The sequence below is a fragment of the Caldimonas caldifontis genome, assembly GCF_002930615.1.
Lineage (GTDB): Bacteria > Pseudomonadota > Gammaproteobacteria > Burkholderiales > Burkholderiaceae_C > Caldimonas > Caldimonas caldifontis.
In genome coordinates, this window is sequence record NZ_PSNX01000001.1 from 224,967 (window position 1) to 282,637 (window position 57,671).

Consider the following 57,671-nt stretch of genomic DNA (forward strand, 5'->3'; position numbering starts at 1 on the left):
TGACGCCCTCAGCCAAAGTGGCAGATGTAGTGGTAGGGCGCACCCTCCACCCGGATCTGGAAGCTGGCGTTGCCCGGCACCGGGAAGGACTGGCCGGCCTCGAAGCGCTGCCATTCGGAGTGACCCGGCAGCAGCACTTCGCAGGCACCGGCCACGGTCTCCATCACTTCCGGCGCACCGGTGTTGAAGGTGAGCGTGGCGGGCAGGATGACGCCCACACTCTTGCGCGTGCCGTCGGCCAGGGTGACGGTGTGCGACACGCATTTGCCGTCGAAATAGACATTGGCCTGGGTGCTGACGGAAACGTTGGCGATCTGGGACGTCATGATGGCAAGCAGTTGGGAGAGGGGAAAGTTCAATGGTAGCGAGTCCGGGGCGTCCCTCTCCCGAGGGATGGTGCCGCTGCGATCAGCGTGGAACACTCTCTTCCACGCCTCAGGCAACAGATTCCTCGGGAGCGGTCAGAAGAACGGGGCGGACCCTGGAAGGATCCAGGGTCCAGTCAGGGAGGTGACCGCCTTCCCGGGGGCCCGTCGCTGCACGGTGATCAAGGGGTGGTCGTTGCGTCACCGCCGGTGAGCAGCGGGATGCTGCCGTCCGAACTGGTGCCGAGCAGGCCGGTGCGGGAGTAGATGCCCAGCTTGTCGCGCGTGTCGGCGATGTCGAGGTTGCGCATCGTGAGCTGACCGATGCGGTCGGCCGGTGTGAAGGGCGCGTCTTCCACTTTTTCCATCGACAGTCGCTCCGGCGCGTAGGTGAGGTTGGGGCTCACCGTGTCGAGAATGGAGTAGTCGTTGCCGCGGCGCAGTTCCAGCGTCACCTCGCCGGTGATGGCGCGCGCCACCCAGCGCTGGGCGGTCTCGCGCAGCATCAGGCACTGCGGGTCGAACCAGCGGCCCTGGTAGAGCAGCCGGCCCAGGCGCAGGCCGTTGATGCGGTATTGCTCGATGGTGTCCTCGTTGTGGATGCCGGTCACCAGGCGTTCGTAGGCAATATGCAGCAGCGCCATGCCGGGGGCCTCGTAGATGCCGCGGCTCTTGGCCTCGATGATGCGGTTCTCGATCTGGTCGCACATGCCCAGACCATGCCGACCACCGATGGCATTGGCTTCGGCGAAGAGCTCGACGGCACTGGCGAAGCTGCGGCCGTTCAGGGCCACCGGCACGCCATCCTCGAAGCGCACCGTCACGGTCTCGGGCTTGATCACCACGTCCTCGCGCCAGAAGGCCACGCCCATGATCGGGTTGACGATGTTGATGCCCTTGTTGAGAAACTCCAGATCCTTCGCCTCATGGGTGGCGCCCAGCATGTTCGAGTCGGTCGAGTAGGCCTTCTCGACGCTCATCTTGTAGTCGAAGCCGTTGGCAATGAGGTACTCGCTCATCTCCTTGCGCCCGCCCAGCTCGTCGATGAAGGCCTGGTCGAGCCAGGGCTTGTAGATCCTCAGTGCCGGGTTGGCCAGCAGGCCGTAGCGGTAGAAGCGCTCGATGTCGTTGCCCTTGAACGTGGAGCCGTCACCCCAGATGTTCACGCCGTCCTCGCGCATGGCCACCACGAGGGCGGTGCCGGTGACGGCGCGGCCCAGCGGCGTGGTGTTGAAGTAGGTCGCGCCCCCGCTCTTGATGTGGAAGGCGCCGCACTGGATGGCGGCGATCCCTTCGGCCACCAGCTGCGCGCGGCAGTCCACCAGGCGGGCAATCTCGGCGCCATAGGCCTTGGCCTTGCGGGGGATTTCCTCGTAGTCGGACTCGTCGGGCTGGCCCAGGTTGGCGGTGTACGCGCAGGGAATGGCGCCCTTGCCGCGCATCCAGTGGACCGCAGCGCTGGTGTCCAGGCCACCGGAAAAGGCGATGCCGACGCGCTCGCCGACGGGGAGTTTTTGCAGGATGGTCGCTGCCACGGGAGGTCTCCAGGAAAACCCCGTGATTCTAGGCGCCCTGCCGCGGCGGGCTGCCACAATGCCTGCATGGCTGACCTGTTTGCCTCGACCAACCCCGCCGATGACGCCCCGCTGGCCGAGCGGCTGCGCCCGCGCACGCTCGACGACGTGATCGGCCAGGCCCACCTGCTGGGCGAGGGCAAGCCGCTGCGCGTGGCTTTCGAGTCAGGCCGGCCCCACTCGATGATCCTGTGGGGTCCGCCTGGGGTGGGCAAAACCACGCTGGCACGGCTGATGGCCGATGCCTTCGATGCCCAGTTCCTGCAGATCTCGGCCGTGCTGGGGGGCGTGAAGGACATCCGCGAGGCGGTGGAGCAGGCCCAGGTGGCCAGGAGTCAGGGGCGGCGCACGATCGTGTTCGTGGACGAGGTGCACCGCTTCAACAAGGCGCAGCAGGACGCCTTCCTGCCGCACGTGGAGTCGGGCCTGTTCACCTTCATCGGGGCCACCACCGAAAACCCGTCCTTCGAGGTCAACTCGGCCTTGCTCTCGCGTGCCACGGTGCACGTGCTGCAGGCCCTGGGCGACGACGACATGGTGGCGCTGCTGGAGAAGGCCCAGGCCCTGCTGCAGGCCCCGGGGCTCACCGCGGCGGCGCGCACGCGACTCATCGCCTATGCCGACGGCGACGCGCGCCGGCTGCTCAACACCTACGAGAACCTCGCGCGGGTGGCCCAGCCCCAGGGGCTGGCGGAGATGGACGAGGCCCTGCTCGAACGCGCGCTGGGTGAGCAACTGCGCCGCTATGACAAGGGGGGCGAGCAGTTCTACGACACCATCTCGGCGCTGCACAAGTCGGTACGGGGCTCCGATCCTGATGCGTCCCTCTACTGGTTCGTGCGCATGCTCGATGGCGGCGTGGACGCCCGCTACATCGCGCGCCGCCTCGTGCGCATGGCCAGTGAAGACATCGGCCTGGCCGACCCGCGTGCGTTGCGCCTCACGCTCGATGCGGCCGAGACCTACGAGCGCCTGGGGTCGCCCGAGGGGGAACTCGCCCTCGCGCAGGCGGTGGTCTATCTCGCCGTGGCACCGAAGTCGAACGCGGTCTACACGGCCTACAAGGCGGCGCGGGCCTTCGTGAAGCAGGACGGCACGCGGCCGGTGCCCTTGCATCTGCGCAATGCACCGACGCGACTGATGAAGGATCTGGGCTACGGCCAGGACTACCGCTATGCCCATGACGAGGAAGGCGGCTACGCCGCTGGCGAGCGCTACTTCCCGGATGCGGTCGAGCCCCCGCGCTTTTACCAACCCGTGAACCGGGGGCTCGAGATCCGGATCGGTGAAAAACTCCAGGAACTGCGCCAAAAGGACGAACAGTCGCGCAAAAGACGATGATTTTTCGGAATCTTCGTTGGAATGACGGTGTTTGAAGGGAAAACCCCGAAGATTTCACCATCCAGCGCCTCGATACAATCCGCGCCACTTTGAAGCCGACCGCAGGCGGGGGCGGGTTGTCCCCTCATGGTCGGCTTCGCTTTAGCGCCTAGAGTCGTCGCGACGGGCGCGGGGAGGCTGTGGCATGGCCCGGAACTTGCGAGCCCCGCGCGCTTGTTGCGCCCGACCGGGCGCCTTCCTGTTTTCGTCGGAGACCGACTGATGGACATCTTCATACAACAGGTCATCAACGGCCTGGTGCTGGGCAGCATGTACGCGCTGGTGGCACTGGGCTACACGATGGTCTACGGCATCATCAGCCTCATCAACTTCGCCCACGGCGAGGTGCTGATGGTGGGAGCGATCACCAGCTGGATGATCATCACCCATCTGCAGGAGTCGGCGCCGGGCCTGCCGGGCTGGGCGATGCTGCTGATCGGTCTGCTGTGCGCCATCGTGGTGTGCGCCACGCTGAACTTCACCATCGAGAAGGTGGCCTATCGGCCGCTGCGCGGACAGCCGAGACTGGCGCCCCTCATCACCGCCATCGGCATGTCCATCCTGCTCCAGACGCTGGCGATGATCATCTGGAAGCCCAATCCCAAACCCTATCCGCAGTTGCTGCCCACCGAGACCATTCCCATCGGCGGGGCGGTCATCACGGTCACGCAGATCGTGATCCTGAGCAGTACCGTGATCCTGCTGGCTGCACTGCTGTGGCTGGTAAATCGCACCAAGCTCGGCCGGGCGATGCGTGCGACCGCCGAGAACCCGCGCGTGGCCAGCCTGATGGGCGTCAAGCCTGACATGGTCATCTCGGCCACCTTCATCATCGGCGCCGTGCTCGCGGCGGTGGCTGGCGTGATGTGGGCCTCGAACTACGGCACGGTTCAACACACCATGGGCTTCCTGCCCGGCCTCAAGGCCTTCACGGCGGCGGTGTTCGGCGGCATCGGCAACCTGACCGGCGCAATGGTGGGGGGCGTGCTGCTGGGGCTGATCGAGGCCATCGGCGCGGGCTATCTGGGCGCGCTGACGGGCGGCGTGCTGGGCAGTCACTATTCGGACATCTTCGCCTTCATCGTGCTCATCCTCGTGCTGACGCTGCGCCCGTCGGGTCTGCTGGGCGAGCGTGTGGCCGATCGCGCCTGAGGCTGCTGGAGACAACACCATGACGCAACGCAACAAGCTCATCGTGATGATCCTGGCCGGTCTGGGCCTGCTCATCCTTCCGCACTTTGCGCTGTACTTCGGACAGGGCTGGGTGCGCATCATCGACCTGGCCCTGCTCTACGTGCTGCTGGCCCTGGGCCTGAACATCGTGGTGGGCTACGCCGGTCTGCTCGACCTGGGCTATGTGGCCTTCTACGCGGTGGGGGCCTACATGATGGCCCTGCTGGCCTCGCCCCACCTGTGGGATACGTTTCCAGCGATTGCCGCGATGTTCCCCAATGGTCTGCACACGCCGATCTGGGTCGTGGTTCCGCTGGCCGCCGGGCTGGCAGCCATCGCGGGGGTGATCCTGGGCACGCCGGTGCTGCGCCTGCGCGGGGACTATCTCGCCATCGTGACACTGGGCTTCGGCGAGATCATCCGTGTGTTCATGAACAACCTGGAACACCCGGTCAACATCACCAATGGACCGCGGGGTCTGAGCGGCATCGACTCGATGAACATCTTCGGGTTCGACTTCGGCAAGGCGCAGATCCTGACGATCGGCGACTGGACCTATCGCATGCCGCCGGTGGTGCTGTATTACTACCTGTTCCTCCTCCTGGTGGTGGCCAGCATCGTGATCTGCCATCGCCTGGAGAACTCCCGCATCGGACGGGCCTGGATGGCCGTTCGAGAGGATGACGTGGCCGCCAAGGCCATGGGCATCAACGTGCGCAACATGAAGCTGCTGGCCTTCGCCATGGGCGCGACCTTCGGCGGCGTGGCCGGCGCGATGTTCGCCTCCTTCCAGGGCTTCATCTCGCCCGAGTCTTTCGGCCTGATGGAGTCCATCATGCTGGTGGCCATGGTGGTGCTGGGCGGGCTGGGCCACCTGCCTGGCGTGATCCTGGGGGCGCTGCTCCTGGCCGCCCTGCCCGAGGTGCTGCGCTACGTGGCGGGCCCCTTGCAGAACATGACCGGCGGGCGGCTGGATGCCGCCATCCTGCGCCAGCTGCTCATTGCCCTGGCGATGATCACCATCATGCTGATCCGGCCGCGCGGCCTGTGGCCGGCCCGCGAGCACGGCAAGGCGGCACCCAGCCCCGTGACGAAGTGAGGAGATGCACGACATGAGCACTGATATCGTCCTCAAGGTCCAGGGTGTGTCCAAGCGTTTCGGTGGCCTGCAGGCCCTGTCCGACGTGGGCATCGAAATCCATCGCGGTCAGGTCTACGGACTGATCGGCCCGAACGGCGCTGGCAAGACCACCTTCTTCAACGTGCTGACGGGGTTGTACACGCCGGACTCGGGCAGCTTCGAGCTCGAGGGCAAGCCCTACAAACCCACGGCCGTGCATGAGGTGGCCAAGGCCGGCATCGCGCGCACCTTCCAGAACATCCGTCTGTTTGCCGAGATGACGGCGGTCGAGAACGTCATGGTGGGGCGGCATGTGCGCACGGGCACGGGTGTGCTGGGCGCCGTGTTCCGAACCAAGGGCTTCAAGGCCGAGGAAAAAGCCATCCGTGACCGCGCGATGGAACTGCTTGCCTACGTGGGCATCGAGAAGTACGCCGATTTCCGTGCCCGCACGCTCAGCTATGGCGACCAGCGCCGCCTGGAGATCGCCCGCGCACTGGCGACCGACCCGAAGCTGATCGCCCTGGACGAGCCCGCGGCCGGCATGAACGCCACCGAGAAGGTCGTGCTGCGCGAGCTCATCGACCGCATCCGCAACGACGGGCGTACGATCTTGCTGATCGAGCACGACGTGAAGCTCGTCATGGGGCTGTGCGACCGCGTGACCGTGCTCGATTACGGCAAGCAGATCGCCGAAGGCACCCCCTACGAGGTGCAGCGCAACGAGAAGGTGATCGAGGCCTATCTCGGCGCCGGACACACGGCCCATTGAACCTCACGCACGCGGAGCCAGTACACATGAGTCAAACGATGCTGAAGATCAGCGGGCTGCGGGTGGCCTACGGGGGCATCCAGGCCGTCAAGGGCGCCTCGCTCGAGGTGCGCCAGGGCGAGCTCGTCAGCCTGATCGGCGCCAACGGCGCCGGCAAGACCACCACGCTGAAGGCCATCACGGGCACCCAGCCCGTGGCCGAGGGCGACATCGAGTACCAGGGCAAGTCCATTCGCGGACAGGGAGCCTGGGACCTGGTGAAGCAAGGTCTGGTCATGGTGCCCGAGGGACGGGGCACCTTCACCCGCATGAGCATCACCGAGAACCTGCTGATGGGGGCTTTCACCCGCAATGACAAGGAGATCGATGCCGATGTCGAGAAGGTGTTTGCCCTCTTTCCGCGGCTGAAAGAGCGTAGGAACCAGCTTGCCGGCACGATGTCAGGCGGCGAACAGCAGATGCTGGCCATGGGCCGGGCGTTGATGGCGCGTCCGAAGGTGCTGTTGCTGGACGAGCCGTCGATGGGCCTGTCGCCCATCATGGTCGACAAGATCTTCGAGGTGGTGGACGACATCCACAAGCAGGGCGTGACCGTGCTGCTGGTCGAGCAGAACGCCAGCCGGGCTCTGCAACTGGCCAACCGCGGCTACGTGATGGAGTCGGGTGAAATCACCATGGAAGGCGAGGCCAAGGCTTTGCTGAACGACCCCAAGGTCCGCGCCGCCTACCTGGGCGAATGAGGCCTGCGCCGCGGCCTGGCGTGAAAGCCTCCACGGTGACAAGGCTTGTGCCGCGGGTTTCCTCGGTGCGCGTGTCGCACGCATGATGGCACCATCGCGCCGCTGCGCCAAAAGCGCATGACCGAGGAGATGTGATGTTGAGACGTTCCTTGATCACCGGGGCGCTGGGTGTGTGCCTGGCCCTGGCCACGCAGGCCCAGACCGGTCAACCCGTGCGTGTGGGCCTGATCGCGCCGCTGACCGGCGGCTCGGCCGATTTCGGCAACAGCGTGCGCTATGGCGCCGAGTTGGCGGTGAAGGAGATCAACGAGGTGGGCGGCTTCCTGGGGCGCCCGCTCGAACTCGTGATCCGCGATGACAAGGCGGTGCCCGACGAGGGGCGCCGCGTGTCGGAAGACCTTGTGCTGAAAGAGAAGGTCGATTTCACGATCGGATTTTGCAACACCGGCGTGGCCATGCGCTCGCTCGATGTGTTCCAGGACAACAAGCACCTGCTGATGGTGCCTTGCTCGCAGGGCACGGCGGTCACCACGAAGTACCCGCCGGCGCAAAGCTACATCTTTCGGGTGGCCCCGCCGGACATCCTCAACGCCCGCTTCCTGGTGAGCGAGATCGTCGATCGGCGCAAGCTGCGGCGGGTGGCCATCCTGGCGGACCGTACGGGCTATGGCGAGGGTGGCGTGAAGGACATCAGCGACGAGCTGGCCAAACGCAATCTCCAGCCGGTGTACGTGGGCCGCTTCGATCTGGGCGTGAAGACGCTGGTCGAGGAGATGCGAGCCGCCCAGTCCGCCTCGGCGGAGGCACTCGTTGTTTACACCGTGGGGCCGGAACAGGCCGCCGCAGTGCGCAGCCGCGCTGAATTGCGCTGGCAGGTGCCCTATTTCGCACCCTGGCCGCTGTCCTTCCGCAGTGTGCTGGAACTGGCGGGGCCCGAGGCGCTGGAGGGGACGATGATGACGCAGACCATCATCCAGGACCTTGCCAATGAGCGCCGCGTATCCTTCCTGGCGAGCTATTTCCGCCACTCGAAGGAAAAGCGCATCGGTTCGCTGATGGCGGCCGCCCAGTCCTACGACGCGGTTTACCTGATGCTGAGGGCCCTGTTCCAGACCAAGGGCGACGTGTCGGGCGATGCGCTGAAGAAGGCCCTGGAGAACTTCGACCGTCCGCATCGGGGCGTGGTCACCACCTATGGAGAACCGTTCAGCGCCACCGATCACGACGCCTTCTCGGTGAACATGATCTGGCTGGGCGTGTGGCGTCGTGGCGAAATCCAGTTTTACTACCCGGAGGACGCGAAGCGGTCCGCGTTCATCCGTCGCAAGGAGCCTTGATCCGATTGCGAAGGGGCTGTCCAAGAAGGCGCAAAAGACGGCGTGTGCCGGCACGGGACTTGCTGGTGCGAGGTGGGGTTGAGACGGAGGAAGGATGACATGAGGCGAGCTCATCGGTGGTTTGCCATGGCGTGCGGCCTGCTGTGGTGCGCAGGCGCCTTGGCGCAGGGTGTGCAGCCCGTGAAGGTGGGGTTGATCGCCCCGCTTACCGGCGGGTCTTCCGACATGGGGCAGAGCATGCAGCTGGCTGCGGAGCTGGCCGTGAAGGAGATCAACGCCGTGGGCGGCTACCTGGGGCGTCCACTGGAGCTGGTCGTTCGCGACGACCAGTCCGACCCTGAGCGAGGTCGGCAGGCCTCTGTGGAACTGGTGCAGCAGGAGAAGGTGGCGTTCACGCTTGGCTTCTGCGACAGTGAAGTGGCGCAGCGCTCGCTCGACGTTTTCCAGGAGCAGCGGCAGGTTCTGATGGTGCCCTGCGACACGGGCTCGGCGCTCACGGCACGTGCCCTGCGGGGCGACAGCTATATTTTCCGGTTGGCTCCACCGGATGAGCTGTCGGCTCGCGTGCTGGTCGGGGAGCTGGTCGATCGCCGCAAGTTGCGCAAGATCGCGGTGCTGGCGGACCGAACGGCCTACGGTGAAGGCGGCCTGAAGGATTTGACCGATGAGCTGGCGCAGCGCGAGCTCAAACCGGTGTATGTCGGCCGCTTCGACAGGGGCGTCAGGACATTGACCGAGGAACTGCGTCAGGCGCGTGCGCTCGGCAGTGAGGCCCTCATCGTCTGGGGCCGGGGGCCTGACCATGCGACGGCCCTGCGCTCGCGCGCCGAACTGCGCTGGGCCGTCCCCTATTTCGCGCCACCGACGCTGGCGTCGCGGCTGGCCCTCGAAGGTGCCAGTGCAGCCCTGCTGGACGGCGCGATCATGGTGCAGACGGTCCACCACGACATGGCCAACGAACGCCGGGCCACTTTTCTGACCAGTTATGCGGCCCATGCGGGTGGACGCAAGATGGGCTCGCTCACCGTGGCGGCACAAACTTATGATGCCATGTACCTGCTCGTGTCGGCGTTTTTCCAGGCGCGAGGCGGTGGCGGTGATGCCTTGAAGCAGTCGCTGGAGGCCCTGGAGCGGCCCTACCGAGGGGTGGTGACCACCTACGAGCGCCCCTATGCTGTGAAGGACCACGAAGCCTATTCGATCAACATGCTGTGGCTGAGCGTGTGGCGGGGGGGTGAGGTGCAGTACCTGTACCCGATCGATGCGCAGCGGGCGAGCGTGATCCGGCGCAAGGAGTCCTGACGCATCCGGCCCGAAGGGGGCGCCTAGAATCCGCGGCGCGTCGCGCACGATCTCACGCCCTCATGCTCTTGGTCTCTGCTCAGGATGTGTCTTTGGCCCGCCGCTTCCCGCATGGCGGGGAGCTGCGCTATCGCCATGGGCGCCCGGCGCTGGCCTGGCCCGAACCGGGCGCAGCTCATGGCTTGCTCGGCCGCCTGTGGCCCGCAGCGCCTTCCCTCGCTGCACCGCGGCTGCTGTGGCCTGCGCCGGCGCTGTGCGAGGAGTGGCTCGCCAGCGGCCCGCTGAGCGACGGCCGGCTGGGCTGCGTGAGCTATCGCAGCAATGGGAGCTGGGTGTTCGGCACGGCCTGTGTCGACGACCGCGAGCAGGGTATGCGACAGGCCGCGCAGCGCGCCTATGCCGATGTCTTCCAGGTGCTCGACCGCGAGGGTTGCCCGCAGCTGCAGCGCCTGTGGAACTACATGCGCGCCATCAACGCCGAAGAGGCGGGGCTGGAGCGCTACCGCCGTTTCAATCTCGGTCGCGCGCAGGCCTTCCTGGATGCAGGTCGGGGCCTGGAAGACGGGGCGCCGGCCGCCTGCGCCATGGGCACGGCGCAGGGGCCCTTGACGGTGCATTTCCTTGCCGGCCGCCACAGCCCCCTGGCCATCGAGAACCCGCGCCAGGTCAGCGCCTACCGCTATCCCCAGCGCTACGGACCGCGCAGCCCCACCTTCTCGCGCGCAGCCCTGGCCGACCTGGGCGAGGGGGTGCATGTGCTCTTCATCTCGGGTACGGCCAGCATCGTGGGGCATGAGTCGGTCCACCTGGGCGATGTGGTGCGCCAGGCCGGCGAATGCCTGGACAACATCGATGCCGTGCTGGCCGCGGCTCTACCCCACGTGGGCGGGCCCTGGACTCTGGCGGCCCTGCGCGAGCGCCTGGAGTGCACCGTCTATCTGCGACACCCTGAAGACCTGGCGGCGGTGCGCGAGGTGATCTCTGGGCGACTGGGTGTTGGCACACCTGCTGCCGAGGCGGCGGTGTACCTGCAGGCCGACGTATGCCGGGCCGAACTGCTGGTGGAAATCGAAGCCCAGGTGCGTCTGGCACCGCAGGAGGCGTCATGAGGATGTGGTGGTCGTGTGCCCTGGTGTCGGGCGCCTGTGCCCTGGCCTTGCAGGCCTGGGCGGAACCTCTGCCGGAACGGCGCAGCGTGGAGCGCCCCTTGTGGGAAGCGGGGCTGGGGCTGGGGGGACTGAGCCTGCCCGACTACCGGGGTGCGGCCACCCGCAGCAACTATGTGCTGCCGCTGCCCTATGTGGTCTACCGGGGGGACTGGCTGCGCGCCGATCGAGACGGCGCGCGCGCCGTGCTCGTCGACGCACCGAGCTGGGCGATCGACCTGAGCCTGGCCGGGTCGCCACCGGCGCGTGGGCGCAGCGAAGGCATCCGGGCCGGCATGGACGACCTGCCAGCCACCTTCGAGATCGGGCCGAATGCCAGCATCAACCTCTGGCGCACCGCGCGCCGCGACCTGCAACTGCAGTTGCGGCTGCCGCTGCGTGCGGTCTTCACGCTGGAACGCTCGCCGCGCTCGGCGGGGGCGGTCTTCCAGCCGCACCTGCATCTCGACTCGCCCAGCCTGAACGGCGGTTGGCGCCTCAGTCTGCAGACCGGCCCGGTGTATGGGACCGCAGCGCATCATCGGCACTACTACGGAGTGGCCGCCAGCGAAGCGCTGCCCGAGAGGCCTGCCTACCAGGCGCGGGCCGGCTACGGCGGCTGGCAGACGCTGGGGGCGGTGTCGCGCCGCATCGGCGCGCACTGGGTGGGGGCTTTCGTGCGCCATGACCACGTTGGTGGGGCCGTGTTTGCCGACAGCCCGCTCGTGGAGCGTCGCTCGGGCTGGAGCGTGGGCCTGGGCTGGGCGATGGTGCTTGGCCGTTCTGCACAGACCGTCACGGTTTACGAGTGACCCCGGACGGGCACGGCTTTGGCGGGTGAGGGGCCGTTGGTAAGATGGATCGCGCGGGGCCGCAGGTGGCCCGGCCTGTGAACCCAACGGGAACGCCATGCAGCCCTCCGCCGAGATGAATCCCGCGGCTCCTGCTGCCGCAGAGACCCCCCCCCTGCGCCCTGCGGTGCTGGCGGGCCCTGAAGCGCTCTCCAGCGCCGCGCGGGCCGAGATCCGCGAGCTGTCGGGCCACCGGCCCGGGCGCTTCCTGCTGGAGCTGGCCTGGAACTGGCTGGTCGTGGCGGGTGTCATCACGCTTGGGGTGCTGGCCTCCAATGTCTTCGTGACCGTGCTGTGCATCCTGATCGTCGGCACGCGCCAGATGGTGTTCGGGCTGCTCTTGCATGAACAGGTGCACCGTCTGGGGCTGCGCGGCAAGTACGGCGACTGGATCGTCAACGTGCTGGCGGTCTATCCGCTGTTCGCCACCACGGTGGAGGACTACGCCAAGGTCCACCTGTCGCACCACAAGTACTTCTTCACGAGCAAGGACCCGGATTTCATCCGCAAGTCGGGCGAGGACTGGACCTTTCCCGCCGACTGGAAGGTGCTGGCCCGCCTGGTGCTGCGCGATCTGACGGGGCTGAACACGGTGGCGCTGATCAAGGGCAAGACGGGCACCGCGGCAATGGACGAGTTCACCCGCACCAACCCCTCACCGCTGTGGCTGCGCCTGGGCTTCTACGCCTTGTTGGCTGTGGTGCTGACGCTCGTGGAGGGCTGGACCGTGTTCCTGGTGTACTGGGTGATCCCGCTGCTCACGGTGACCCAGCTGCTCGTGCGCTGGATCGCCGTGATCGAGCACAAGTACAACATGGAGAACGCGACGGTCTATGAGACGACCCCGCTTATCCGCCTCAAGCCCTGGCAGCGCTTGCTGATCCCCGACCTCAACTTCGCGATGCACGCCTACCACCACGCCCACCCGGGGGTGTCGTTCTCCCAGTTGCCCAAGGTGCACGAGATCTACAAGCGCGAAGGGCTGGTGGACGAATCGGCCATCTTCGACGGCCAGGGTGCTTACCTGCGCTACATGCTCAAGCGCAGTCGCTGACCCGGCGGCCTGCAGGGCGCCTCAAGCCCTCTCGTCGGGCGCGGCCCAGCGTTCGGCCTGCTCGGCGGCGGTGCGCAGGGGCTTGAGGCTGCACGCAAGGGTGGCCGCGGAAATGGGGGCGACGATCCCGCACACCAGGGCGAGCGAGACGCCCACCATCTTTTCGTCGGCGAACAGGTAGTCGGTGCAGGCGGCCACCAGGCTCGGGCCCAGCACGGAACCCACCACGGTGGTGAGCATCAGGCCCAGCGCCGAGACCTGGCCGCGCATCTCGTTGGGCGTGACGAGCTGGATGGTCGAGGTGCCCAGCGAGATGAAGACGCTCGACAGCAGGATGGCCGGGGCGTAAGCCAGCATCGAGAGCTCAGGCGTGGACAGCAGCGGCGCCGCAATCAGGAAGGGGATGGCAGCAGCCATGGTCCACATGGCCGTGCGCAGCGTGGCGTCGCGTTGCCCTCGTCTCAGGAAGAGGCTGGCCAGCCAGCCACCGCCGAAGATGCCCAGCGTGCTCATGGACAGGATGATGGCGCCCAGCAGCGTGCCGACCTGGCCGACCGCCATGCCGTGCACACGAATGAAGAAGGTGGCCACCCAGGCCAGCAGGGCATAGCTCACCGTGAACGCCATGCTGATGCCCACCACGAAGCACAGGGCCAGGCGGCGGCGCTCACGCAGAAAGTCCACCACGGCAGAGATGGGCACGGCGCTGCCGCCGGCGATGGTGTTGCGTCGGGCGGGCTCGCGGATCGTGAGGGTGAGCGCGGCCATCAGCAAGCCGGGCAGGCCCACCAGGATGAAGGCCAGCTGCCAGCCATGCACGACGCCCAGCACCGGCACAGCGACGTCACCCCGTGCGGCAATGCCACCCACGGCCCCACCGATCACGAAGGCCACGCCCGAGCCCAGGGCCGTGCCCAGCGCAAACACGCCCAGGGCCAGTGGCAGGCGCGATTTGGGAAAGTAGTCGCTGATGATCGAGTAGGCCGCAGGTCCCAACGCTGCCTCGCCGACCCCTACACCGGCGCGGGTGAGGAAGAGCTGCCAGTAGGTCTGCGCCAGGCCGGCCGCAGCCGTCATCAGGCTCCAGAAACTGATGCCGATCGCCACGATGTTGCGACGGTGGGAGCGGTCGACGAGCCGCCCGATGGGCAGGCCAGCCAGACAGAAGAACAACGAAAACGCCAGGCCTTGCAGCAGCGAAATCTGGAAGTCGCTGATCTGCAGGTCGCGCCGGATGGGATCGACCAGAAGGCCCACCAGCAGCCGGTCCACCAGGGAAACGACTGCGGCCAGCATCAGGATGATCACCACGTACCAGGCGTAGCCCGTGCGCGGGGCCGAAGCGGTGGTGGCGTCAGTGTGGGATGAGGGGTTTGCCGGGCCCGGCGTGTCCATGTGCACTTTCTGGATAAGCGATGCCTGGGAGCAGGTATCGGCTCGCAGCGTAGCAGAGCGGCCCGCAAGGCGTCGCATTATGCATGCGATGAATATGACTTAGTCGTTGCGTCTGCTGGATGAATCCAGCGGGCCTCCCTACAGTGGCGACCCAACAGGCCTTTGCAGGCCATTCCACGACAAAGCCGGTGCGAAGCCGGCCGGAGACAAGACACATGGAAGTGTCCTTCAGCAAGGAAGTCCAGGCCCTGCGCCTGGGGGCCGGCGACACCTTTCACGGCGAAGGCATCCTCGCCATCACCAAGGCACTGTTGCAGTCGGGTGTGGCCTATGTGGGGGGCTACCAGGGCGCACCGGTGTCGCACCTGCTGGACGTCATGGTCCAGGCCAAGGAATACATGCAGGAACTGGGGGTGCACGTCGAGGCCTGCTCGAACGAAGCCTCGGCCGCCGCCATGCTCGGCGCCTCCATCCATTACCCGCTGCGCGGCGCGGTCACCTGGAAATCCATCGTCGGTACCAACGTGGCGGCCGATGCGCTGTCCAACCTCGCGTCACCGGGGGTGAAGGGTGGGGCGCTGATCGTCGTGGGCGAAGACTACGGCGAAGGTGCCAGCGTGATCCAGGAGCGCACGCACGCCTATGCGCTGAAGTCGTCGATGCTCATGCTCGACCCGCGGCCGGAACTCTCGAACATGGTGCGCATGGTCGAGGAGGGCTTTGCGCTGTCGGAAGCCTCGAACATGCCGGCCATCCTGGAGTTGCGCATCCGTGCCTGCCACGTGCGCGGCAGCTTCGAGTGCAAGGACAACCTCAAGCCGGCGCTGTCGACGCAGAACCTGATCGACGAGCCGGCCGGCTTCGACTACATGCGCCTGGCGCATCCGCCGGTGACCTTCCGCCACGAGAAACTCAAGGTGGAGGAACGCATCCCGGCCGCACGCCGCTACATCGCCGAGCACCGGCTCAACGAGCTGTTCGCCGGCCGGCGCGACGATGTGGGGCTGATCGTGCAGGGGGGGCTCTACAACTCGCTGATCCGTGCGCTGCAGCAGCTCGGCCTGGCCGATGCCTTTGGCCAGAGCGAATGGCCCATCCTGGCGCTCAATGTCACCTTCCCGCTGGTGCCGCAAGAGATCACGCAGTTCTGCGCGGGCAAGCGCGCCGTGCTGGTGCTGGAAGAGGGCCAGCCCGAATACATCGAGCAGGACATCCTGAGCACCCTGCACCGGCTGGACATCCAGACGCCGCTGCACGGCAAGGACCTCCTGCAGGCCACCGGCGAATACACCGTCGAGGCCATGGCCACGGGCCTGGCGAAGTTTGCTGCCAAGTACCTGCCCGAGTACGCGGTGGATGCGGCGCAGGCCTGGCTGGAAGGCAACGCCAGGCGCCGCCAGGACGTGGCGCAGCAGCTCGGTGCACCGCTGCCCGCGCGCCCCCCCGGCTTCTGCGTGGGTTGCCCCGAGCGACCGGTGTTCGCGGCGCTCAAGCTGGCGCAGCAGGACGTGGGCCCGGTGCACATCGCGGCCGACATCGGTTGTCACGCGCTGGCCACCTTCGAGCCCTTCTCGTCGGGCCACTCCATCCTCGGCTACGGCATGAGCCTGGCCAGCCGCGCGGGCGTGTCGCCGATGATGCAGCGCCGCGTGCTGTCCATCATGGGCGACGGTGGTTTCTGGCACAACGGCCTGCTCACCGGAGTGCAGAGTGCGCTCTTCAATGGCGATGACGCAGTGCTCGTCATCATGAAGAACGGCTACACCTCGGCCACCGGCACCCAGGACATCATCTCGACGCCCGACGAAGAGGTGAAGGAGCGTGCCGAGGACAAGCAGCAAAGCCTCGTGGACCGCAACACCACCATCGAGTCCACGCTCAAGGGGCTGGGTGTGCAATGGATGCGCACCGTGCACACCTACCACGTGGACGCCATGCGCAAGACGCTGCAGGAGGCCTTCACCAGCGAGTTCAACGGCCTGAAGGTCATCATCGCCGAAGGCGAGTGCCAGCTCGAGCGACAGCGCCGCATCAAGCCCTGGATTGCCGGGCTGCTCAAGGCGGGCAAGCGCGTGGCGCGCGTGAAGTACGGTGTGGACGAAGACGTGTGCTCGGGCGACCACGCCTGCATCCGCCTGTCCGGTTGCCCCACGCTCACGCTCAAGGACAGCCCCGACCCCTTGAAGGTGGACCCGGTGGCCACGGTGATCGACGGCTGTGTGGGTTGCGGCCTGTGCGGCGCCAATGCCCATGCGGCCACCCTGTGCCCCTCGTTCTACCGGACCGAGGTGATCCGCAACCCCAAGTGGCATGAGCGGCTGTTGGCCGCCGTGCGTAGCACCACCTTGCGCTGGCTGCAGCCGGCCTGATGCTTTCCGGTTTTCGTTCGACAACACAAAGGAGACTGACCATGAAGACCTCGCCAAGCCTTGCCGGCCTTACCCGACGTGTGCTGTGCGCCGCCATCCTGGGCATGGCCGCGTGCGTGCCCGCCTGGGCCCAGACCTACCCCAGCCAGCCGATCCGCCTGATCGTGAGCTTCCCGCCGGGCGGCGCCGCTGACGTGATCGGGCGCACCATTGCCACGGGCCTGGGCGAGGCCTTCAAGCAGACCATCGTGGTCGAGAACCGCCCGGGTGCGAACGGCAACATCGGTGCCGATGCGGTGGCGAAGGCGGCACCCGACGGCTACACGCTGCTGATGAGCTCGGGCGGCACCATCACGGCCAATCCCTTCCTGTTCAGCAAGATGTCCTTCAACCCTGAGAAGGACCTCACTCCTGTCGCCTCCACGGCCGTGGTGCGCCCTTACCTGATGGTGCATCCTTCGCTGCCGGTGAACTCGGTCCAGGAGTTCATCGCCTATGCCCGCGCCAACCCCGGCAAGCTCAGCTACGGTTCGGCCGGCAATGGCAGCTCGCTGCACCTGGCTGGCGAGATGCTCAAGCGCGACGCCAGGATCGAGGCCACGCACGTGCCCTACCGCGGTGCTGCCCCGGCGTTGAACGACCTGCTGGCCGGCCAGGTGCACTTCATGTTCGACTCCGGTCCGGGCCTCAAGCACGCTGAGGCCGGCAAGCTCAAGCTCCTGGCCGTGGGCAGCCCGCAGCGCGCCTCGCAGCAGCCCAACACGCCCACCCTGGCCGAATCGGGGCTGACAGGCTTTGATGCCGATACCGTGTTCGGCATCTACGCACCTGCCGGCACGCCGGCGGCCATCATCGACAAGCTCAATGCCGAGATCAACAAGGTGCTGCGTTCACCGCAGGCCGTGGCCGCCATCAACGCCATCGGCGCCGACATCCAGACCCTGAGCGTGAAGGAGTTCGCCGACCGGCAGCGCTCCGATCGCGCCCGTCTGGGGGCCTTCATCCAGCAGGCTGGCATCAAGCTCGACTGATCGCTCCAAAGACCATGTCCCAGCCCCTTTCCGCCGACCGTCCTGTCACCGTGCTGATCTGTGCCCTCGGCGGCGAGGGTGGCGGGGTGCTCTCGCAATGGTTGTTCGAGACAGCGCTGCAATGCGGCCACAGCGCGCAGAGCACCTCCATCCCGGGCGTGGCGCAGCGCACCGGGGCCACCACCTACTACCTGGAGATCCACCCCCGGCCCGACGCCGAGCTGGGGGGGCGCAAGCCGGTTTTCAGTCTCTACCCGGTGCCAGGTGCGCTGGACCTGCTGGTGTCGTCCGAACTGCTGGAGACCGTGCGCCAGATCGGACTGGGGCTGGCCAGCCCCGAACGCACCACCGTCATCAGCTCCAGCAGCCGTGCGCTCACGGTGGCCGAGAAGATGCAGCTGGCCGACGGCCGCGCCAGCGCAGAGCAGTTGCTCGCCATGGTTCAGCGCTACAGCCGCGAGGCCAGGGTCTTCGACATGGCCGCCATGGCTGAGCAGACGGGCACCGTGATCAGCGCGGTGCTTCTGGGAGCGGTGGCGGCCAGCGGTCTGCTGCCGTTTGCGCGCGAGGCCTATGAAGGGGTGATCCGCGCATCAGGCAAGGGTGTGGACGCCAGCCTGCGAGGTTTCACGCGAGCCTACGACACCGTGGCGGCCGCGCGCGCCCAGCAGGACGTGGTGCTGCAGGCTGCCCAGGCCGCCACGGCCGCGATCGCACCACCGGCCCCGGTGCTGCCGGCTGCCCTGGCGCAGCGGTTCCCGGCGGCCACGCACGAGATGGTGGGAGCCGGCCACGCCCGCCTGCTCGAATACCAGGACGCCGACTACGCGCGGCTGTACATCGAGCGGCTCACCCGGGTGTTCGAGGCCGAACGCGCCGTCGACCCTCAGGGCCAGCAGGGCTGGGTCATCACGCGTGAGACGGCACGCTACCTCGCGCTGTGGATGGCCTTTGACGACATCGTGCGCGTGGCCGACTTGAAGTGCCGCGCCAGCCGCCACGCTCGCGTGCGCCGCGAAGTGAAGGCGGCCGACGAGGAACTGCTCTACATCTACGACCACTTCAAGCCGGGCGTGCCGGAGTTCGCCGCCTTGCTGCCCGACGGTCTGGCCCAGCGTCTGCTGCGATGGGACCGTCGTCGCGTGGCCGCCGGCAAGAGCCCGTTCGCCGTGCCGCTGAAGATCGGCGCCCACACCGTCACCGGCTTCCTGGCCCTGCGCGTGCTCGGCAGCCTGAAATGGCTGCGCCGTCGCGGCAGCCGCTTTGCGGTCGAGCAGGCCATGATCGAGCGTTGGCTGGCGGGGGTGGAGCAGGGCACGCGCACGGCGTGGCCGCTCGGCCACGAAATCGCCGAGTGTGGCCGTCTCATCAAGGGCTACGGCTCGACGAACGAGCGCGGCAAGGACAACCTGCTGCATGTGCTCGATCATCTGGCGACGGCAGCATCGTTCGAGACCCCCGGGCAACGCGCGGCCGCCATCCGTGCCGCGCGTGTGGCCGCGCTGGCCGACGACGCCGGCAAGGCGCTCGATCAGGCCCTGGTCCAGCATGGCGCCCCGGCCCGACCGGTCAAACCCCAACCCATCCAGTGGTACAAACGGCGCCCAGCGTCCTGACCCGCATTCCCCCATGAGCCGCATCCATCACCTGCCCCTGCACGTCGAGTTCGGCGACTGCGACCCCGCCGGCATCGTCTGGTTTCCCAACTTCTTCCGCTGGTTCGATGCGGGCTCACGTCGCTTCTTCGTCGCCTGCGGGGTGCCGACGTGGAAGGAACTGGAGAAGACCACCGGCATCATCGGCACTCCCCTGGTCGACACCCAGGCGCGCTTCGTGCGCCCGGCGAGCTATGGCGACGAGATCGTCGTGGAGACCAGCATCCCCGAATGGCGCACCAAGAGCTTCGTGATGAAGCATCGCATCCTGCGCGGCGAGGAACTGCTGTGCGAGTGCAACGAGGTGCGCGTGTTTGCACAACGCACCGGCGCCGACCCGCATGCGATCCGCGCTGTGCCCATCCCAGAGGACATTCGCGCCCTCTGTGGCTGATCTTCAGGTGGCAGCTGCCACCGCGGCGTGAAGGTCGGATACGAGGTTGTGCCGGCCCAGGTGGTCCGCAAAGCCCGAGCGCTCCATCAGGCTGCGTGGCTGTTCGTTCAGGTCGCACAGCACCAGGCGAATGCCCTGGCGCTGCAGGCTGCGGTGAAGCTGCTCCAGCGCATCCAGACCGGTGGTGTCGATGGAGATCAGGCGGTGCATCTCCAGCACCAGCACCCGGGTGTTCGGGTGCAGGCGCTGGGTGATGGCTTCCACCTTGGCCACCGCCCCGAAGAACAGCGCACCATAGAGCTTCATGGCCTGCACCGTGTCGGGCACACCCGCCGGCAGGTGCAGCGCCTCGATGCGGAACAGCGTGCTCATGCGATAGATGAAGAACACGCAGGCCATCACCAGGCCGGCTTCCACGGCCACCGTGAGATCGAACACCACGGTGAGCACGAAGGTGCCCACCAGCAGCACGCGGTAGGGCACCGAAAACTGGCGCAACCGCACGAACTCGCGCCACTCGCCCATGTTCCAGGCCACGAAGAGCAGAATGCCGGCCAGGGCGGCCAGCGGCACGTGCGAGGCCAGCGGCGCGGCGACGAGCACCACGGCCAGCAGCGTGAACGCGTGCACGATGCCGGCCACCGGGCTGCTGGCCCCGGAGCGCACGTTGGTGACCGTGCGCGCAATCGTACCCGTGGCCGGAATGCCGCCGAAGAAGGGCACCACCATGTTCGCCACGCCCTGGCCCATCAGTTCCTGGTTGGGATCGTGGCGGGGGCGTTCGCTCATGTTGTCGGCCACCCGCGCGCACAGCAGGGATTCGATGGCGCCCAGCATCGCGATGGTGAGCGTCGGGATGAAGAGCTGGCGGATGCCGTCCCACGAAAAGGCCGGCCACTCGAAGCTGGGCAACCCCTGGGGAATGCCGCCGAAGCGCGAGCCGATGGTCTCCACCGGCAGTGCGAACAGGGCGGTGAGCATGGTGGCCAGGCCCAGCGCCACGATGGTGCCGGGCAGCCGCGCCACCACCTTCAGTCCGCGTTGCACGGGCGAGTGGGCAATGGCCGGCAAGGCATAGAGCTTGGGCCAGAGGATGACGATGGCCAGGCAGGCCAGGCCCACCGCCACGGCCAGCGGGTTGAGCGTGTGCAGATGCCGGCCCAGTGTGCCGATCTGGCTGAAGAAGTCGGCCGGCAGGTTATCGATCGACAGGCCGAGCAGGTCCTTCACCTGCGACAGCGCGATCAGCACCGCAATGCCGTTGGTGAAGCCGATCACGATGGTGACCGGGATGTAGCGCACCAGCACCCCGAGCTTGAACAGGCCCATCAGGAAGAGCAGGCCGCCGGCCAGCACCGTGGAGATGAGCAGGTTGCCCAGGCCGTAGCGCTGCACGATGCCATAGACGATGACGATGAAGGCGCCGGCCGGCCCGCCGATCTGCACACTGGAGCCGCCCAGCGCCGAAATCAGGAAGCCGGCGATGATGGCCGTGAACAGACCTTGTTCCGGTTTGACACCGGAGGCGATGGCAAAGGCCATGGCCAGGGGCAGGGCCACGACACCGACGGTCAGGCCCGCCGAGATGTCGCGCGCGAAGCGTTGACGGTTGTAGTCGCGCAGGTCGTCGAGCAGGCGAGGGCGGAACGTGGCAAGTTCGAGTCCGGCCGGAAGTCGTATGCCCATGGTGTGGTCTGGTCGTCCTCGTCTGTGCAGCCTCGTCCCGGGCCTCATCTTCAGGCGGTGCCGCCGCTGCGGTCAAGCTTGGGCGAGTGTCCTGCTGCGGCTTGCGTGCCGGCTGAGGTAGGCTCGCGGCTGCCGACCCTAACTCCCGGAGCTTGCAGATGACTGACCCGGCCCACGCCATGGACCCCCGCGCGCTGCTGCGCCACCTGCTCGATGCGGCCATCGCACGCGCGCAGCCGGCCCAGGGCCTGGCGGGCCGCCTGCCGGCGCCGCCGCGCGGACGCACGCTGGTGCTGGGCGCCGGCAAGGCGGGCGGGGCGATGGCGGCCGCAGTCGATGCCCTGTGGCCCCGGGACGCTCCGCTGAGCGGCCTCGTCGTGACCCGCTACCACCATGTACCGCCCGCCTACCGGGCAGCACCCGGGCGCATCGAGGTGGTGGAGGCGGCCCACCCGGTGCCGGATGAAGCGGGACAGGCCGCCGCGCAACGCATCATCGAGCTGACCCGGGGCCTCACGAAGGACGATCTGGTGCTGTGTCTCATCTCCGGCGGGGGCTCCGCCCTGCTCAGTGCGCCGGCGCCGGGCATCACGCTGGCCGACAAGCAGGCCATCAACCGCGCCTTGCTGAAAAGCGGCGCGTCCATCGGTGAGATGAACTGCGTGCGCAAGCATCTCTCGGCCCTGAAGGGCGGACGGCTGGCGGCCCTGTGCGCACCGGCGCGTGTGGTCACGCTCGTGATCTCCGACGTGCCCGGCGACGACCCCAGCGTGATCGCCAGCGGCCCGACCGTGCCCGATGCCTCCACCTGCGCCGACGCCCTGGCCATCGTGCGTCGCTACGGCATCGCCCTGCCCGAGGGCATCGAGGCGGCCTGGGAACGCGGCGAGCTGGAGACCCCGAAGCCCGGAGACGCGCTTTTCGAGGGTCACGAGGTCCACCTGATCGCCACGCCCCAGCAGGCGCTGGAAGCGGCGGCCGACGCTGCCCGCGCCCTGGGGATCGAGGCGCACATTCTCAGCGACGAGATCGAGGGCGAGTCGCGCGTGGTGGGGCAGGTGCATGCGGCGCTGGCCCGCCAGGTGGCCCGCCGGGGCCAGCCCTTTGCGCGCCCCTGCGTCATCCTCTCCGGCGGGGAAACGACGGTGACCGTGCGTGCCTCGGGCGGCCGGGGCGGCCGCGCCACCGAATTCCTGCTGGGCGCAGCCCTGGCCCTGCAGGGCGAGCCCGGGGTGTTCGTGCTGGCGGCCGACACCGATGGCATCGATGGCGTGGAGGACAACGCCGGGGCGCTCGTCACGCCCGACACCCTGGCCCGCGGCGAAGCCCTGGGCCGCCAAGCCCAGGACGCGCTCGACCGCCACGACGCCTACCCCTACTTCGAGGCCCTGGGCGATCTGGTGATCACCGGGCCCACCTTCACCAACGTCAACGACTTCCGGGCGATCTGGGTGCCGTGAGGCTGCGCTACCAGCCGATGGCCTTGGGCAGCCAGGTGGCCACCTGGGGAAACGCAAAGAGCAGCCCCAACGCCACGATCTGCAAGCCCACGAAGGGCAGGGCACCGAGGTAGATGTGGCGGGTGGTGACACCCGGTGGTGCCACGCCCTTCAGGAAGAACAGGGCCCAGCCGAACGGTGGCGTGAGGAAGGACATCTGGAGGTTCATCGCCACCAGCGTGGCCAGCCAGACCATGTCGGTTCCATAGGCCTGGAAGACCGGCAGGAACATGGGCAGGGCGATGTAGGAGATCTCGATCCACTCCAGGAAGAAGCCCAGCACGAAGAGCAGCGCCATCAGGAAGAGCAGCGCGCCCATCTCGCCGCCGGGCACGGCCTCGAACAGGCTGTGCACCATGGCCTCACCCCCCAGTCCCCGGAACGCCAGCGCAAATGGCTGGGCGCACAGCAGGATGAAGAACACCATGGCGGTGATCGTGAGTGTGCCGTGCAGGGTCTCGCGCAGCAGCGTTGCATTGAGGCGTCGCGCCCACAGGGCAATCAGCACGCTGCCCAGCGCACCCATCGAGGCGGCCTCGGTGGGTGCGGCGATGCCGCCCACGATGGAGCCCAGCACCGCGACCACCAGCAGCAGCGGCGGCACCACGGTGCGTAACAGGTCGCGTCCCAGCGTACGCCGGTCGATGCGCTCACGCTCTTCGGCGGGCAGGGCGGGCGCCAGGTGGGGTCGCCGCCAGCCCAGCAACAGCAGGTAGATCACATACACCGTCGCCAGCATCAGTCCCGGCAGGAAGGCGGCTGCGAACAGTGTGCCTACCGATTCGCCGACGATCTCCGACAACAGGATCAGCACCAGGCTGGGTGGGATGATCTGCCCCAGCGTGCCCGACGCGCAGATCGTGCCGCAGGCCACAGTGGGTGCATAGCCGCGACGCAGCAGTGTGGGCAGGGTCAACATCGCCACCGTTACCACCGTGGCACCCACGATGCCGGTGGAGGCGCCCATGAGCACGCCCACCAGGATGATGGCGATGCCCATGCCGCCGTTCAGCCCACCCATGGCCCGTCCGATGGTGTCGAGCATGTCTTCGGCCACGCGGGACTTCTCCAGCATCACGCCCATGAAGACAAAGAGCGGGATGGCCATCATCGTGTAGTTGGTGACAACACCGTACAGGCGTGCGGGCAGCAGCGCAAAGAGCATGGACCCGAAGCCCATGTAGCCCGCCGCAAAACCGGAGACAGCCAGGGCGATGGCCACCGGCACGCCGATCATCATCAGCGCCAGGAAGCCCGCGATCATCCCGATCGCCAGCCATTCGTTGAGGCTCATGCCGGCGCCCTCTCTTGCGCAAGACGCATCACCGTGCGCACCGCATCCAGCAGACCTTGGAGGGCCAGCGCGGCGAACCCCAGCACCAGAAAGGCCTTGAGCCCATACCGATAGGGAAGACCACCTGGGTCCGGCGACCCTTCTCCCATGGCATAGGACTGCATCACATACGGCCAGGACAACCAGGCGATCAATGCCCCGACACCCAGGGTGAGCATTGCGCCCAGCAGATCGACCAGGGCCTGGGCGCGCCTGCTCATACGCTCATGCAGGAAGTCCACCCGCACATCGGCCCGGTGGTGCACGGCGTAGGCCATACCGAGCAGGGCGATGGGAGAGATCAGGTGCCACTCCAGTTCCTGCAACCCCACGGGGCTCCACGAGAAGACATAGCGCAGCAGCACGTTGCAGGCCACGAGCAGCACCAGCACCAGCACGCAGGCGCGTGCAATCCATCCCAGAGCGAGCACGGCCCGCTCCAGGCTTTTGAGGACGACGGACATGGCGAACGAAGTTCAGAGGAACAGGAAGGTCTTTTCGCTCACGGCGGCCCAGGACTCGTGCTTCTTGCGGAAGGCCATGAAGGCGTCGTGCACTTTGCGGGTGGCGGGGTCGGCCTTGGCACCGGCTTCCAGCGTGTCGGCCGTCACCTCCTTGAGTCGGGCCACCACGTCCGGCGGGAGCGGCGCAGCCCTCACGCCGTGGTTGGCCACCAAGTCGGCCAGCGCGTCGGCATTCACAGCCTCGCACCAGGCCAGGCTCTCGTTGTTGCAGGCCTGCGCGGCGGCCTGCACGATGGCCTGCAGGTCCTTGGGCAGGCTGTCCCAGGCCTTCTTGTTGATGAGCAGCTCGGTCACGTTGGTGGGTTCGTGCCAGCCGGTGGTGTAGTAGAACTTGGCAGCGCGGTGCAAGCCCAGGCGCCGGTCCTGGAAGGGGCCGACGAATTCGGCGGCATCGATCACGCCCCGCTCGAGCGCCGGGAAGATCTCGCCGCCGGGCAGCAGGCGCACGGCCACCCCCAGTGAGGCATACACCTTGCCGGCCAACCCCGGGATGCGCATCTTCAGGCCATTCAGGTCGGCCACACTGTTGATGGGCTTGCGGAACCAGCCCGTCATCTGCACGCCGGTGTTGCCCATCGGGAAGGCGATCAACCCGAGCGGCGCATAGAGCTCGTGCCACAGCTTCAGCCCGTCACCGTGGTAGAGCCAGGCGTTCATGCCCTGGGTGTTCATGCCGAAGGGCACAGTGGTGAAGTACTGTGCTGCAGGCACCTTGCCGGCCCAGAAGTAGGCGTTGGCAGCATTCATCTCGACCATGCCCTTGGCCACGGCGTCGAACCCCTCCAGCGCAGGAATCAGTTCGCCCGCGGCGAAGTGCTGGATCTTCAGGCGGCCGCCCGACATCTCTTCCACCTTCTTGCAGAAGTCGGTGGGGCTGCCCGGGCCCTGCACATAGAAGGGCGAGCCCGGCCCGTAGGCATTGGTCATGCGCCAAGTGAATGCGCTGCGCGACCGGGCGCGAACGAGGGCCGGGGCGGCCAGGGCCAGGCCGGCAGAGCCAGCCACGAGGTGGCGACGCGAGAGGGTCATGGTGCTGCTCCTTGGGGGACGACATTTGTCAAGACGAAGATGTCCCTCGTTACGCAAGCGCCATGCCACCGCGAATGCCCTGGCAAGTCCTTGATTTGCATAGATTTCAAGATGGAGAGAGCTCACGCGCGCACTGTCAAACGACATGCGGCTGTGGGCCTGGCCGGCCATGTGGACTTCACAAATGACACCGTCGGCCATCTGCATGTCCATTTGTCAACGGGGCATCCGCTTTCCTGAACCAATCGTCGCGTGGGGATCGGTGCGGCGGCCATTTGGCGATCCTGCACCGCCACGGCGCACGGGTGGGCCCAGGGCGCCATCCCGGTGCCGGCGTGCGCCTTGCGCGCGCCGTCTCACAGGCGTGCACCGCCCCGGCGGTTTTTCACCCGGGTCATCAGCGTCTTGCAATCCACCGAGAGAATCTCCGGCCGGTTGAAGATGTGCTTGCGCACGAAGGCATCAAAGCTTTCGTAGCTGTCGGTCAGCGTGTGGATGTGCAGGCTCTGCAAATCGCTCATGATGTACAGGCTCACCACCTCGGGGCAGGCGGCCAGCTCCTGCGAGATGGGCTCCAGGGCCACAGGTGCCACGCGCAGATCCAGGAAGGTGGACACCACCTTGCCCAGCTTCTCGGGGTTCACCACTGCCGAGAACTGTTCAATCACGCCGGCGTTCACCAGAGCCTGCACCCGGTTGCGCGCGTGGGCGCGCGAGATGCCCAGTTGGCGGGCGATGTCGGCGTACGAAGCGCGCGCATCGCGGATCAGGAGGTTGAGCAGGGTGCTGTCGAGCTTGTCCATCCCCAGGCTTCGCAGCTTCCGTGCCTGCGGCGGGGCTCAGCTGCCGGGTCGTCCCTGCGAGGGCCGCAGCAGCACCACCAGGGCGCCGTTGCCGCCGTCGGAAGCGCGCGCCTGGGTGAAGGCGATCACTTCGTTCTTCTGCACCAGCCAGGTCTTCACCTTGGCCTTGAGCACGGGCTCGCGCCCTGGCGAGCCATTGCCCTTGCCGTGCACCACGCGCACGCAGCGCAGGCCCTGCTTGAGTGCCTCACGCAGGAAGGTGGCGAGTTGTTCACGCGCCTCGTCACGGCGCAGGCCATGCAGATCGATCTGGGCCTGGATCACCCACTCGCCGCGGCGCAGGCGGCGCACCACCTCGGGCCCCACGCCGGGGCGGCGGAAGGACAGCGCCTCGTCGGTGTCGAGCAGGGTCTCGACGTCGAACTCGTCGGAAATCGCCTCGCGCAGCACCGACTGTTCGTCCAGCGCGCGTTGCCGAGGTTCGGGACGGGGCCGCGGGCGGTCCAGCTCGGCCAGACCGCGGTCCTTCAGGCCCTGCACCGGCCCCACGCTGCGGGCAAACAGCTCGCGTTCGCGTCGCTCACGCGCTTCCTGCTCGCGCCGCTTCGCTTCGCGCTCCGCGGCTTCGCGGGCCTGCGCCTGCAGCGCCTGCTTGATGGCGGCCAGGTCGGCGAGGCTCTTGGCTTTCATCTACAGCAGGCCCCGTTCGGCAAACGACACCACCTGCTCGCGCGCCACCACGAAATGGTCGAGCACCCGCACATCCACCAGGCCCAGGGCCGACTGCAGCGTGCGCGTCAGGTATTCGTCCGCCTTGGACGGCTCGGCCACGCCGGAGGGGTGGTTGTGCGCCAGCATCACGGCCGCCGCATTCAGCGCCAGCGCGCGCTTGACCACCTCGCGCGGATAGACGCTGGTCTGCGTGAGCGTGCCGCGGAAGAGTTCTTCCATCGCCAGCAGCCGGTGCTGGGCGTCGAGGAAGAGCACGGCAAACACCTCGTGGGGCAGGGCGGCCAGCTTCAGGCGCAGGTAGTCCTTCACCTGGGTGGGTGATTCGAACACCGGCCGCGCCTGCAGCGCCTGCGCCAGGGCGCGGCGGGCCAGTTCCAGCACGGCCACCAGTTCGGCCCGCTTGGCCGGTCCCAGGCCTTTCACCCGCTTGAGTTCGTCGGCGCCCGTGTGCAGCAGGCCGGCGACGCCGCCGAAGCCCTGCAGCAACTGCTGGGCCAGCTGCAGCACCGGGGTGCCCTTCATGCCGGTGCGCAGCAGCAGTGCCAGCAGTTCGGCATCGGCCAGGGCCGCGGGGCCCAGGGCGAGCAGTTTTTCACGCGGGCGGGCGTCGGCGGGCAGGTCCTTGATCGACATGGGGGATCCGGGGGAGGGGCCGTCCAGCGTGACGGCCGAGGGGTTGGGGCCGGACTTCTACAATGGTGCCCAGTCTACAAAACCGGAACGCGCGCCGTGGCCACCGTCCAACCTGGGTCCTTCCTGACCCTGCACTACCGCCTGGCCGGCCCCGACGGGGCCGACATCATCAACACCTTCCACGACAAGCCCGCCACGCTGTCGCTGGGCACGGGCGAACTGGCCCCGGCCATGGAGCAGCGCCTGCTGGGCCTGGAAGAGGGCACCCGCCAGGTCTTCGAGATCCCCGCCGGCGAAGCCTTCGGCGAGCGCAACGCCGACCTCCTGCAGCGTGTGAAGCGCAGCCTGATGGACGAACTGGGCGACCCGGACGCCGACTACCACCCCGGCGACGTGGTGCAGTTCCCCACGCCCGATGGCAGCGGCGCCTATGCCGGCGTGGTGCGCGAGGTGGGTGAGGAATGGATCCTCTTCGACTTCAACCACCCCCTCGCAGGCGTGCCGGTGTCCTTCGAAGTCCACCTGATCGGGGTGCTGTGATGCCGGCGGTCGAGCAGGTGAAGCTCCAGGAGGTCGTGCTGGCCGAGCCGCGCGGCTTCTGCGCGGGCGTCGATCGCGCCATCGAGATCGTCGAGCGCGCCCTGGTGAAGTACGGCGCGCCGGTCTATGTGCGCCACGAGATCGTGCACAACACCTATGTGGTGAACGACCTCAAGTCCAAGGGGGCGATCTTCATCGAAGACCTGGCCGACGTGCCCGAGGGCGCCACGCTGGTGTTCAGCGCCCACGGCGTGCCCAAGGCCGTGCGCGTCGAGGCGGCGCGGCGTGGCCTGACGGTGTTCGACGCCACCTGCCCGCTGGTCACCAAGGTGCACGTGGAAGTGGCCAAGCTGCACAAGGAAGGCTACGAGTTCCTGATGATCGGCCACAAGGGCCACCCCGAGGTCGAAGGCACCATGGGCCAGTTGAACGACGGCATCTATCTCGTCGAGGACGTGGCCGACGTGGAGCGTGTGCAGGTGAAGAATCCGGCCAGGCTGGCGGTGGTGACGCAGACCACGCTGTCGGTGGACGACGCCGCCGAGATCCTGGCCGCCGTGCGCCGCCGCTTCCCGCAGGTGCGCGAACCCAAGCAGCAGGACATCTGCTACGCCACCCAGAACCGCCAGGATGCCGTGAAGGTGCTCTCGCCCCAGGTCGATATCGTCATCGTCGTGGGCAGCCCCACCAGTTCCAACAGCAACCGCCTGCGCGAACTGGCCGACCGCCTCGGCACGCCGGCCTACATGGTGGACCAGCCCGATGACCTGCGCACCGAGTGGTTCGTGGGCAAGCAGCGCGTGGGCCTGACCGCCGGCGCCTCCGCGCCCGACATCCTGGTCCAGCAGGTCATTGCCCGCCTCAAGGGCCTGGGCGCAGCCTCGGTACGTCGCATGGACGGCATCCAGGAAACCATGCGCTTCCCCCTGCCCCGCGGCCTGGGCGACAAGTCCATGGGCGCCCAGCCTCCCATTCCCTCGCACTTGCATCCCAGCAAGGGCTGAGCCTCCTCCGAAGAAGAAGACCCACCATGCTTGACATCACCCTGCTGCGCAAGGACCTCGACACCGTCGTGCAGCGTCTGTCCACGCGCAAGTCGCCCCAGCCCTTCCTCGACGTCGAGCGCTTCACCGCGCTGGAGACCGAGCGCAAGTACATCCAGACGCGCACCGAGGAGCTGCAGGCCAAGCGCAACGCGCTGTCCAAGAGCATCGGCCAGTTGAAGGCCAAGGGCGAAGACACCTCGGCCGTGATGGCCGAAGTGGGGGGCATCGGCGACGAACTCAAGGCCAGCGCCGAACGGCTCGACGTGGTGCAGCAGGAGATGAACGCGCTGCTGATGTCCGTGCCCAACCTGCCGCACGAGAGCGTGCCCGTGGGCTCGGACGAATCGGCCAACGTGGAAGTGCGCCGCTGGGGCACGCCCAAGACCTTCGGCTTCCAGCCCAAGGACCACGTCGACCTGGGCGCCCCCCTGGGCCTCGACTTCGAAACCGGCGCCAGGCTCTCGGGTGCTCGCTTCACCTTCATGCGCGGCCCCATCGCGCGATTGCACCGTGCGTTGGCGCAGTTCATGCTGGACGTGCAGACCACCGAGCACGGGTACACCGAGTGCTACACGCCCTACATCGTCAACCGCGAGGTGCTGGAAGGCACGGGGCAGCTGCCCAAGTTCAAGGAGGACATGTTCTGGGTGCTGCGGGGCGGTGATGAGGAGTCGCACGAGCAGTACCTGATCTCCACCTCCGAGATCTCGCTCACCAACACCGTGCGCGAGCAGCTGCTGGCCCCCGACCAGCTGCCCATCAAGCTCACCGCCCACAGCCCCTGCTTCCGCTCGGAAGCCGGCAGCGCCGGGCGCGACACCCGCGGCATGATCCGCCAGCACCAGTTCGACAAGGTCGAGATGGTGCAGATCGTCCACCCCGACAAGAGTTACGAGGCCCTGGAAGAGATGGTGGGCCACGCCGAAGCCATCCTGCAAAAGCTCGGTCTGCCCTACCGCGTGATCACCCTGTGCACCGGCGACATGGGCTTTGGCGCCGCCAAGACCTACGACCTGGAGGTATGGCTGCCCGCGCAGAACACCTACCGCGAGATTTCCAGCTGCTCCAACTGCGAAGCCTTCCAGGCCCGTCGCATGCAGGCGCGCTTCAAGAACGCCCAGGGCAAGAACGAGCTCGTGCACACCCTCAACGGCTCGGGCCTGGCAGTGGGCCGCACGCTCGTGGCCGTGCTGGAGAACTACCAGCGTGCTGACGGGAGCATCGAAGTGCCCGAGGCCCTGCGACCCTACCTGGGCGGGCTTGCCGAGCTTCGGGCCTGACAGGCTATAATTCAAAGCTTCGCTTGCGGATGACCACCCGCGAGCCGATGCTCACAGGAAAGGTGGCAGAGTGGTCGAATGCGCCGGACTCGAAATCCGGTATACGGGTCTCCCGTATCGAGGGTTCGAATCCCTCCCTTTCCGCCAAAGAAAAAACGCCCGCTTTGCGGGCGTTTGTCTTTTCGGCGGGCGCTACTTCGGCCCCGCAAGGAACCAGGCAATCACACCGATCACCGGCAGCACGATGATCAGCACGATCCAGAACACCTTGGATCCGGTGCTGGCGCCGCTGCCGGCCACCTTCACGATCGCGTAGACGACGACGATCAGCCAGAGCAGGCCGAAGAGTCCGCCAACTTCGATGCCCATGGGGGCCTCCCTCGGAAGTGGATGGAAGCCTCACCTTAGCAGGGCCTGAGGCGGCCGGACAAGGGTTTGCAGGCGCATCCAGGTGTCGGTGCTGTCCTACGCGCGCGCGTCATGATGTGTCATGGGCGCCCCATGGGCGACGCGGTGCGCTGGATTTTGTTCAGCTCTTGGGCGCTGGACTTCGATTCCCATCCTGTGGGACCGATCGAAATCCACCAACAATCCATCCGGCGCAGGCGCACCATGGCGGCAATTGTCCCCCTGGTCTGAACCATGAACCCGTCACCTGTCGCCCTGTCTTTCCATGCCACCAGCCCCTTTGCCGAGCAGCCGCTGAGGCGCGCCATCACGGCCGCCACGCGATGGCCCGAGCCGGAGGTGATGACGACCCTGGTGGAGCGCGCGCGGCTGCCGCAGGACTTGTTGGCGCCGGTCGAGGCCCTGGCCCGACGCCTGGCGCTGCGCTTGCGCGAGCGCCAGGCGGGGGCCGGGCGGGCGGGTCTGGTGCAGGGCCTGCTGCACGAGTACTCGCTGTCGTCGCAGGAGGGCGTGGCGCTCATGTGCCTGGCCGAGGCGCTGCTGCGCATCCCGGATGCCGCCACGCGGGATGCGCTGATCCGCGACAAGATCGCGCGCGGCCAGTGGCAGACCCATCTGGGGCGCAGCCCCTCGCTCTTCGTGAATGCGGCCACCTGGGGCCTGCTGATCACGGGCCGGCTCGTGGCCACCCACAGCGAGACGGGCCTGTCGGCTTCGCTCACGCGATTGGTCGCAGCGGGGGGCGAGCCGCTGATCCGCAAAGGGGTGGACCTGGCGATGCGCCTGATGGGCGAACAGTTCGTCACCGGCGAAACCATCGGCGAGGCACTGCAGCGCGCCAAGGCGCGCGAGGCCGAGGGCTTCCGCCATTCCTACGACATGCTGGGCGAAGCGGCGATGACGGCCGCCGATGCGCGGCGCTATGCGCAGGCTTATGAGGCGGCCATCGATGCGATCGGCCATGCCTCGGGGGGGCGCGGGGTGATCGACGGCCCCGGCATCTCGATCAAGCTCTCGGCCCTGCATCCGCGCTACCACCGTGCGCAGCGGGAGCGGGTGATGGACGAGCTCTATCCCGTGCTGCTGGGCCTGGCGCAGCGGGCCAGGGCGCACGATCTGGGCCTGAACATTGACGCCGAGGAGGCCGACCGGCTGGAGCTGTCGCTCGACCTGCTGGAGCGGCTGTGCGGCGAGCCCACGCTGGCCGGGTGGCAGGGCCTGGGCTTCGTGGTGCAGGCCTACCAGAAGCGCGCGCTGCCGGTGATCGAGCACCTGATCGAGCTGGCCCGGCGCCACCGGCGGCGGCTGATGGTGCGCCTGGTGAAGGGTGCCTACTGGGACAGCGAGATCAAGCGCGCCCAGGTGGACGGCCAGGACGACTACCCCGTGTTCACGCGCAAGGTGCACACCGACGTGTCCTACCTTGCCTGCGCGCGGGCTTTGCTCGCCGCGCCCGAGGCGGTGTACCCGCAGTTCGCCACGCACAACGCGCAGACGCTGGCCGCGGTCTATCACCTGGCCGACCCCGCGCGCTGGCAGCCCGGGCAGTACGAGTTCCAGTGCCTGCACGGCATGGGCGAACCGCTGTACGAGCAGGTGGTGGCGGCGCCGGCCGACGGCGGCCTGGGCCGTCCCTGCCGCATCTATGCGCCGGTGGGCACGCACGAGACCCTGCTGGCCTACCTCGTGCGCCGCCTGCTGGAAAACGGCGCCAACACCTCCTTCGTGCATCGCATGGCCGACACCACCGTGCCGCTGGACGATCTGGTGCGCGACCCGGTGGCACAGGTTGCGCAATCGGCGGCCGAGGAGGGCGGCCTGGGCCGGCCGCATCCGGCGATTGCGCTGCCGCGCGACCTCTTCGGTGCGGCCCGCCGCAATTCGCGCGGGCTGGACCTGACCGACGAGCGGGTGCTCGCCACGGTGTCCGCGGCCCTGGAGGCGAGCCGGCGCGAGACCTGGCAGTGTGTTCCGAAGGTGGCGGGCGACGCGACGGCTGAAGGCGAGGCCGAGCCGGTGTGCAATCCGGCCGATCCCGACGACCGGGTGGGCACGGTGGTCGAGGCCTCGCCCGAGATTGTCGACCGGGCCGTGCAGCAGGCCCGACCCTGGGCCTCGACGCCCGCGCGCGAGCGGGCCGCCGTGCTGGACCGCGCCGCCGACGCGCTGGAAGCGCAGATGCCGGTGCTGATGGGCCTGCTGATGCGCGAGGCGGGCAAGACGGCTGCCAACGCCGTGGCCGAGGTGCGCGAGGCGGTGGACTTCCTGCGCTTCGATGCCGCCCAGCTGCGCGCCGAACTCGATGGCGTGGACCACGCCCCCCTGGGCCCCGTGGTGTGCATCAGCCCCTGGAACTTCCCGCTGGCCATCTTCGTGGGGCAGGTGGCGGCGGCCCTGGCCGCGGGCAACGCGGTGCTCGCCAAGCCGGCCGAGCAGACACCCTTGATCGCCGCGCAGGCGGTGCAGGCGCTGTGGCAGGCCGGGGTGCCGCGTGAGGCGCTGCAACTGCTTCCCGGGCGGGGCGAAACCGTCGGTGCACGGCTGGTGGCCGACGCACGCATCCGAGGTGTGCTCTTCACCGGGTCCACCGAGGTGGCGCGGCTGCTGCAGCGCGCCCTGGCCGGCCGCCTCGATGAGCGCGGGCAGCCCCTGCCGCTGATCGCCGAGACGGGCGGGCAGAACGCCATGATCGTGGACTCCTCGGCCTTGCCCGAGCAGGTGGTGGCCGATGTGCTGGCCTCGGCCTTCGACAGCGCCGGCCAACGCTGCTCGGCGCTGCGCGTGCTGTGCCTGCAGGACGAGGTGGCCGAGACGATCCTCACGATGCTGAAGGGGGCGATGGAGGAACTCGCGCTGGGCCGGCCGGATCGGCTGGCCGCGGATGTGGGCCCGGTGATCGATGCGGACGCCCGTGCGCGCATCGAGGCCCATATCGAAGGGATGCGTGCACGGGGCCGGCGCATCCACGTGCTTCAGGCACGCCATGCCGGGCCGCTGCCGACGGGTCACTTCGTCCCCCCCACCCTGATCGAGATCGAGCAGTTGTCCGAACTCGACCGCGAAGTGTTTGGCCCCGTGCTGCACGTGCTGCGCTACCGGCGCGAGGCACTGGACGACCTCGTCATGCAGATCAACGCCACAGGCTATGGCCTGACGCTGGGCGTACACACTCGCATCGACGAGACCGTGACGCGTGTGCTGCACAGCGCCCATGTGGGCAACGTGTACGTCAACCGCAACATGATCGGTGCCGTGGTGGGGGTGCAGCCCTTCGGCGGCGAGGGGCTGTCGGGCACGGGGCCCAAGGCGGGTGGGCCGCTCTACCTGCATCGCCTGCTGGCTCGCGGGCCAGGTGAGGTGCTGGCCCGGCTGCGAAGTGCCGAGCCTGCACCGATGAGACCGGCTCTGAGGGCCTTGCGCGATTGGGCTGGGGTCGAGCGCCCGGCGCTGGTGGGCGTCTGCGACCGTTTGGCCGCGGCCTCGCCGGTGGACGGTGCGCTGACCTTGCCCGGCCCCACAGGGGAACGCAACACCTATCGCGTCCTGGGACGCAGCGCCGTCCTCTGCCTGGCCGACGACGAGGCCGACCGGCTGGTGCAACTCGCCGCTGTGCTGGCGGTGGGTGGGCAGGCCGTGTGGCCCGCGCACCATGGGACCCTGGCCGAGCGCCTGCCCGACGAGGTTCGTCGCCATCTGCGCCTGCGACCGAAAGCGTTGGGGGCCGGCGAGCCGCTGGATGCCGTGCTGCTGCACGGCAGCGCCGACCAGGCGCTGGCACTGCAGCAGGCCCTGGCCGAGCGTCCGGGCCCGGTGGTGAGCCTCACGCGGCTGGCGAGCGGCGACACCGCCGTGCCGCTGGAGCGTCTGATCGTCGAGCGTTCGGTGAGCGTGAACACGGCGGCCGCCGGTGGCAACGCATCCTTGATGACGCTGGCCTGAGGCCTTCAGGGCACCGGATGCCCGGTGCTGGCCGACCATAGCGCATGCCAGGTGGGCGCATCCAGCCGCAGGGACAGCGCCGCCACCGCCTCGCGCATCGCTTCGATCCGGCGCGAGCCCACGATGGGATGGGGCCGGCAGGGCAGGCGCAGCAGCCAGGCGTGGGCCACGGTGGCCGCGCTGCAGCCGTGCTCGCGCGCCACGGCCTCCAGGGCCGAGCGCACGCGCTGCTCGGTTTCCCCGTTTCCGCTGAAGATCCGGCCGCCAGCCAGCGGCGACCAGATCATCGGTGACAGCCGCAGCCGCTGCATCTGGTCGAAGCTGCCGTCATGCAAGGGCACCAGGTGCAGCAGCGAGCACTCCACCTGGTTCGTGACCAGGCTCGTGCGGCTGGCCAGCAGTTCGAACTGCTCTGGCGAGTAGTTCGACACGCCGAAGCGCTTGACCTTGCCCGCCGCGCGCAGGTGCTCGAAGGCCTCGGCCACCTCGTCGGCGTCCAGCAGCGGATCGGGGCGGTGCAGCAGCAGGAGGTCCAGGTGATCGGTGCGCAACGTCTTGAGCGAATGCTCCACGCTCGCCACGATGTGAGCGCGCGAGCTGTCGTAGGCCTTCACGCGGTGCTGTGGGCGCTGGGGCGACACGAGCTGGATGCCGCACTTGCTGACCAGCTGCAGGCGGTTGCGCAGCTGCGGCGCCAGCGCCAGGGCCTCGCCGAACAGGGCTTCGACCGTGTAGCCGCCATAGATGTCGGCATGATCGAAGCTCGTCACGCCCAGCTCGACGCACTGCTCGATCCAGCGCAGCCGCTCCTGCGGCGTCCAGCCCCACTGGTCCAGGCGCCAGCAGCCGGCCACGATGGGCGAGAGCAGGGCGGGCATGGCGGGTTTCATGGCGGTTACCTCGGCTGGAAACGAACGAGGCGCCCGTGAAGGGCGCCTCGTCCAGGGGCATGGGGGTGCTTCAGACGTTGAACAGGAAGTGCATCACGTCGCCGTCCTTGACGACGTAGTCCTTGCCTTCGGCGCGCATCTTGCCGGCATCCTTGGCGCCTTGCTCGCCCCGGTAGGCGATGAAGTCGTCGTAGGCGATGGTCTGGGCACGGATGAAGCCGCGCTCGAAGTCGGTGTGGATCACGCCGGCGGCCTGGGGCGCGGTTGCACCGATGGGCACGGTCCAGGCACGCACTTCCTTCTCGCCGGCAGTGAAGTAGGTCTGCAGGCCCAGCAGCTTGAAGGCGGCGCGGATGAGGCGGTTCAGGCCGGGCTCGTCCTGGCCCATCTCCTGCAGGAACATCAGGCGGTCTTCGTCGCCCATGTCGGCCAGTTCGGCCTCGGTCTTGGCGCAGATGGCCACCACCGGTGCGTTCTGCTGTGCCGCGTAGTCCTTCAGGCGGTCGAGGAAGGGGTTGTTCTCGAAGCCGTCCTCGGCCACGTTGCCCACGAACATGGCCGGCTTGGCGGTGATCAGGCACAGCGGCTTGAGCACGGCCAGCTCTTCCTTGCTGAAGTCGATGGTGCGCACCGGCTTGCCTTCGTTCAGCGCGGCCTGGCATTTGTTCAGCACGTCCACCAGGCGCTGGGCCTCCTTGTCACCACCAGCCCGGGCCACCTTGGTGTAGCGCTGCAGGCTCTTTTCCACCGTGGCCAGGTCGGCCAGGCAGAGTTCGGTCTGGATGACCTCGATGTCGGAGATGGGGTCGACACGGCCGGCCACGTGGATCACGTTCTCGTCCTCGAAGCAGCGCACCACGTTCACGATGGCATCGGTTTCGCGGATGTGGCTGAGGAACTGGTTGCCCAGGCCCTCGCCCTTGGAGGCACCGGCCACCAGGCCGGCGATGTCCACGAATTCGACGATGGCCGGCACCACGCGCTCGGGCTTGACGATATCGGCCAGGGCCTGCAGACGCGGGTCGGGCAGCTCCACGATCCCCACGTTCGGCTCGATGGTGCAGAAGGGGTAGTTCTCGGCGGCGATGCCGGCCTTGGTGAGGGCGTTGAAGAGGGTGGACTTGCCCACGTTGGGCAGGCCCACGATGCCGCATTTCAGGCTCATGGCGGGCGTCTTTCGGGCAGGGGAAACCTGCGATTTTAGCGGCCCGGCCCCAAAGCCCTAGAAGCGGATGCCCGCCGTGCCCGTGGCGCCCACGCGCAGCAGCCGCTCCACGCCTTCCAGCACGATGGCATTCATGCCGAAGGTCAGGCCCCCGTCCATGCGGGCGTCGGCGCGGTAGCCGGCCAGGGCGTCGCCCACGGCATGGCCGGTCTCGGCGGTGACCGGGTCCACGTCCGGGATGGAGCAGCGCACGCAGGGTTTCACGAGCTTCAGGCGCACAGGGCCGTCATCGGTCTCGATGCTCAGTTCGTCCAGGTGGTCTTCGCCGTGGGGCAGGAGCGTGTCGTCCACCGCATCCAGCACGAGGTTGGGGCGGAAGCGTTCCATGGTGGCCGCCGGCTGCCCCTGTGCGGCGAGTCGCGTGTTCAGCTCGTCCAGCGCCGAGCGGGTGACGACGAGCAGGGGAAAGCCATCGGCGAACTGGTTCTCGGCCTCGAGGCCTCCGGTCCACTTCACGCTGGACAGGCGCTTGTGCTCGGGATCGAAGCGCACCAGGCGCACGCGCTGGCCCAGGAAGTCGCTGAACCACTGGGCGGCCAGGTCACCCATGTCGTAGGCCGATACCGTGTCGTCCCAGACCGTCACGCGCGTGGGCGACTCCACGGTGTCGTAGGCGATGTGCAGGGCCAGCATGCCCGGGGCGCGCAGCACCATGTCGGCGGCGCGCAAGGTGGGCCGGATCAGGGCCATGCGCGGCAGCTCGCGCTGGCTGAGGAAGTCGCCACGCTCGTCCACCACCATCCAGGCGCGGTCAAACTCCAGGCCGGTCTCGATCACCAGGGCCTCGTTCACCGGCACAGCGGCGCAGGACTTGATCGGGTGCACGTAGAGCGCCCCCACGCGAAAGTTGACGTCGCTCACTTGAAGATTCCTCTCAGCTTGTCTTTCAGCTTGTCCTTGGCCGCGTCTTCCAGGCTGCGCGGGGCGGCAGGCTCCGAGGCGGCGCCTTCGGCGGGTGCTGCCTTGCCGCCGAGCCGGCCCTTGAGCTGCTCTTCGAGCTTGTCGCGCAACTGCGTGGTGGCAGCCTGGGCGGCCACGGCCGACCAGCGCACGTTCCACTCGATGGCTTCGAGTGGGCCGGTCAGCCGCACCGGTACGGTCACACCCCGCAGCGCGGCGAGTTCGGCCCCCCCCTGGCCCTGGGCCGTGGAGGTGAGGGCGGCGCGCACGGTGTAATCGATGCGGTTGCGGCCGATGTCGATCTGTCCCTCGCCGCCCACGCGCAGGAACGGGCTTTTCATGTCCAGATCGTTGCTGCGGGCCACGCCCTCGGCGATCTGGAAGCTCACGTTCAGCTCGGAAAAGTCGGTCTGCTCGGTGGCGCGGGCCTGCTGGAGCGCGTCGCGGTTGAGGGTGAGGGCAGCCTTGGCTTCGCGCAACGCGCGCGCCAGGTTGAAGCCCTTGATGGCCCCGTCGCGCACCTGCAGGGCCGCCTCGCCCGCCAGGGCCGAGCGCCATGCCTCCACGGTGCTGCCCCCGGTCGTGAGGTCCACGCGCAGGTCGCCCCGCCCGGCGAGCAAGTCCTTGTCAGCCACGTCGCGCACCGCCGCGCCCACGTCGATGCCCTGGGCCGCGCCGCGCAAGGCCAGCCGCCGGCTGCCGGATTCGGCGCGAGCGCTGCCGTCGAAGCGCCCGCCCCAGATCCGGCCGGCCAGCGTCGGCACGACCAGGGTGCCCTCCTTCAGTTCGGCGGTGATGCGGGCGTCGGCCAGGCGATAGCGCTGGTAGAGGAGTTCGCCGGCCTGCAGTTCGAAGCGGCCTTGCACGGCCTGCAGGGCGGACAGGTCCACCGGGGTGGGGCCCGCCGGAGGGGGCGAAGGCTGGGCCGGCTTGGGGGCGGCCGAGGGAGCCAGCACCTCGTTCAGGTTGAGCCGGTCGAACCGCGCCTGGGCCTGGAGGCGGGGCACGCTGGGGGCCAGGTCGAGCTCGCCGCGGGTGGTGAAGCGGTTGTTGCCGAGCTGGCCTTCCAGTTGCCAGCGCGAGGGCCCGGCCGAGCCCTGCAGCTCCCCCTGCAGTTGCAGGTTCTGCGGCTGCAGGCCTGGGGTCTCCACGCGTGTCGAGCTGCGCAGGTTGCGCAGGCTCACCTGCAGGGGTTGGGGCTGCACCGTCAGCAGGGCCTGCGCCTCGCCGTCAAGCTGGTGCGAGCCGCTGCGGCCCTTGAGACGCAGTTGCAGGCCCGGCAGCTCCACCAGGTCGAACCGGCCCCGCGGTGGACCGGAACGGAACTCGGCCTGGGCGCTGGTGGGACCGGTGGCCGAGAGACGGCCCTGCAGCGGACCCCCTTCGATCGCTTCGCCGGCGACCCGCAACGAGGGCCAGTCGAGTTCGAGCGCCACGGCCTGCGTGTCGATCTGTGCCTTCAGGCGCAAGGCCATCGCATCGACGACGAGCGACTTGCGCTCGGGCTCGAAGCCAAAGCGCTGGATGTCCAGGCGGCCATCCTGGATCTGCATCTTGCCCTGGCTGGCCCGCAGGGTCAGCCGCAGGCCCTCGGCCTGCACGGCGCGCTGGGTGCCGTCGTAGGCCAGCATGCCGCTCAGTCGCGCCTCGATGCCGCTCAGGCCGGCGGCGTCCCCGCGCACGCTCAGGGCCATCTCGCGCAGGGCGGCCGAGGCGGTGTCCAGGTCGAACTGCACGCGAGACTGGCCTTGCACCTCCACGCGCGCCAGCGGCTCGCTCATCTCGGCACGCAGGTCGAGATCGACATCCGTGGGCACCTGATGCGCGAGCCGCCCGGTGCGCAGGCGGCGCAGCTGCACCTCACCGCGCAGCGCGGCAGGGCGGTCGTCGATCTGCAGGCGCAGGTTCTCGATCAGCACCCCCTGGACGTCGAAGCGCAGCGGCCCGGCCGCCGCCGGCTCGCTCGCTGCCGGGGGGCTGCCTTCGGGCGGGCCCGACCTCTTCAGCAGGTCATCGATGTTGCGTCGACCTTCGCTGTCGCGGATGAGGCGCACGCTGGCATTGCGCAGCTCGATCTGATCGACCTCGAGCGCTCCCCGCAGCAAGGGCCACACGGCCACCGAGAGCGAGGCCTGCTCCACGCTGGCGAAGGTATCGGGGTGCCCCTGTTCGCTGAGCGAGGCCTGCTCGATGCGCACGGCCAGCCGCGGCAGCAGGCGCAGGCTCACCGGCCCCTCGAGCTTGAGCTCGCGCTGGTGGTGCTCGCGCACCCAGTCGATCGCCAGGCCCTTGTAGCGCTCGGCGTCGAACTGCAGCACCAGCCAGGCGGCGGCGATCACCGCCAGGCCGGCCACGCCGGCCACCACCCAGGCCAGTCGTTTGAGCCAGGAAGACATCGTTTCGGACATGGGCGGATCATAGAGCCCCCACCCCTACAATGAGTCGTCATGACCTCGTACGACGTTTCCATCCTGGGCCACGGCATCGTCGGCAAGACGCTGGCGCTGGCGTTGGCCCGTGAGGGCCTGCGCGTGGCGATCACCGCACCACCCGCAGCACCCCAGGCCGAGGACGTGCGGGCCTACGCCTTGAACGCTCGCTCGGTGGCCTTGCTGGAGGCGCTGAAGGTCTGGGCCCATCTTCCCGACGGTGCTGCCACGCCCGTGCACGACATGCGTGTGGAGGGCGATGCGCCCGGCGCGACGCTGGAGTTCTCGGCCTGGCAGCAGGGCGTGCGTGAGCTGGCCTGGATCGTCGATGCCGCGGCGCTGGAGCACGAACTGGCCCAAGTGCTTCGGTTCCAGCCCCATGTGACGGTGGTGGATCGTCCTGTATCGGCCAGCCTCGAAGCCATCTGCGAAGGCAAGTTCTCGGCGCGGCGGGCCGAGCTCGGGGTGCAATGGATGCGTCACGGCTATGGTCAGACGGCGCTGGCAGCGCGCCTGGTGGCCGATACGCCTCACCGCGGCGTGGCGCGGCAATGGTTCCGTTCGCCCGACGTGCTGGCGCTGTTGCCCTTCGACCGTCCGCAGGCGGGGCGCTCCTACGGCCTGGTCTGGTCGCTGCCCGACGCCCAGGCGCAGGCCTGGATGGAGGCGCCCGCGACCGAACTGGAGCGTGCCTTGAACGAGGCCACCGGCGGTGCTGTCGGCCGGCTCGAACTGCGTGGCGCCGTTGTCGGCTGGCCACTGGCCTTGGCCCGGGCAGACCGGGTCTGCGGCACCGGCTGGGTGCTGCTGGGCGACGCCGCCCACGTGGTGCACCCGCTGGCGGGTCAGGGGCTCAATCTCGGGCTGGCCGACGTGCAGGCCCTGGCCGAGGTGCTGGGCGCGCGCGAGGGCTGGCGCTCCCTCGGCGACGAGCGCCTGCTGCGCCGCTACGCGCGTGCGCGCAGCGCACCCACCTGGGTCATGGGCCAGGTCACCGATGGCTTGCTCCACCTGTTTGCGACTTCATCCACACCGCTCAAGGAACTCCGCAACCGTGGGCTGAGTCTGGTCAATGCACTGCCGCCCCTGAAGCGCTGGCTCACCGCCCGGGCGCTCGACTCCTGAAGGAATCCACGATGTCTTTCCGTACCACTCTCACCGCGCTGCTGCTGTCGGCGCTGGCCTTGCCCGCCCTGGCGAACGAGGCAGCGATCCGCAAGAGCTTTGCCGAGCTGATGCCCAATGTGCCCGCGATCGACGAAGTGACGGCCACCCCGGTGCCCGGCCTGTTCGAGGTGCGCATTGGCCACGACATCGTCTACACCGACGCCCAGGGCAGCTTTCTCATCCGCGGTGAACTCATCGACCTGATGGCGCGCCGCAACCTCACCGAGGAGCGGGTGAACAAGCTCACGGCCATCGATTTCGCCAGTCTGCCGCTGAGGGACGCGATCGTGATGAAGAACGGCAACGGCAAGCGCAAGATTGCCGTGTTTGCCGATCCGAACTGCGGCTACTGCAAGCGCTTCGAACGCGACGTGCAGCAGGTCAAGGACGTGACCGTCTACACCTTCCTGTACCCGGTTCCCATCGGGGCCGATTCCGAAGCCAAGTCGCGTGATGTGTGGTGTGCCAAGGACCGCCTCAAGGCCTGGCAGGATCTGATGCTGCGAGGCATTGCGCCGCCGGCGGCGCCTGCCGGCTGCGACTGGCGGGCCGTGACCCGCTCCACCGAGCTCGCGCGCAAGCACCGCATCAACGGCACACCGGCCCTGATCTTCGAAGATGGCACGCGTGTGCCCGGGGCCCTCAACACCGCGCAGATCGAACAGCAACTGGCCCAGATCAAGACCCGCTGAGCGCGGCGCCCCATGATCTCCTACCGAATCGAGCCCTCCAACCTCCAGGCGCACCTTTTCCGGGTGGTGCTGCGCATTCCCCGGCCCGAGGCCGAGCAGGGGGTGTCACTGCCGGTGTGGATCCCCGGGAGTTACCTGGTGCGTGAGTTTGCGCGGCACCTGCAGCAGCTGAAGGCCCGCCAGGGGGCCCGCAGCGTTGCGCTGCATCAACTCGACAAGTGCACCTGGCAGGCCCGCTGCAGCGGCACCGCGGCGCTGGAGATCGAGTACCAGGTCTATGCTTTTGACACCTCGGTGCGTGCGGCCTATCTGGATGCCGACCGAGGCTTCTTCAATGGCACCAGCGTGTTCCTGCGCGTCCACGGCCGCGAGGACGACCCCCATCGCGTTGAACTGCGAGGGCTGCCGCGTGGCTGGGAGGTGGCCACGGCCTTGCCGGCGGTCAAGACCGATGCCCGCGGCCAGGGCCTCTACGAGGCCACCGGGTATGACGAACTGGTCGATCACCCGGTGGAGTTGGGACGTTTCTGGCGGGGTCGCTTCCAGGCGCAGGGCGTCACGCACGAGTTCGTGGTGGCCGGTGCGGCGCCCAGCTTTGACGGCGAACGCCTGCTGCGTGACACCCAGCGCATCTGCGAGACCGCGATCGCTTTCTGGCACGGTCGCCGCAAGCCGCCGATCAGCCGGTATGTCTTCCTGCTCAACGTGGTGGACGACGGCTATGGCGGGCTGGAGCATCGGGCCAGCACGGCACTGATCTGCGGCCGGCGCGACCTGCCGCGCCTGGGCGATGAGGGGCAGTCCGACGGTTATGTCACCTTGCTGGGCCTGATCAGCCATGAGTATTTCCACACCTGGAACGTGAAGCGGCTGCGCCCGTCGGAGTTCACGCGCTACGACTATACCCGCGAGAACTACACACAGATGCTGTGGTTCTTCGAGGGCTTCACCTCCTACTACGACGACCTGCTGCTGCGCCGAGCCGGCCTCATCGACGAGACCCGCTACCTCAAGCTGCTGTCTCGCACCATCACCAACACCATCACCTTGCCGGGCCGTCAGGTGCAAAGCGTGGCCCAGGCCAGCTTTGATGCCTGGGTGAAGTACTACCGTCCGGACGAGAACACCGTCAACGCCACCATCAGCTACTACACCAAGGGTGCCCTGGTGGCCCTGGCGCTCGATTTGCGGTTGCGATCGGAAGGGCGGGGCACGCTGGATGAGGTGATGCGCTGGCTCTGGCGCGAAACCGGTGGCGGCCCGATGGACGAAGCCCTGTTCGCGCAGGCGCTCGAAGCGGTGGGCGGGCGCAGCTTCCGCAAGGAACTGCAAGCCTGGGTGCATGGCACCCAAGATCTCCCGCTGGACGAACTGCTGCGAGGGCTGGGTGTTCGCTGGCATCGTGAGGCGCCGGGCTGGGCTCAGCGCCTGGGTGTGCGGGTGAGCGAAGCAACCGGGGTGGTCATCAAGATGGTGCTGCGCGGGGGGCCAGCCGAACGCGCCGGACTGCAACCCGGCGATGAACTGCTGGCAGTCAACGGGTGGCGGGTGCGCAAGCTCGATGACCTGGCGCTCTACCTGCCCCGGGCGTCGGCGCCGGCGGACCTGAGCTTGCTGGTCGCGCGCGACCAGCGTGTGCTGGCATTGGGCCTGGACCTCCCGGCGGGTCTGGGAGCGGTCGTGTTGTCGATCGCAGACAACACCGATGCTGCTGCCGCCGCCCGGCGCAAGGACTGGCTGAAAGCCCGCTGAGCCGTCCTCGCTCCCTCGTTGTCTCTGCCCTCGGCGGGTCAGTACGGATCCAGGAAGCGCAGCCGGAAGGCTTCCGCCGTGGTCGGGCCGCGGTTGTCCTGCAACACCCGTTGCGCCATGTTGAGGATGGGCTTGATCTCCGCCCAGCTCTTGGCTTTCTCCAGCCGAACCGCCAGATCGTCACCCATGGGACCCAGCTGCTCCGACACGAAGCGCGCCGCTTGCTGCCGCAGGCTCGTGTACTCCGGCCCGGTGGGCCCGCCCGTCAGCGTGGACTCCACAGGGGGGACGGAATCGGGCGCCCGGGACGCCGCCGGTGCCGGCCGGTTGGCCGTCACGGCGATCACCTCGATGAAGCCCTGATCGAGCAGCGATTGCAGCAGATCGTGGGCGTCGCCCGGGATCATGCGCAGCAGCTCCTCATCCGTGCGCTTCCCGTCGACCATGATGAGGGCAGACCGCAGCTTCATCGCCAGCTGGTTCTGGCGCGTGGCGATCTCGGCCTGCCCCTTTTCTGTTTTGCGGTATACCGTAGCCATCGGTCACCCTGGTTGTACGATGCCTTCAGCTTACAGGCTGGTCATGGCTCTTGCCACCATAGATACGCTTACAAAACCGGGCAAAAGGCCGGTGCAAGCGGACGGATTTCACACCCTGGTGCCGTTCCGTATAGTGGCGGTCTCGAAAGGAGAACCCTCGTGAGCGAACCCCTGATCCTGACCCAAGTCCGCGGCGAGGCCGCGCTGAAAGTGGGCGTCATCACCCTCCACCGGCCCAAGCAGCTCAATGCCCTGAACGACGCGCTGATGGACCAGCTCGGGGCCGCGCTGCTGGCCTTCGATGCGGACGAGTCCATCGGCTGCATGGTCATCACCGGCAGCGAGAAGGCCTTTGCGGCCGGCGCGGACATTTCCGCCATGGCGAAGTGGACCTACATGGAGGTCTACAAGTCCGACTTCATCACCCGCAACTGGGAAACCCTCAAGCGCGTGCGCAAGCCGGTGATTGCGGCGGTCTCGGGCTTCGCGCTCGGTGGTGGCTGCGAGCTGGCGATGATGTGCGACATCATCATTGCGGCTGAGACGGCCAAGTTCGGCCAGCCCGAGATCAAGCTGGGCATCATTCCCGGAGCGGGGGGCACGCAACGCCTGCCGCGCGCGGTGGGCAAGGCCAAGGCCATGGACCTGTCGCTCACCGGGCGCATGATGGATGCGGCCGAGGCCGAACGTGCCGGGCTGGTGTCGCGCGTGGTGCCGGCCGACAAGCTGTTGGACGAGGCCTTTGCCGCGGCCGATGCCATCTGCAGCTATTCGCTGCCCAGCCTGATCGCGGCCAAAGAGTGCGTGAACCGGGCGTATGAGGCACCCCTCAACGAAGGCCTGCTCTTCGAGCGCCGCGCCTTCCATGCCCTCTTTGCCACCGAGGACCAGAAGGAGGGCATGGAGGCCTTCCTGGCCAAGCGCCCCGCAGCGTTCAAGCACCGCTGACCTGGGCAGCGTGGCTCAGCGCGCCGCCAGCGCCTCCAGCAATCGGCCATGCAGGCCGCCGAAGCTGCCGTTGCTCATGCACAGCACGTGGTCGCCCGGGCGGGCTGAGGCCAGCACCTGGGCGATCACGCCGTCGATGCTGTCGGCCACCTGGGCCTTGGCGCCCATCGGGGCCAGGGCTTGGGCGGCATCCCAGCCCAGGCCGCCGCTGTGGCAGAAGGCCAGATCGGCTTCCTCCAGCGACCAGGGCAGCTGGGCTTTCATCGTGCCCAGCTTCATCGTGTTCGAACGCGGTTCAAAGACGGCGAGGATACGGGCCGCGCCCACGCGGCGGCGCAGGCCGTCCACCGTGGTGCGGATGGCCGTGGGATGGTGGGCGAAGTCGTCGTACACGGTCACGCCGCCGGCCACGCCGCGCACTTCCAGGCGCCGGCGCACGTTGCGGAAGCGGCCCAGGGCCTCGGCTGCGGCTTGCGGGGCCACCCCCAGGTGCTCGGCTGCGGCAATGGCGGCCAGCGCGTTCAGCTGGTTGTGTTCGCCCAGCAACTCCCAGCGCACCTGGCCCACGGTCTGTCCGCCGCGGCGCACTTCGAAGTCGTGCGGCTCGCCGAAGGCCTCGAAGCCGCCGGTCCCCCCGAAGCGCACCACCTCGCTCCAGCAGCCCTTGTCCAGCACACGCTGCAGGCTCGCCTCGCGGGCGTTGACCACGAGGCGGCCGCTCGAGGGCACGGTGCGCACGAGGTGGTGAAACTGGCGTTCGATCGCCGCCAGGTCATCGAAGATGTCGGCATGGTCGAACTCGAGGTTGTTCAGCACGGCGGTGCGCGGCCGGTAGTGCACGAACTTGCTGCGCTTGTCGAAGAAGGCCGTGTCGTACTCGTCGGCCTCGATCACGAAGGCAGGCCCCGATCCCAGTCTTGCCGACACCCCGAAGTTCTGGGGCACACCGCCGACCAGAAAGCCCGGCTGGTGCCCGGCGGCCTCCAGAATCCAGGTCAGCATGGATGTGGTGGTCGTCTTGCCGTGCGTGCCCGCCACGGCCAGCACATGGCGGCCATGCAGGACGTGCTCGGCCAGCCATTGGGGGCCACTGGTGTAGCGCACGCCGGCCTCCAGCAGCGCTTCCATCAACGGGTTGCCGCGGCTCACCACGTTGCCCACCACCCAGACATCGGGCTGAAGGGCCAGCTGGTCGGCCCCGTAGCCCTCGATCAGCTCGATGCCCAGTTCGCGCAGCTGGTCACTCATGGGGGGATAGACGCCGGCATCGCAGCCGGTGACGCGATGGCCCGCCTCGCGGGCGAGGGCGGCCAGCCCGCCCATGAAGGTGCCGCAGATGCCGAGGATGTGAAGGTGCATGCGTGAAGCCCGGCGCGAGTCCGGGGCCCAGGGAATCAGGAGGCGAAGGCGGCGCGGGCGGCGTCGATGGTGGCGGCGATGTCCTCGGCGGTGTGGGCCGCACTGACAAAGCCCGCCTCGTACAGGGCCGGCGCCAGGTAAACACCACGATCGAGCATGCCATGAAAGAAACGGTTGAAGGCTTCCTTGTCGGTGGCCATCACCTGCCCGTAGTTCTGCGGCAGCTCGTGTGCCAGGAAGAAGCCGAACATGCCGCCCTCGCAGTCGACGGCCAAGGCGATGCCGGCCTCACGCGCCGCGCCCTGCAAGCCCTCCACGAGCGAGCGGGTGCGTGCCGACAGGGCGTCGAAAAAGCCGGGTCGGCTGATCTCGCGCAACGTGGCCAGACCGCAGGCCGTGGCCACCGGGTTGCCCGACAGGGTGCCGGCCTGGTAGACCGGGCCCGTGGGCGAGAGGTGCTCCATGATGGCGCGCGGGCCGCCGAAGGCCGCCAGCGGCATGCCCCCGCCGATCACCTTCCCAAAGACACTGAGGTCGGGCCTGAAGCCCGGGATGAGCCGGCCGTAGAGGCCCTGCGCCCCCTGCAGTCCCACCCGGAAGCCGGTCATGACCTCGTCGAAGACCAGCAGCGCACCATGCCGTGTGCACAGCTCGCGCAGCCGCGTCATGAAGGGCACGCTGGCGCGCACGAAGTTCATGTTGCCGGCGATCGGTTCGATCATCACGCAGGCCAGCTGTGCGCCGTGCTCGGCGAAGGCCGCCTCCAACTGATCGAGGTTGTTGTACTCCAGCACCAGGGTGTGCTGTACGGCCTCGGGTGGCACCCCGGCGCTGGTGGGGTGGCCGAACGTGGCCAGTCCCGAGCCGGCCTTCACCAGCAGCGCATCGGCATGGCCGTGGTAGCAGCCTTCGAACTTGATGAGCTTGGGCCGGCCAGTGGCGCCGCGCGCCAGCCGGATCGCGCTCATGGCGGCCTCGGTGCCCGAGCTCACCAGACGCACCTGCTCCATGGAGGGCACCAGGGCCAGGATGGCCTCGGCCAGCTCGATCTCGCGCTCGGTGGGCGCGCCGAAAGAGAAGCCCTCGCGCACGGCCCGCTGCACGGCGTCCACCACGGCGGGGTGGCCGTGGCCCAGGATCATCGGCCCCCAGGAGCCGATGTAGTCGATGTAGCGGCGGCCTTCGGCATCGTGCAGATAGGCGCCCTCGGCGCGTGTGATGAAGCGGGGCGTGCCGCCCACGGCGCGGAAGGCGCGCACGGGCGAGTTCACGCCGCCGGGGATGACCTGCTGGGCGCGTTCGAAGAGTTGGGCGTTGGTGGCCATGCGGTGCTCGGGTCAGTGGATGTGGCGGGGGTCGGGCGTATCGTCGCCGTTGGCGTCGTTGGCCGCTCCGTCTTCACCTTCGGCCGGCGGCAGGGCCCAGAAGAAGCGGTCGGGCACGACGCTGCCCATGCCGGGGCGAAAGCCCGCATCCAGCGTCTGGTCGAGGAAGGCGAGGGCCTCGGCTGCTGCATCGGGCGCCTGGGCACCGTTGGCCAGCATCGCCGCCAGCGCAGCCGACAGGGTCTCGCCTGCGCCCACGAAGCCGGCCTCGAAGCGCTCGAAGCGCTCGCCGCTGACCGGGCCCTCGGCGGTGGCCAGCACGTTGTCGATGAACTGGTCGGGCAGCTGGATGCCCGTCACCAGCACGAAGCGCGTGCCATGCTCGGCGGCAGCCACGGCCAGCTCACGCGGCGAGGCCGGGCGGTCGGCGTCCCAGTCGGGCAGCAGGAAATCGGTGAGCGTCTTGTGGTTGCCCACCAGCACCTCGGCCTGGGGCAGCACGAGTTCGCGAAAGGCTTCATGGTAGGCCTCATGAGCCGACTCCTCCATCCACGACAGGCTGGGGAGGTAGGCCACGAGCGGAACCTCGGGGTAGTCGGACAGCACCTCGGCCACGGCGCCGATGGTCTCGGCGCTGCCAAGGAAGCCGACCTTCCAGGCGGCGATCGGGGCATCCTCGAGGATGCTGCGGGCCTGCTCGACCACAGCCTCGTCATCGAGCACATGGTGATCGAAGACCTCGGCGGTGTCGCGCAAGAGGATGGCAGTGACGACCGGCAATGGATGTGCGCCCATGGCACACAGGGTGGCGACATCGCCACCGAGGCCGCCGGCACCGCTGGGGTCATTGGCATTGAAGCTCATGACGCACGGAGGGGCGCCAGCCTCTTCCGGCATCTCGGTGCCGGGGGCTGGGTCGGGGGAGGTTGGGGACATGGAGTTGTGCCGGTGCGGTGGGGGAGGGTGGTTACAAGGAACTTCACATGAACAATCACGTGTAAGTTCGCACAAACCCTCGCGGTTTTGTGTGTTCACAAGGCTACAATGCCTCGCATCATTGTAGTGAAACTGATACAAAGTGAGCGAGTCTCGAACCTGGATGTGCCTGATTTGCGGATGGATCTACGACGAGGCCGCCGGCGACCCTGAACACGGTATCGCACCGGGCACTGCCTGGGCCGATGTGCCGATGAACTGGGTCTGCCCTGAATGCGGCGCTCGCAAGGAAGACTTCGAAATGGTGCAGATCTAGCGCAACCGGCGCGGGACGGTCATTTCAAGTCGTTGAGGAGAGGGCTTCAGTGAGCGACACCGCTGCTTCGATCAGTCAAACGCCGTCTGATGCGGCGACCAAGGTGCTTGTCATCGATGACAGCAACACCATTCGCCGCAGCGCCGAGATCTTCCTCAAGCAAGGCGGCTATGACGTCGTGCTGGCCGAAGACGGTTTCGACGCTCTGGCCAAGGTCAACGATCACGAGCCGCACCTGATCTTCTGTGACATCCTGATGCCGCGGCTCGATGGTTACCAGACCTGCGCCATCATCAAGCGCAACCCGAAGTTTTCGGGTGTGCCGGTCATCATGCTCTCGTCCAAGGATGGTCTGTTCGACAAGGCCCGTGGACGCATGGTGGGCTCCCAGGACTACCTGACCAAGCCATTTACCAAAGACCAGTTGCTGCAGGCCGTGGAACAGCATCGCCGAGCTGCGTAAAGACATCTGGGCGCCCTGAGCCGGCGCCCTTTCTCATTGCATCCCGTTTGCCGGAACCTGCCCCGGGGCAGGTCCTGATCGAGTGAGGTAGGAAACCATGCCAGTCAAGAAAATCCTGTTGGTCGACGACTCCAAGACCGAGTTGCATCATCTGTCGGAACTGCTCACCAAGCGCGGCTACAGCGTGCGCACCGCCGAGAACGGCGAAGAGGCCTGGCGTCGTCTGGCCGAGGACAAGCCCGACCTGATCCTGATGGATGTGGTGATGCCCGGCCAGAACGGCTTCCAGCTCACGCGGGCGATCACGCGCGACCCGAACTTTGCTGACGTGCCCGTCATCATGTGCACGAGCAAGAACCAGGAAACCGACAAGGTCTGGGGCATGCGACAGGGCGCACGCGACTACGTGGTCAAACCCGTCGATGCCGATGAACTGATCGGCAAGATCCGCGCCTTCGACTGACCGGGCGGATCGGGCATGGGAGCACAGGCCTGCCGGATCACATCCTTGCAATAACAGGCAAGCACAATGGCGAACAAAGAAGCGCTGCGTGAACTGCAAAGCCGATTGGCGGAGCGTTTGCAGGCAGCCCGTACCGAGGCGCGCACGGCGAGCTGGCTGGCGGTGGAGGCCGCCGGTCAGCGTTTCCTGCTGCCGCTGCAAGAAGCCGGCGAGATCTTTCCATTCTCGTCATGCGTGAGCGTGCCCCACACCTCGCCGTGGTTCCTGGGCGTGGCCAACCTGCGCGGCGGCCTGCACGGGGTGGTGGATCTGGGCGGGTTTCTGGGACTCAAGCCGGTCAACCTGAACACCACGGACAGCCTTCGCGACCAGCTGCGCCTCGTGGCGCTGAACCCGTCGCTGGACATCAACTGCGCCTTGCTGGTCGAGCGACTGGCGGGCCTGCGCAACCGGGACCAGCTTGCGCCTGCGGATGACGCCGCGGCTGCCGAGGCCCGGCCGGACTTCGTGGGGCAGCGCCTGCGCGACCCCCAGGGGCGTGTGTGGCAGGAACTCAACCTCGCGGCCCTGGCCAGAGACGAGGCATTCCTGAGGATCGTGGGCTGACAGGGCGATGCAGCCCAAGACCGGCCTGGTATGAGTGACGTTCGAGCAGAAAGCTAGAGGGGAATATGAGTTTCATCAGCAAGATCACCGGCAAAGGCAAGCAGTCGCCGGACGACGACTCGCTGGGCACGCCGTTCGATGATGCGTCTCGCACCTTGAACGAGCTGCCGCAGGCAAGCGCAAGCGCCACGAGCTCGATGGAAACGCGCCCGTCCAACGGGTCGGGCCCCGGCAAGGACTCGTCCATCATCTCCGAGGTGGCGCCGTCCGAACTGCCCGGCGAATTCGCCGAAACCCGCATGCAGGCGGGGGCTGAGGGCGCTGAGTCGGCCACGCGTCTGCCGTTGATTGGCCACCTGCCAGTGGCTCGGCAGCAGCGGATCCTGGGTGCGCTCACGGTGCTGGGTCTGGCCGGCCTGCTGGTGGTGGTGGCGGTGTCGCAGATTGCCGCCAACAACGTGGCAGCCCAGGTGGGGACGACCGGTCAGGTGCTGATGCAGTCGCAGCGTCTGGCCAAGTCCGTGTCGCAGGCTCTGGTGGGCAGTCCGCAGGCCTTCCCCGAAGTGCGCGAGAGCTCCACCGTGCTGGCCAGCGGCGCGCGCGGCCTGCGCAGCGGCAACGACGAGCTGACAGCCGTGTCCCCAGCGGTGCAGGAAGTGCTGCAACCCATCATGCCCTTGGTGGACCGCGCCGAGAAGAACGCCCAGGTGGTGCTCAGCCAGCAGCAGATCCTGACCCAGGTGGGTGAGGCCCTTCGCACCATCAACCGCCAGTCGGCCGACCTGCTGGAAATCGCCGAAACGATCTCGTCGCTCAAGCTGCAGCAGAACGCATCGCCAGCTGAGATTTCCGCCACCGGTCAGTTGGTGATGTTGACGCAGCGCATCGGTAAGTCGGCCAACGAATTCCTGACGATGGAAGGTGTGTCGCCTGAGGCGGTGTTCCTGCTGGGCAAGGACTTGAACTCCTTCCGCGAGATTTCGCAGGGTCTGCTCGAAGGCAGCGCCGAGCTGCGTCTGCCGCCCACGCGCGATGAGCAGACCAAGGAGCGCCTGCAAGCGTTGCAGGAACTGTACGAACAGACCCGCACCCAGGCGGGCGCCATCCTGGGCAACCTGCAGGGTCTGGTCTCGGCCCGCGAAGCCCAGGTGGCCATCATCGATGACTCCGAAGCGCTGCGGCAGGGGCTGGAGCAGGTGCAGGAGCGCCTGTCGGCACAAGCCGGATTCGGTGCACCGAACATCATCATGCTGGTGCTGTCCATCGCCATGGCCCTGGCCGGTATCCTCGGTCTGTTGAGGGTGCAGTTCCAGGCCGAGCGGGCTCGTGCGCAGTTGGCCGAACAGCAGCGGCTGGAAGCCGAACGCCAGGAACAGGAAGCCAAGCGCGTCAACGACGCGAACCAGGCGGCCATTTTGCGGTTGATGAACGAACTGCAGACGGTGGCCGAAGGCGACCTGACGCAACAGGCCACGGTGACCGAGGACATCACGGGCGCCATCGCCGACTCGGTGAACTACACGGTGGAAGAGCTGCGCACGCTGGTGTCGCAGGTGCAAGGCACGGTGTCGCGGGTGACGGAAACCACACAGCAGGTGGAAGCAACGTCCACCGAGCTGCTGGCCGCCTCCACCGAACAGCTGCGCGAGATCCGCGACACCGGCGAGTCGGTGCTCCAGATGGCGAGCCGAATCAACGATGTCTCGGCGCAGGCTCAGCAGTCGGCCCAGGTGGCCCGCCAATCGCTGCTGGCCGCCGAATCCGGTCTGCAGGCCGTGCAGAACGCCATCGGCGGCATGAACTCCATCCGCGAGCAGATCCAGGAAACCTCCAAGCGGATCAAGCGACTCGGCGAGTCTTCCCAGGAGATTGGTGAAATCACCGAACTGATTTCCGACATCACGGAGCAGACGAACGTGCTGGCTCTGAACGCTGCCATCCAGGCGGCCTCCGCGGGGGAAGCGGGTCGAGGCTTCTCGGTGGTGGCCGAAGAAGTGCAGCGGCTGGCCGAACGCTCGGGCGATGCCACGAAGCAGATTGCGGCCCTGGTGAAGACCATTCAGACCGATACGGCCGACGCCGTGGCCGCCATGGAACGGTCCACGCAGGGTGTGGTGGAAGGGGCCAAGCTGTCCGACAACGCCGGTACGGCACTGGGCGAGATCGACCGCGTGTCACGTCAGCTTGCTGAACTGATTGAGCAGATCTCGGCGCAGGCATCCCGCGAAGCTGAATCGGCCAACATCGTGGCCGGCAACATCCAGCACATCTTCGCCGTGACGGAACAGACTGGCGAGGGCACGCGCTCGACGGCCCAGCTGGTGCGCGAACTGTCCAAGACTGCTGAAGAACTGAAGCAATCGGTGTCGCGATTCAAGATCGGGTGATGAACCACCCCCGAAGCGCCTTCGGTTGCTGGATGGGTTGATGAATGAAATGAGGATGCCTTTGGGGGGCAGTGGATGGACAGCAAGCGTGACAGTCTGACGAGCGACGACCTGAGTTCCCTGGCGTGGGTCCAGGAGGAGTTGCGCAAGTCGCTCGACAATGCTCACAAGGCGCTGCGTCGCTTTCTGAAGGAAGCGGAGAGCGCGGCGGGCTCCGATGTGGACGCTGTCGATCCTTCCGTGTTGCGCACGGCGCGCCAGCAGCTTCATCAGGGGGTAGGGGCCCTCGAACTCGTGGGCATGCCCGCCGCAGCCACCGTGTTGCGTGCGAGCGAGGCGGCCGTTCAGCGCTACATCCAGAAGCCGCAGAAACTCGACGCGGCGGCCGTCGAGGCGATCGAGAAGGCGTCCTTTGGTCTGCTGGACTATCTGTCCCGCCTGCTGGCCGGGCGCAAGGTTTCTTCGGTGTCGCTGTTCCCGCAGTACCGCGTGGTGCAGGAGCTGGCCGGCGCAGATCGGATTCATCCGGCCGACCTCTGGGCGGCCGACTGGCAATGGACCGAGGTGGCCGACGTGGCCGGGGTCACCCCGCGGGCGGCCGACGCTGCCACGCGCGCAGAACTCGAACGCCTGCTGCTGGCGCTCATGCGCAACCAGTCCGCGAACCGCGCGGCACAGCAGATGAGCGATCTGTGCGCCGGGCTGGGCGCGGGTGCGCACCACCCGCATGCCGCGACTTTCTGGAAGCTGGCGGCGGCCTTCTTCGAGGCGCTCTCGGTCAAGCTGTTGCCTCTGGATGTCTACAGCAAGCGTGTGGCATCACGCATCCTGGCCCAGTTCGGGATGATCGAGCGCGGTGAATCGGCTGTCTCCGACCGCCTGGCGCAGGACCTGCTCTTCTTCTGCGCCCAGTGTCGCCCCGAGGGGGCACAGGCGCCGCGTGTGCAGGCGGTGCGCCGGGCCTATCGCCTGGAAGCCCACGAACCGGTCAACTATGAGGTGTCGCACCTCGGCCGTTTCGACCCATCCCTCCTGGTGCAGGCCCGCAAGCGTGTGGCGGCCGCCAAGGATGCCTGGTCGGCGGTCGCAGGAGGCGAAATGCACCGCCTCCAGGGCCTGAACGAGCAGTTCAGCCTCGTGGGCGATTCCTTGCGCAAGATCTATCCGGCCGGAGAAGCCCTGGCCGATGCCCTGCTGCGTTCAGTGTCCCAGACGGTGGAAGCCGCCAGTGCGCCGCCGGCCGCGCTGGCCATGGAGGTGGCCACGAGCGTCCTCTACCTCGAGGCTTCGCTGGAAGACGCCGACTTCGACGATCCGCAGTTGGCCGAGCGGAGCAACCGACTGGCCGAGCGCATCGAGTCGGTGCGGCAGGGTCAACCGGCGCAGCCGCTGGAATCCTGGATGGAGGACCTGTATCGCCGCGTGTCCGATCGACAGACCATGGGCAGCGTGGTGCAGGAACTGAGGGCTTCGCTGGGCGAGGCCGAGAAGCAGATCGATCTGTTCTTCCGCAATCCTGCCGACCGCTCGGTGCTGGCCCCTGTGCCGGGGCAACTGGCAGCGATGCGTGGGGTGCTGTCGGTGCTGGGCATGGACCAGGCCTCCCAGGCCGTGCTGCGCATGCGCGATGTGATCGACGATCTCCTGGCCACCGAGGTCAATCCTCAGTCTGCTGCGGCGACCGCCACCTTCGAACGGTTGGCCGGCAATCTTGGCGCGCTGGGTTTCCTCATCGACATGCTGAGCTACCAGCCGCAGATGGCGAAGTCGCTCTTCACGTTTGATGCTCAGCGCGGCGAACTCCGTCCGGTGATGGGGCGATCGTCCGAGCCACCGACGCCACCGGTCACGCTGGTGGAGCCACGTCTGATCGAAAAAGCGCAGGCGCTGGCCGAACAGGTGGAACGCGAGGACCTGCCCCTGGAGGCTTTGTCGGCCGAGTTGCAACGCCTGTCGGACGAGATCGTCGTGGCGGACCAGCCAGCCCTGGCAGAGCCTCTGCATCAGGCCCATGCTGCTGTCGAGCAGGCCACGCGCGGCGAGGCCGATGTCCAGTTCGTGCGCGATCAGGTCGTGCAGGCGGTCGCCGATTTCGTCTCGACCGCTTCGGACGCGGCAACGCTGGCGCCGGAACCGAAGCCAGCCGTTGCGGCCCCGACGCCTGCCACGCACTCCGGCCTGGAAGACGATGACGAGATGCGCTCCATCTTCCTGGAGGAAGCTCAGGAAGTGATGGGCACCGCCAGTGGAGCGCTGGACCTGCTGACCCGGTCCCCGGACGACATCGAACAGCTCACCACCGTGCGCCGAGCCTTCCACACGCTCAAGGGCAGCTCCCGCATGGTCGGTCTGAACGACTTTGGTGAGGCGGCGTGGGCCTGTGAACAGCTCTACAACACCTGGCTGGCCGATCAGAAGCCGGCCAGTGAAGACCTGATGGCCTTCACCGGCGAGGTGCTCGACTACCTGGCGGCCTGGATCGGTGAGATTGCAGCGCGTGTGGTACCCACCCATCACAGCGCGCCGGTGCGGGCAGCCGCTGACGTGATGCGTCTGGAAGGACGTCGAACCGCCGTCCATGCCCCGGGGGCCCCCACGGCGGTGTCGATGCCCGCGGAGCTGCCAGTGCTTGAGCCCGCCACGCCGCCGGCCCCCCCTGCGGTCGAATTGCCGGCGTTCTCGCTCGACCTGTCGGCGTTCGAAGACGCCGCCGCGACGGTGGCTCCTGCAGAGCCCGCGGCCGCAGTGCCGGCGCCCGACATGGAGCTCCCCGTAGCCGAGGCGGTGATCGATTTCGGCGATCTCAACCTCGATCTGGGAGATGGGGCTTCGACCGAGGTGATCGAAGCCGCGCCGGCGCTGCCCGACAACGTCGTGCCGCTGCCTGTGCGGGGTCCGGCGGTGGGTGAAACGCCGCCGCCTGTGGCCGCAGAAGCCGTGAGCGACCAGGTCAAGGTGGTGGGGCACCTGCGCATCGGCATTCCGTTGTTCAACATCTATCTCACCGAAGCGGATGAGCTGTCGCGCCGGTTGAGCACCGAGCTGGCCGAATGGGCCATGGAGCTTGACCGCCCGGTGGGCGAGGCCGCGGTGGCGCACGCCCACTCGCTGGCTGGCAGCTCGGCCACGGTCGGCTTCAGCGACCTGTCGCAACTGGCGCGCCGGCTCGAACATGCCCTGATGCGCTCGCAGGCGATCGGCCGCGGTGATGAGGAAGAAGCCCGGCTTTTCGTGGATGTGGCCGATGAGGTGCGGCGTCTGCTGCACCAGTTCGCTGCCGGCTTCCTGAAGGAGCCTTCCCCCGAACTGCTGGCGCGCCTGGATGCGCACGAGCTGCGCTCGGCGCGTCAGCTCGAGGCCCTGAATGCTCAAGCTGAGCCCGAGGACCAGCTCGACATGCCGGTGCTGGCCGAGGCGCCGGCGTTGGAGCCGGCGTTGGAGCCGGCTTTGGAGCCTGCCCCCGAGCCAGCGCCGCAGCAGCCCATGTCCCCCCCGGTCGTCCCGGCGCCGGCACAGCCCACGTCTGTGGCCCCTTTGCCTGACCTCGGCCGTACAGAGCTGCGCGAGCTGCCGGCCATGCAGACGCTTGCAGGGGGCGTGACCCATGTGACGGGGTTGCCGGGTGAAGGCCTGGACATCGATGACGATATCGACGCCGTCGATGCCGTGGACGCTGACCTTTTCCCGATCTTCGAAGAAGAGGCGCTGGAGTTGCTGCCGCAGCTGGCCGGCGAGTTGCGTGAGTGGCTGCGTCAGCCGGCCGACGTCCGTGCGGGCAATGCCTGCATGCGCACGTTGCACACCTTCAAGGGGGGGGCCCGCCTGGCGGGCGCCATGCGCCTGGGTGAACTCGCTCACCGGCTCGAGACGTCGATTGAACGGCTGCTGGCGCGCGGTGATGTCGCCGCCGAGGACGTGGAGCCGCTGGAGTCTCGGGTCGATGTGATCACGGCGGTCTTCGAGGCCTTGCGCCATCGGGACGCCCAGGCCTATGCCGACGCCACGGCGGCCGTTCAGGCCCGCCCGGATGACGCGGCTGTGCTGGAGGCGCCGTCCTCGCCGATGCCGTTGATGGAGCACGTGGACCTCCCGGTGGCCGAGCCGGTGGCGCCGGTGCCGGTCGAAACCGCCCCGAAGGCCACCTCCGTGGCCGAAACGGCGCCGG

Annotated in this window: 48 protein-coding genes and 1 tRNA gene (1 of these 49 only partly in view); 30 read left to right on the top strand and 19 right to left on the bottom strand. The window is 67.8% G+C overall.

The window, feature by feature from the left end:
• Positions 1-8 precede the first annotated feature (8 nt).
• Positions 9-326, bottom strand: coding sequence for a pyrimidine/purine nucleoside phosphorylase (gene ppnP / locus C1704_RS01070; protein WP_104300116.1), 318 nt, complete (start codon positions 324-326; stop codon positions 9-11).
• Between the two features lie 221 nt (positions 327-547).
• Positions 548-1,900, bottom strand: a complete 1,353-nt coding sequence (gene argG, locus C1704_RS01075; RefSeq protein ID WP_104300118.1) for an argininosuccinate synthase — start codon at positions 1,898-1,900, stop codon at positions 548-550.
• Between the two features lie 66 nt (positions 1,901-1,966).
• On the opposite strand from argG, the gene C1704_RS01080 reads away from it, so the two are divergent.
• The 10 genes from C1704_RS01080 to C1704_RS01125 all read left to right on the top strand — a co-directional run bounded on the left by C1704_RS01080 (position 1,967) and on the right by C1704_RS01125 (position 12,813).
• A complete protein-coding gene (locus C1704_RS01080; protein ID WP_104300120.1) occupies positions 1,967-3,280 on the top strand; it encodes a replication-associated recombination protein A in 1,314 nt (437 codons plus the stop codon).
• Between the two features lie 261 nt (positions 3,281-3,541).
• Entirely contained in the window at positions 3,542-4,471 is a 930-nt protein-coding gene (locus C1704_RS01085) for a branched-chain amino acid ABC transporter permease (RefSeq protein WP_104300122.1), read from the top strand.
• A 19-nt stretch (positions 4,472-4,490) separates the two neighbouring features.
• Complete coding sequence (locus C1704_RS01090; RefSeq protein ID WP_104300124.1) at positions 4,491-5,591, top strand: branched-chain amino acid ABC transporter permease; 1,101 nt, start codon at positions 4,491-4,493, stop codon at positions 5,589-5,591.
• 13 nt (positions 5,592-5,604) lie between these two features.
• A complete protein-coding gene (locus tag C1704_RS01095; protein WP_104300353.1) occupies positions 5,605-6,384 on the top strand; it encodes an ABC transporter ATP-binding protein in 780 nt (259 codons plus the stop codon).
• 26 nt (positions 6,385-6,410) lie between these two features.
• Positions 6,411-7,124: an ABC transporter ATP-binding protein gene (locus C1704_RS01100; RefSeq protein WP_211286780.1), complete on the top strand. Its 714-nt coding sequence runs from the start codon at positions 6,411-6,413 to the stop codon at positions 7,122-7,124.
• Between the two features lie 134 nt (positions 7,125-7,258).
• Positions 7,259-8,461 carry an ABC transporter substrate-binding protein gene (locus C1704_RS01105; RefSeq protein WP_104300128.1) on the top strand — a complete coding sequence of 401 codons (1,203 nt, stop codon included), beginning with the start codon at positions 7,259-7,261 and terminating at the stop codon, positions 8,459-8,461.
• Positions 8,462-8,560: 99 nt separating this feature from the next.
• Entirely contained in the window at positions 8,561-9,763 is a 1,203-nt protein-coding gene (locus C1704_RS01110; protein WP_104300130.1) for an ABC transporter substrate-binding protein, read from the top strand.
• A 92-nt stretch (positions 9,764-9,855) separates the two neighbouring features.
• Positions 9,856-10,872, top strand: a complete 1,017-nt coding sequence (locus tag C1704_RS01115; RefSeq protein ID WP_211286782.1) for a chorismate transformation FkbO/Hyg5 family protein — start codon at positions 9,856-9,858, stop codon at positions 10,870-10,872.
• On the top strand, positions 10,869-11,720 hold the full coding sequence (locus tag C1704_RS01120; RefSeq protein WP_170064593.1) for a MipA/OmpV family protein: 852 nt from the start codon (positions 10,869-10,871) through the stop codon (positions 11,718-11,720). Before C1704_RS01115 ends, C1704_RS01120 begins: the two co-directional genes overlap by 4 nt.
• 97 nt (positions 11,721-11,817) lie before the next feature.
• Positions 11,818-12,813 carry a fatty acid desaturase family protein gene (locus tag C1704_RS01125; protein ID WP_211286784.1) on the top strand — a complete coding sequence of 332 codons (996 nt, stop codon included), beginning with the start codon at positions 11,818-11,820 and terminating at the stop codon, positions 12,811-12,813.
• Between the two features lie 21 nt (positions 12,814-12,834).
• Here the strand turns inward: C1704_RS01125 and C1704_RS01130 are convergent, their stop codons facing one another.
• The gene (locus tag C1704_RS01130; RefSeq protein ID WP_170064594.1) at positions 12,835-14,208 is read right to left on the bottom strand and encodes a spinster family MFS transporter; all 1,374 of its coding nucleotides are present in this window, start codon (positions 14,206-14,208) and stop codon (positions 12,835-12,837) included.
• A gap of 215 nt (positions 14,209-14,423) precedes the next feature.
• Here C1704_RS01130 and C1704_RS01135 point away from each other — a divergent pair, with 215 nt between their 5' ends.
• From C1704_RS01135 to C1704_RS01150, 4 genes are read left to right on the top strand one after another with little or no spacing between them, the layout of a single operon-like run.
• Positions 14,424-16,577, top strand: a complete 2,154-nt coding sequence (locus tag C1704_RS01135) for a thiamine pyrophosphate-dependent enzyme (RefSeq protein ID WP_104300136.1) — start codon at positions 14,424-14,426, stop codon at positions 16,575-16,577.
• A gap of 41 nt (positions 16,578-16,618) precedes the next feature.
• The gene (locus tag C1704_RS01140; RefSeq protein WP_104300138.1) at positions 16,619-17,608 is read left to right on the top strand and encodes a Bug family tripartite tricarboxylate transporter substrate binding protein; all 990 of its coding nucleotides are present in this window, start codon (positions 16,619-16,621) and stop codon (positions 17,606-17,608) included.
• A 14-nt stretch (positions 17,609-17,622) separates the two neighbouring features.
• On the top strand, positions 17,623-19,224 hold the full coding sequence (locus C1704_RS01145) for an indolepyruvate oxidoreductase subunit beta family protein (protein ID WP_104300140.1): 1,602 nt from the start codon (positions 17,623-17,625) through the stop codon (positions 19,222-19,224).
• Between the two features lie 13 nt (positions 19,225-19,237).
• Positions 19,238-19,657 (top strand): acyl-CoA thioesterase, encoded by a 420-nt coding sequence (locus C1704_RS01150; protein ID WP_104300142.1) that lies wholly within the window; start codon positions 19,238-19,240, stop codon positions 19,655-19,657.
• A gap of 3 nt (positions 19,658-19,660) precedes the next feature.
• On the opposite strand, the gene C1704_RS01155 is transcribed toward C1704_RS01150, so the two are convergent.
• Positions 19,661-21,343, bottom strand: a complete 1,683-nt coding sequence (locus tag C1704_RS01155) for a SulP family inorganic anion transporter (protein WP_104300144.1) — start codon at positions 21,341-21,343, stop codon at positions 19,661-19,663.
• 158 nt (positions 21,344-21,501) lie between these two features.
• Between C1704_RS01155 and C1704_RS01160 the strand changes: the two genes are divergently transcribed.
• Positions 21,502-22,803, top strand: coding sequence for a glycerate kinase type-2 family protein (locus C1704_RS01160; protein ID WP_104300146.1), 1,302 nt, complete (start codon positions 21,502-21,504; stop codon positions 22,801-22,803).
• A 7-nt stretch (positions 22,804-22,810) separates the two neighbouring features.
• Here C1704_RS01160 and C1704_RS01165 read toward each other — a convergent pair whose 3' ends face one another.
• The 6 genes from C1704_RS01165 to radC all read right to left on the bottom strand — a co-directional run bounded on the left by C1704_RS01165 (position 22,811) and on the right by radC (position 27,896).
• On the bottom strand, positions 22,811-24,136 hold the full coding sequence (locus tag C1704_RS01165; RefSeq protein WP_104300148.1) for a TRAP transporter large permease: 1,326 nt from the start codon (positions 24,134-24,136) through the stop codon (positions 22,811-22,813).
• Positions 24,133-24,639, bottom strand: a complete 507-nt coding sequence (locus tag C1704_RS01170; RefSeq protein ID WP_104300150.1) for a TRAP transporter small permease subunit — start codon at positions 24,637-24,639, stop codon at positions 24,133-24,135. The genes C1704_RS01165 and C1704_RS01170 overlap by 4 nt, the downstream gene beginning before the upstream one ends.
• Positions 24,640-24,651: 12 nt before the next feature.
• Positions 24,652-25,728 carry a TRAP transporter substrate-binding protein gene (locus tag C1704_RS01175; protein WP_104300151.1) on the bottom strand — a complete coding sequence of 359 codons (1,077 nt, stop codon included), beginning with the start codon at positions 25,726-25,728 and terminating at the stop codon, positions 24,652-24,654.
• Between the two features lie 356 nt (positions 25,729-26,084).
• Complete coding sequence (locus tag C1704_RS01180) at positions 26,085-26,531, bottom strand: Lrp/AsnC family transcriptional regulator (protein WP_104300153.1); 447 nt, start codon at positions 26,529-26,531, stop codon at positions 26,085-26,087.
• A 36-nt stretch (positions 26,532-26,567) separates the two neighbouring features.
• A complete protein-coding gene (locus tag C1704_RS01185) occupies positions 26,568-27,221 on the bottom strand; it encodes a Smr/MutS family protein (protein ID WP_104300155.1) in 654 nt (217 codons plus the stop codon).
• Complete coding sequence (gene radC / locus C1704_RS01190) at positions 27,222-27,896, bottom strand: RadC family protein (RefSeq protein ID WP_104300156.1); 675 nt, start codon at positions 27,894-27,896, stop codon at positions 27,222-27,224. It abuts the gene before it with no gap.
• A gap of 96 nt (positions 27,897-27,992) precedes the next feature.
• Here radC and C1704_RS01195 point away from each other — a divergent pair, with 96 nt between their 5' ends.
• The 4 genes from C1704_RS01195 (at position 27,993) to C1704_RS01210 (ending at position 30,909) form a co-directional block, all read left to right on the top strand.
• Positions 27,993-28,436, top strand: coding sequence for an FKBP-type peptidyl-prolyl cis-trans isomerase (locus C1704_RS01195; RefSeq protein ID WP_104300158.1), 444 nt, complete (start codon positions 27,993-27,995; stop codon positions 28,434-28,436).
• Entirely contained in the window at positions 28,436-29,440 is a 1,005-nt protein-coding gene (ispH, locus tag C1704_RS01200) for a 4-hydroxy-3-methylbut-2-enyl diphosphate reductase (RefSeq protein WP_104300160.1), read from the top strand. Before C1704_RS01195 ends, ispH begins: the two co-directional genes overlap by 1 nt.
• Positions 29,441-29,466: 26 nt before the next feature.
• Positions 29,467-30,762 (top strand): serine--tRNA ligase, encoded by a 1,296-nt coding sequence (gene serS, locus C1704_RS01205; protein ID WP_104300162.1) that lies wholly within the window; start codon positions 29,467-29,469, stop codon positions 30,760-30,762.
• Positions 30,763-30,818: 56 nt separating this feature from the next.
• Positions 30,819-30,909 (top strand) — tRNA-Ser (locus C1704_RS01210).
• A gap of 45 nt (positions 30,910-30,954) precedes the next feature.
• Here the strand turns inward: C1704_RS01210 and C1704_RS01215 are convergent.
• Positions 30,955-31,131: a PLDc N-terminal domain-containing protein gene (locus C1704_RS01215; RefSeq protein WP_104300164.1), complete on the bottom strand. Its 177-nt coding sequence runs from the start codon at positions 31,129-31,131 to the stop codon at positions 30,955-30,957.
• 273 nt (positions 31,132-31,404) lie between these two features.
• On the opposite strand from C1704_RS01215, the gene putA reads away from it, so the two are divergent.
• Positions 31,405-35,109 (top strand): trifunctional transcriptional regulator/proline dehydrogenase/L-glutamate gamma-semialdehyde dehydrogenase, encoded by a 3,705-nt coding sequence (gene putA / locus C1704_RS01220; RefSeq protein ID WP_104300166.1) that lies wholly within the window; start codon positions 31,405-31,407, stop codon positions 35,107-35,109.
• Between the two features lie 5 nt (positions 35,110-35,114).
• Here putA and C1704_RS01225 read toward each other — a convergent pair whose 3' ends face one another.
• The 4 genes from C1704_RS01225 to C1704_RS01240 form a co-directional block, all read right to left on the bottom strand.
• On the bottom strand, positions 35,115-35,999 hold the full coding sequence (locus C1704_RS01225; RefSeq protein WP_104300168.1) for an aldo/keto reductase: 885 nt from the start codon (positions 35,997-35,999) through the stop codon (positions 35,115-35,117).
• Between the two features lie 70 nt (positions 36,000-36,069).
• On the bottom strand, positions 36,070-37,164 hold the full coding sequence (gene ychF / locus C1704_RS01230; protein WP_104300170.1) for a redox-regulated ATPase YchF: 1,095 nt from the start codon (positions 37,162-37,164) through the stop codon (positions 36,070-36,072).
• A gap of 57 nt (positions 37,165-37,221) precedes the next feature.
• Positions 37,222-38,085: an MOSC domain-containing protein gene (locus tag C1704_RS01235; RefSeq protein WP_104300172.1), complete on the bottom strand. Its 864-nt coding sequence runs from the start codon at positions 38,083-38,085 to the stop codon at positions 37,222-37,224.
• Positions 38,082-40,532 (bottom strand): AsmA family protein, encoded by a 2,451-nt coding sequence (locus C1704_RS01240; RefSeq protein ID WP_104300174.1) that lies wholly within the window; start codon positions 40,530-40,532, stop codon positions 38,082-38,084. The genes C1704_RS01235 and C1704_RS01240 overlap by 4 nt, the downstream gene beginning before the upstream one ends.
• Positions 40,533-40,571: 39 nt before the next feature.
• Between C1704_RS01240 and C1704_RS01245 the strand changes: the two genes are divergently transcribed.
• Genes C1704_RS01245 through C1704_RS01255 form a run of 3 tightly spaced genes read left to right on the top strand, consistent with a single transcriptional unit; the run spans position 40,572 to position 44,164 of the window.
• Complete coding sequence (locus C1704_RS01245) at positions 40,572-41,678, top strand: FAD-dependent monooxygenase (RefSeq protein WP_104300176.1); 1,107 nt, start codon at positions 40,572-40,574, stop codon at positions 41,676-41,678.
• A gap of 11 nt (positions 41,679-41,689) precedes the next feature.
• Entirely contained in the window at positions 41,690-42,412 is a 723-nt protein-coding gene (locus tag C1704_RS01250) for a DsbC family protein (RefSeq protein ID WP_104300178.1), read from the top strand.
• Positions 42,413-42,424: 12 nt separating this feature from the next.
• Complete coding sequence (locus C1704_RS01255; protein WP_104300180.1) at positions 42,425-44,164, top strand: M61 family metallopeptidase; 1,740 nt, start codon at positions 42,425-42,427, stop codon at positions 44,162-44,164.
• A 38-nt stretch (positions 44,165-44,202) separates the two neighbouring features.
• Here the strand turns inward: C1704_RS01255 and C1704_RS01260 are convergent, their stop codons facing one another.
• Positions 44,203-44,703 carry a hypothetical protein gene (locus C1704_RS01260; protein WP_104300182.1) on the bottom strand — a complete coding sequence of 167 codons (501 nt, stop codon included), beginning with the start codon at positions 44,701-44,703 and terminating at the stop codon, positions 44,203-44,205.
• A gap of 159 nt (positions 44,704-44,862) precedes the next feature.
• On the opposite strand from C1704_RS01260, the gene C1704_RS01265 reads away from it, so the two are divergent.
• Complete coding sequence (locus tag C1704_RS01265; RefSeq protein WP_104300183.1) at positions 44,863-45,651, top strand: enoyl-CoA hydratase; 789 nt, start codon at positions 44,863-44,865, stop codon at positions 45,649-45,651.
• A 15-nt stretch (positions 45,652-45,666) separates the two neighbouring features.
• Here the strand turns inward: C1704_RS01265 and mpl are convergent, their stop codons facing one another.
• From mpl to thiD, 3 genes are read right to left on the bottom strand one after another with little or no spacing between them, the layout of a single operon-like run.
• Entirely contained in the window at positions 45,667-47,010 is a 1,344-nt protein-coding gene (mpl, locus tag C1704_RS01270) for a UDP-N-acetylmuramate:L-alanyl-gamma-D-glutamyl-meso-diaminopimelate ligase (RefSeq protein ID WP_104300185.1), read from the bottom strand.
• A gap of 35 nt (positions 47,011-47,045) precedes the next feature.
• On the bottom strand, positions 47,046-48,335 hold the full coding sequence (hemL, locus tag C1704_RS01275) for a glutamate-1-semialdehyde 2,1-aminomutase (RefSeq protein WP_104300187.1): 1,290 nt from the start codon (positions 48,333-48,335) through the stop codon (positions 47,046-47,048).
• A gap of 12 nt (positions 48,336-48,347) precedes the next feature.
• On the bottom strand, positions 48,348-49,271 hold the full coding sequence (thiD, locus tag C1704_RS01280; RefSeq protein WP_170064595.1) for a bifunctional hydroxymethylpyrimidine kinase/phosphomethylpyrimidine kinase: 924 nt from the start codon (positions 49,269-49,271) through the stop codon (positions 48,348-48,350).
• A gap of 163 nt (positions 49,272-49,434) precedes the next feature.
• Between thiD and C1704_RS01285 the strand changes: the two genes are divergently transcribed.
• The 6 genes from C1704_RS01285 to C1704_RS01310 form a co-directional block, all read left to right on the top strand.
• The gene (locus tag C1704_RS01285; RefSeq protein ID WP_019560853.1) at positions 49,435-49,587 is read left to right on the top strand and encodes a rubredoxin; all 153 of its coding nucleotides are present in this window, start codon (positions 49,435-49,437) and stop codon (positions 49,585-49,587) included.
• 49 nt (positions 49,588-49,636) lie between these two features.
• Positions 49,637-50,050 (top strand): response regulator, encoded by a 414-nt coding sequence (locus C1704_RS01290; protein WP_419186769.1) that lies wholly within the window; start codon positions 49,637-49,639, stop codon positions 50,048-50,050.
• A 97-nt stretch (positions 50,051-50,147) separates the two neighbouring features.
• Positions 50,148-50,513 (top strand): response regulator, encoded by a 366-nt coding sequence (locus C1704_RS01295; RefSeq protein ID WP_104300191.1) that lies wholly within the window; start codon positions 50,148-50,150, stop codon positions 50,511-50,513.
• Between the two features lie 66 nt (positions 50,514-50,579).
• Positions 50,580-51,119, top strand: coding sequence for a chemotaxis protein CheW (locus tag C1704_RS01300; protein ID WP_104300193.1), 540 nt, complete (start codon positions 50,580-50,582; stop codon positions 51,117-51,119).
• Positions 51,120-51,184: 65 nt separating this feature from the next.
• Positions 51,185-53,506 carry a methyl-accepting chemotaxis protein gene (locus C1704_RS01305; RefSeq protein ID WP_104300195.1) on the top strand — a complete coding sequence of 774 codons (2,322 nt, stop codon included), beginning with the start codon at positions 51,185-51,187 and terminating at the stop codon, positions 53,504-53,506.
• Positions 53,507-53,581: 75 nt separating this feature from the next.
• On the top strand, positions 53,582-57,671 hold the 5' portion of the coding sequence (locus C1704_RS01310; RefSeq protein WP_104300197.1) for a hybrid sensor histidine kinase/response regulator. It continues 2,003 nt past the right edge of the window; 4,090 of the gene's 6,093 nt are visible here — the first part of the coding sequence; its start codon is at positions 53,582-53,584; its stop codon lies beyond the right edge, outside the window.

Coding starts and splice junctions, on each gene's coding strand:
- C1704_RS01260 (WP_104300182.1), bottom strand. CDS start 44,703: ATGGCTACGGTATACCGCAAAACAGAAAAGGGGCAGGCCGAGATCGCC.
- C1704_RS01100 (WP_211286780.1), top strand. CDS start 6,411: ATGAGTCAAACGATGCTGAAGATCAGCGGGCTGCGGGTGGCCTACGGG.
- hemL (WP_104300187.1), bottom strand. CDS start 48,335: ATGGCCACCAACGCCCAACTCTTCGAACGCGCCCAGCAGGTCATCCCC.
- C1704_RS01130 (WP_170064594.1), bottom strand. CDS start 14,208: ATGGACACGCCGGGCCCGGCAAACCCCTCATCCCACACTGACGCCACC.
- ispH (WP_104300160.1), top strand. CDS start 28,436: ATGCCGGCGGTCGAGCAGGTGAAGCTCCAGGAGGTCGTGCTGGCCGAG.
- C1704_RS01245 (WP_104300176.1), top strand. CDS start 40,572: ATGACCTCGTACGACGTTTCCATCCTGGGCCACGGCATCGTCGGCAAG.
- C1704_RS01120 (WP_170064593.1), top strand. CDS start 10,869: ATGAGGATGTGGTGGTCGTGTGCCCTGGTGTCGGGCGCCTGTGCCCTG.
- C1704_RS01250 (WP_104300178.1), top strand. CDS start 41,690: ATGTCTTTCCGTACCACTCTCACCGCGCTGCTGCTGTCGGCGCTGGCC.
- C1704_RS01080 (WP_104300120.1), top strand. CDS start 1,967: ATGGCTGACCTGTTTGCCTCGACCAACCCCGCCGATGACGCCCCGCTG.
- ppnP (WP_104300116.1), bottom strand. CDS start 326: ATGACGTCCCAGATCGCCAACGTTTCCGTCAGCACCCAGGCCAATGTC.
- C1704_RS01155 (WP_104300144.1), bottom strand. CDS start 21,343: ATGGGCATACGACTTCCGGCCGGACTCGAACTTGCCACGTTCCGCCCT.
- serS (WP_104300162.1), top strand. CDS start 29,467: ATGCTTGACATCACCCTGCTGCGCAAGGACCTCGACACCGTCGTGCAG.
- C1704_RS01180 (WP_104300153.1), bottom strand. CDS start 26,531: ATGGACAAGCTCGACAGCACCCTGCTCAACCTCCTGATCCGCGATGCG.
- C1704_RS01285 (WP_019560853.1), top strand. CDS start 49,435: ATGTGCCTGATTTGCGGATGGATCTACGACGAGGCCGCCGGCGACCCT.
- C1704_RS01185 (WP_104300155.1), bottom strand. CDS start 27,221: ATGAAAGCCAAGAGCCTCGCCGACCTGGCCGCCATCAAGCAGGCGCTG.
- C1704_RS01140 (WP_104300138.1), top strand. CDS start 16,619: ATGAAGACCTCGCCAAGCCTTGCCGGCCTTACCCGACGTGTGCTGTGC.
- C1704_RS01175 (WP_104300151.1), bottom strand. CDS start 25,728: ATGACCCTCTCGCGTCGCCACCTCGTGGCTGGCTCTGCCGGCCTGGCC.
- C1704_RS01135 (WP_104300136.1), top strand. CDS start 14,424: ATGGAAGTGTCCTTCAGCAAGGAAGTCCAGGCCCTGCGCCTGGGGGCC.
- C1704_RS01295 (WP_104300191.1), top strand. CDS start 50,148: ATGCCAGTCAAGAAAATCCTGTTGGTCGACGACTCCAAGACCGAGTTG.
- putA (WP_104300166.1), top strand. CDS start 31,405: ATGAACCCGTCACCTGTCGCCCTGTCTTTCCATGCCACCAGCCCCTTT.
- C1704_RS01240 (WP_104300174.1), bottom strand. CDS start 40,532: ATGTCCGAAACGATGTCTTCCTGGCTCAAACGACTGGCCTGGGTGGTG.
- ychF (WP_104300170.1), bottom strand. CDS start 37,164: ATGAGCCTGAAATGCGGCATCGTGGGCCTGCCCAACGTGGGCAAGTCC.
- C1704_RS01085 (WP_104300122.1), top strand. CDS start 3,542: ATGGACATCTTCATACAACAGGTCATCAACGGCCTGGTGCTGGGCAGC.
- C1704_RS01090 (WP_104300124.1), top strand. CDS start 4,491: ATGACGCAACGCAACAAGCTCATCGTGATGATCCTGGCCGGTCTGGGC.
- C1704_RS01095 (WP_104300353.1), top strand. CDS start 5,605: ATGAGCACTGATATCGTCCTCAAGGTCCAGGGTGTGTCCAAGCGTTTC.
- radC (WP_104300156.1), bottom strand. CDS start 27,896: ATGTCGATCAAGGACCTGCCCGCCGACGCCCGCCCGCGTGAAAAACTG.
- C1704_RS01165 (WP_104300148.1), bottom strand. CDS start 24,136: ATGAGCCTCAACGAATGGCTGGCGATCGGGATGATCGCGGGCTTCCTG.
- C1704_RS01125 (WP_211286784.1), top strand. CDS start 11,818: ATGCAGCCCTCCGCCGAGATGAATCCCGCGGCTCCTGCTGCCGCAGAG.
- thiD (WP_170064595.1), bottom strand. CDS start 49,271: ATGTCCCCAACCTCCCCCGACCCAGCCCCCGGCACCGAGATGCCGGAA.
- C1704_RS01105 (WP_104300128.1), top strand. CDS start 7,259: ATGTTGAGACGTTCCTTGATCACCGGGGCGCTGGGTGTGTGCCTGGCC.
- mpl (WP_104300185.1), bottom strand. CDS start 47,010: ATGCACCTTCACATCCTCGGCATCTGCGGCACCTTCATGGGCGGGCTG.
- C1704_RS01160 (WP_104300146.1), top strand. CDS start 21,502: ATGACTGACCCGGCCCACGCCATGGACCCCCGCGCGCTGCTGCGCCAC.
- C1704_RS01215 (WP_104300164.1), bottom strand. CDS start 31,131: ATGGGCATCGAAGTTGGCGGACTCTTCGGCCTGCTCTGGCTGATCGTC.
- C1704_RS01300 (WP_104300193.1), top strand. CDS start 50,580: ATGGCGAACAAAGAAGCGCTGCGTGAACTGCAAAGCCGATTGGCGGAG.
- C1704_RS01145 (WP_104300140.1), top strand. CDS start 17,623: ATGTCCCAGCCCCTTTCCGCCGACCGTCCTGTCACCGTGCTGATCTGT.
- C1704_RS01255 (WP_104300180.1), top strand. CDS start 42,425: ATGATCTCCTACCGAATCGAGCCCTCCAACCTCCAGGCGCACCTTTTC.
- C1704_RS01150 (WP_104300142.1), top strand. CDS start 19,238: ATGAGCCGCATCCATCACCTGCCCCTGCACGTCGAGTTCGGCGACTGC.
- C1704_RS01110 (WP_104300130.1), top strand. CDS start 8,561: ATGAGGCGAGCTCATCGGTGGTTTGCCATGGCGTGCGGCCTGCTGTGG.
- C1704_RS01225 (WP_104300168.1), bottom strand. CDS start 35,999: ATGAAACCCGCCATGCCCGCCCTGCTCTCGCCCATCGTGGCCGGCTGC.
- C1704_RS01170 (WP_104300150.1), bottom strand. CDS start 24,639: ATGTCCGTCGTCCTCAAAAGCCTGGAGCGGGCCGTGCTCGCTCTGGGA.
- C1704_RS01305 (WP_104300195.1), top strand. CDS start 51,185: ATGAGTTTCATCAGCAAGATCACCGGCAAAGGCAAGCAGTCGCCGGAC.